Genomic DNA, 57,671 nt, shown 5'->3' with positions numbered 1-57,671 from the left:
CACGCATTTGATTCCGGTCGCGCGAACCCCCGGTTCTACTTCCGTAATGCGGTCAATCAGCAAAAACGGGTAGCGGTGCGGAATAATTTCTTGAATTTGTACGGCATCTAACAATATGGATGCTCCTTCCTTGTATGGGAGATGGAATAAAACCTATCGTTCTGACCTACACTAACACTGTCCCTTCATGATCTGCAGTAATGAAGGTTGATATAAGGGAGCTTATGTTCAAGCTTGCTGCAAACAAAGCAAGCCCGAACATTGGCTCTTTTTTATAAGAAAGCTTCTAATCGAAGCCTCTCGATGAAGATACATTCGTGTTTTAACGGAAGCTTTTCTTTAAACATCAGAATGGTTCAGCATGCTGAAAACTTATACATTCTAATATTACGAAAAAATAGCCATTTGCACTACATATGCCGGGAGCTATCCTCTTTGGCGCGTTCGGTCGTCGCGTTATCTCGATTTAGTGAGTTGAACTGTACGATATAAATAATAGAGGTGATAAAGGAAACAACGATAACGAACCATAAGTACGCACCGGCGTAAGGGAGCTGAAACACAATAAGAAGTATCGCTACATAATAGAGAACCGTAGTCAGCTTTCCTAGCACATTCGCCGGCACCGTTATTTTACCGCGAAAGTGAAAAAACGCCGATCCCGCGATCATCCCCGCATCCCGCAAAAACATAGCAGCCGCGGCTTGCCAGGAAATCATCTGGGAAAATACGAGCGAGAGGATCACCGCGATCATCATGGATTTATCTGCAAGCGGGTCCAACATGCTGCCCAGCTGCGTGATAAGCTTTCGCTTCCGCGCAATATAACCGTCCAGCACATCCGTTAATCCGGCGGCCAGTAGAACGAAAAAAGCCACTTTCGTATACCCGGCCCCAAAGATGATCAAGTACACTGGTATGAGCAAAAAGCGGCATAGGGTCAGGATATTGGGCAAATTCCACACATTCGTTCCCCCTTGTAAACGGCCAGCAGACTTCATTCGCCGCTCTCTCTGTAATCCGTTCCCATCCATACATTATACCGTTATCAGGAAAAAAATAAAACTCCCCGACGGGAGCCCCATTGTTAAGTATTGGCAAAAACAAGGTCAAATAGATGACGCCACGTTGCAAGTTCGAACACTTCATCCATGCTCTGCTTTCCGATGTAAACATATCCGACAGACAGTCCGACAAACAAGGCGGCCACGCATGTAATGGGAATCCAGGTCCATTTGACGGTCATTCGAATCGCCTTCACCCACCCTTTGCGGCCAGCCGGCGTCTTCTTTGGTTTTTTGCTCAAAGCCCCAACCTCCTGTTGCAACCGCTACTGAGTAGAGGCACAGAAGCAGCTGTCAACCTCAGCAGCCGCTTCGGCGCTTCAATGCGGCCTTGCTGTCAACACAAACACAGCCGTTATCCCCTCAAATTGTTAGCCAAATTCATCATCGTATCCGATGAACTGATCGCCCTGGAATTGAGCTGGAACGCCCGCTGCACCGTCAACAGCTCCGTCAATTCGTCGGAGAGGGTTACATTGGATTGTTCAATAAACCCTTGCCGTACGGTAATCGGATCGACATTGTTGTTGACCGGCGTAACAATCTGCAGTATGTCCTCCTGCTGCTGCATGGTTAGGTCCGAAGGCAGACCGTACAAATTATCCCCGAGCTGCTGCAGCAATTGGGGACGAACGACGCGTACGAGTTTCAGCTCGCCAACTTGTTCCGGAGGCAAAGTTTTATCCGCTTCATCATAAGACATAATGACGCCGTCCGTGCCGATTTTTACGGAATGGTTTTTCGGAATCCGGATCGGCTCGTTGTCTGTGCCCAGCACATAATGGCCGTCCTTAGTCGTCAAAAACATGCTGTCCGGGTCGGTCAGATCGGCGGAGGGCGATAATTCAAATGATCCGTCCCGCGTCCAGCGGGTTGTCCGTACAGGTTCATTGTTCGTGTCTTGCGTCGTTACGGAAATTTCAAATAAACCGTTGCCTTCCAGTGCCAGATCGAGCGGACTGTCCGTAGCCTTTAGCGATCCTTGCGCCATGTTCAGCTGCGGCTTCGCCATCTTCGCTCCCCACCCTTGATTGTAGCCAAGCGGGGTCAACCGGCCTTCCTTCTGAAATCCGCGAGGCTGGGCCTTGACGCTTGTTAATACGTCCTGAAACGAGGCCTCGCTCCGTTTATATCCGGTCGTATTTACATTAGCGATATTGTTCGCCATCAGATCGATCTTCTGCTGAAGCGCATGCATCGATACGGACGAGTTGATCATCGAATGGTTCACAGGGAAATCCTCCTGGGAAATATCAATTAGATGCGGCCGATTTCGTTGACCGCCTTTTCCATGCTTTTATCGTAATATTGAATCATCTTCTGGTTCGCTTCGTATGCGCGCAATGCCGACATCATATCGACCATCGACTGGCCCGTATCGACATTGGACCGCTCGATATACCCCTGGCGTACTTCAACCTGATCCAGATCGTCAATCGGCCGAATCGTGCCCTGGTCTTCCTCCGTCAGCCGGTACAAGCCGTTGCCTTCCCGAATCAGCAGGTTCGGATCTTCCACCCGGGTGATCAGCAAACTCACCGGTTGTCCTCCCGCTCCCAGCAGCGGCTCTCCGTCAATATTCGTAAATTGACCAGTCCGGCTAATACGGAAATTGGTAATCGGCGTATTCGTTGCCGGATCGACGAGAACGATCGGCTGCTGATTCCGGTCCATCACTTGGCGTCCATCCGAATCGATAAGCTGCCCGTTCGCGTCGACCGAAAACTTACCATTCAACGAATACCGCTGTTCCCCCGCCGCGTTCATGATCGTGAAAAAAGCTTGCGGCTGAATGACGCGGACCCCGTTCTCATCCACATATTTGCCCGAGCTGTCGAACCGGGCTCCCGGTACTTGAATGTTGGAGATGAGTGCAAAGTCGAACGGGTTGTTCGTCTCTCGAATATCCCCCTGCGCGTGCAGCGACACGTTCTCCTCCGCCATTACACCGGTATTGATCCGGCCGACCGATACAGCTCCAGGCTCGTCCTTCCCGTTCCGGACGCGTGAGATCAACACCTCGGGAAAGGAACGGTTAATCCCGGTGCCGCCCTTGAAGCCGGGCGTATTCAAATTGGCAACATTGTTCGTTACGATATCGTGTTTGCGCTGCTGGGCAATCATGCCGGAAGCGGCGGTATACAGACCTCTTAACATCGGAGCTGCGCCTCCTTAAAATTTGCGCTTCGAAACTTTGTCTAAATTGTCGAGCATGATCCCGGTGCCCTTCACGACGCAGTGCATCGGATCTTCCGCAATCAGGACAGGCACCTTCAGCTCGTCCGCCAGCAATTGGTCGATGCCATGCAGCATCGCGCCCCCACCGGTAAGGATAACGCCTCGGTCGATAATGTCCGCCGACAGCTCCGGCGGCGTCCGTTCCAGCACGCTCTTGGCTGCCGCTACGATGGAGGATACGGACTCCCACAACGCTTCCTGAATTTCTTGCGAATCGATGGTAATCGTCAGCGGCAATCCGCTCACCATATCTCTGCCGCGTATATCCATCGTTTCCCGCTTCAGCTCCGGGTGCACTGTACCGATGCGCACCTTAATATCCTCGCTTGTCCGTTCCCCGATCAGCAGCTTGTATTTACTCTTAATATATTTCATGATGGAGGCGTCGAACTTGTCCCCGGCGATTTTAATAGAAGAGGAGGTGACAATGTCGCCCATGGACAATACGGCAACATCCGTCGTCCCTCCGCCGATATCGACTACCATATTCCCGCTCGGCTGGAAAATATCCATGCCTGCGCCGATCGCAGCCGCCTTGGGCTCCTCTTCCAAAAACACCTCGCGGGCTCCGCTGCGTTCTGCAGCTTCTCGAATCGCCTTCTGCTCTACGGAAGTAATGTTCGTGGGCGCACAAATGAGGATGCGCGGATGACTATACCACTTCCGGCCTCCGACTTTATTGATGAAATATTTCAGCATCATTTCAGTAATTTCAAAATCCGCAATCACGCCGTCCTTCAGCGGGCGGGTGGCAATAATGTTACCTGGCGTCCGACCAACCATCCGGCGAGCTTCCTCGCCGACGGCGAGTACCCGCTTCGTATCGCTCTCAAGCGCAACGACAGATGGCTCATCCAGAACGACGCCTCTGCCTTTCACATGAATAAGGACGTTCGCTGTCCCCAGATCTATGCCGATATCCTTGCTTAACATCTAACGAATCCTCCCTAAACCAACCGTCCAGCCTCAAAAATGAAGCGGCATTACTATTATATACGTTATTTACATGATTTCGCCATAAAATCGGAAAATCCTCTTTTTTTGCGCTTGTATTTCGACAATTACCGCATGGTTTCGAGCCGTTCGGAAGGAATAAGGAACGTACCGTCAGCGTACGCCGCCATAGAACAGACGCGTTGCCCACGGTACGACCGGCAATCCGATGCTTATTTAATGGTGACGAGCTTCTCCTGCGTTTTCGGGCTACGGGTCTTGCGGTATTTAATCTTGGTAGCTTCGCCTCCGCGCAGGTGACGAATTGACTTATGATATTCCAGTATGTGCTTTACCTGATTCGCCAGCTCCGGATTGATTTCCGGCAGCCGTTCCGTTAGATCCTTGTGCACCGTGCTCTTCGAAACACCGAATTCTTTAGCAATGGTGCGAACCGTGTGCTTGGTTTCCACCAGGCAGCGGCCGATCTTAATGGTTCGCTCTTTGATGTAATCGTGCACTCCCCTCGCCTCCCTACTCGAGTTAGTTTGGTACATTATATGAGGGGTGTGGACTTATATTCTTTGTTTCGCCTTGCTGACAAGCCCGGAAAGCCATTTATTTTCGAGGACAAGTTGCGCTTCCTGCGTCTTTTCCCATTGGGGAAGCGGCGGACAAGCGCTTGCGACAAACAAAAAAAGCAGGGATGCCCTCCCTGCTTTCAGCTGATTTTATTCGATTATTGATCTCCGAGATATTGTTCCGGATTCACCGCTTGACCGCCTTGGCCCTGGCGAAGCTCGAAGTGCAGGTGTACGCCTTGATCTTTCTCAAGCTCGTTGCGACCCGCTTTCGCGATGACGTCGCCCTTCTTCACTTCGGCATCCTTGGTGACTTTCAGTTCGGCCAAGCTTTGGTAAACGGAGACAAGTCCGTTCGAATGTGTAATTTCCACCAAATTGCCGACGACCGGGTTTTTCTCCACGGCCGTTACTTTACCGCTCATAACGGCTTGCACGTCAAACGATTGATTGTCGGGTCTTGCAAAGTCCATCCCCATATGAGGCGTGAACGTGTCGCCGTATTCTACCATCGCGGCTTGTCTTACTTCATTGGAAGCTTTGCTGTCGAAATACGGTAAAATCACATCAAACTCGCTGTGCTCCTTGACGGGCCATTGCATGGTTTCTTGCTTTGCATTCGTTGCGACGGCATCAGGTCCGGAAACGTTGCCTGTGACCGTACCGGATTTGCTAGAATCGACGCTGACATTTGTGTCAAGCTTCGATGTACCCGCACCCTGATACACCCACATTAACGTTAGAATGATTGCCGCTGCTGCCATGTACGTTGCCGGAAAAACCCACTTTTTGGCAAGCAATCTCTTCCAGGATGACGAACTGTTTTGCGCTCCTTCGGTCGATTTAGGAGCCTCTTGATCAGGCAAATCTCTTTTTTGTTCATTCATATTATATCACCTCGCTAACCAGTGTTGCCAGGTTAACGAGATTTATACGCGGGAAAACCTACTTTTAGAAACTTTTCCCTTTCAATAGATTCGACGCTTTGTCAATTTGGATGCCGGTGTAAAAATAGGTTACGATTTGTTCCGCTGTGCGGCCTTCTTTGGCCATTCCATTTGCGCCCCACTGGCTCATGCCGACCCCGTGCCCGTACCCAAACGTAGTTATTTTCCATTCCCCGTCTTTGAATGCCCATTGGAACTGGCTCGAGTTGAGCCCCAGTTTCTCTCTCACTTCCCGGCCGGAAAACATTTTGCCGCCGACCGACAGCTTCTTGATCCGCTGTCCCTTGCTCTTCTCGATAATTTTGAATCCGTTTGCTCCTCCTGACGATACCGGAACCGCACTGGATAAACCAAGCTTACGCTGCAGCTCCTGCGGTTTGAACGAAACCGTTTCTTTGTACTTCGGCGAGATCGATGCATCCCAAGGGCTGGCTACGCTGCGCAAGTAGGGAATGGACTGACTCCAGTAGTCTTCTGAATTTTCCGTATACCCGTTGCTGGTAGAGAAGAAACTCGCTTCAATCGGCACGCCTTGATACGTTAATATGAGATCCTTCGTTTCCTCTACCGCTTGGTTCAGCTTGTCCATATTGGTCCGATACACATCGCTGCCCCAACGCGATTTCAATTCCTCATCGGAGACGAAAACCTGATGAACGATCGTATCGGTAACGAGCGCTTCCGATGACTGCGGTACGTTGGTTTTGTCCCCGTCCAGCAGGCGGCGAACGATATACGTGCGGGCGGCCATTGCTTGTGCCTTTAGCGCCTCAAGCTCAAACTCAATCGGCATTTCGGCTGCGACGACACCTCTGACATACGACTCCAAGCCGAGACGGACGGTCTTCTTCTCCTTGTCCAAATATACCGGCACCGTCGCGATGTCGCCGGTATCGCGAGCAGCCGCGGTATCCGCAGAACGGGTACGGTTCGGGGGCGACTCCTGACCGGGCGGCGTACGGACAAGCAGCCCCGGTACCACAATGACGACGGCCATAAAACTAGCGAACCAAACGGCGATCCAGCGAATCCAAGCTTTTTGCTTCGGATTCCATTTGCGAGACAAATTTATGTGCAGCCTGTGCTTCATCGCCATTTCGCTCCTCCATCTTCACCCAAGTATCATCATCATATGAAGCGGAAAGATAGAATAGAACAAAAAGAAAGAGAACCGCTCTTTTCGAATGAAAGAGTAGGTTCTCTTAGAAATGGCTGTGGTTACGCCAGGCTCGGCTGCACGGCGAACAGCGGCAGTGCGTCATCTTCTTCTTCGAGCTCGATGACCTCGAGCGGTACCCGCTGAATATCGGCCCCCAGCAGCGCCAGCTTTTCGGTAATGTTCACATATCCGCGATCGATGTGTTGGAGGCCTGTAATTTCGGTATCCCCATCGGCCGCAAGTGCAGCCAAAATCAAAGCAGCTCCTGCGCGCAAGTCGGAAGCGCACACTTTGGCGCCTTTCAGGCGATTGCCGCCGCTGACTACCGCGGTGCGGCCTTCGACCTTGATTTGCGCGTTCATGTTGGCCATCTGTTCGACATGCATGAAACGGTTCTCAAACACCGTCTCCGTGACAATACCGGTCCCTTCTGCAACAAGCAAAAGGGCCATCATCTGCGATTGCATATCAGTCGGGAAGCCGGGGTACGGCAGCGTCTTCACATCAACGGAACGTAGCGGACGGTCGGCATAGACGCGCAGTCCGTTCTCGTCTTCGTTGATTTGTACGCCCATCTCCTGCATCTTGGAAATAACGGGCCGCAGATGATCGGCAATTGCGCCTTCAATGTACAGATCGCTGCGCGTAATTGCCGCGGCAATCATATATGTACCTGCTTCGATTCGGTCGGGAATGACCGTATGTACTGCGCCTTTCAGCCGCTCTACGCCGTCGATGCGGATAAGCCCGGTGCCGGCACCGCGAATTTTGGCGCCCATGGCGTTCAAATAGTTGGCCAAATCAACGATTTCGGGCTCTTTGGCTGCGTTTTCGATCAGCGTCGTGCCTTCGGCGAGCGTGGCTGCCATCATAATATTTTCCGTCGCGCCTACGCTGGCGACGTCCAAATAAATTTTGGCACCCTTTAGTTTGCCGTTTATTCTCGCTTCAATATATCCTTGACCGAGTTCGATATTCGCTCCCATCGCCTCGAAACCTTTTAAATGCTGGTCGATCGGGCGCGTACCGATGGCACAGCCGCCTGGCAGCGATATTCGCGCATGTCCCATGCGGGTCAGCAATGGTCCCATGACAAGAAAAGAGGCCCGCATTTTCCGCACCAATTCGTATGACGCTTCACAGGTCTGGATACGTCTAGCATTGACGCGAATCGATTCGTCCTTATACTCAACTTCGATTCCCAGGCTTTCAAGCACTTTATTGATGACGTTGACATCGTCCAGTGGAGGCGCGTCGTGAATGACGCTTTCTCCTTCCGATCCTAATATAGAGGCTGCGATAATCGGCAGTACGGCGTTCTTGGCGCCGTGAATTCGTACCCTGCCGGATAACTTTTTGCCGCCGCGGACGATTATTTTGCTCATCATGATCCCCCTCCGCGTGTTTCCTTTTTTGCCTTTACCAGTGTAGCATCGAACCGGCCGGCCGACAATATGACATTGCCTGGTATGTACGATTCGCCCGGTCATGATATCATTCGTAGCGTTATCGGTTTTTACAACGGTTGTACTATCCATTGTTGACAACATTCTCCTTAGTTATTCGAAAAACGATTAAAACATTCCCTTGAGCCACGTCGACCACGATAAGTAATCAATCACGAATCGCGCCAATTGATACCCGAGCGCCACCGAAAGAAAAACTTGCAGCAGTTTCGCTTGTGCGCTCCGCGGACGTTTGAATAAGGCATCGAGTTTCAGCTCCTGCAGCACCCACCATGAAAACCCGATGAACACGAGCACTACGACAATATTCAGCAATCCGCTCATCCCCATGGAGGCGTTCACTTTATCTATGTAATCCAATTGTCTGATCCTCGCTTTCGGCTATGCCGCTGCAGCAAGGACAATCCGATTGAGCATCACGGCATGTTGGCGCGGCTCCGCGCTACTATCGCTTCTTACCCGCATCCCGCCAGTATCAATCAAGACCGCCTCACCGAACAAGCATATTTTTTTTCCAAATCATTTTAGCAAATGCGACAAAATCGTGACAAACTCTCCCCGCGTTGCCTGCTGATCCGGTCGAAACGTTCCGTCCTCATAGCCGGAGATCCAACCTTCCGCCTTCACCTGCTTCAGCAGTCCGATCCCCCAATAACTTTCGTTCACGTCCGTAAACGGAACCGCTCCTCTGTGTTTCCCCGTCATATTCATGCTGCGTGCGAGCATCGCGGTCATCTCCATCCGGCTAACCGGCTGATCCGGTGCGAACGTGCGGTCCGGGTAGCCATCGATCACCCCCGCTTGCGAAGCCCTGGCAATATGGCTGTACGCCCAATGCTCTTCATCCAAGTCGGTGTAAACGACCGACTTCTGTTTACTCCAATGGAATGCACGGTCCAGCACGGCCGTCGCTTCCGCTCGCGTGATGGGCCGGTCGGGCTGGAATGTGTAGTCTTCATAACCGTTGATGACTTGTTTCGAAGTAAGGCCCAATATCGCATCTTGCGCCCAATGCCCTCGTATATCGGTATAACCTCCGGTTAAAGGCTTGGCCATAATATTCAATTGATACATATGATGATCGAAGGTCTTGTTGGTGTCCAGCTTCAAATAATAGGTTCCCGGCTGAAAACGCCCGGATAATTGCTGTGTGTCGGAAGAAGCGTCATTCATCGAACTTGCAATCGGTTTGACCGAGCTGTCATGCAGATTCATATAGACCGTTGCCGGGGAAGGGATGTCGGATAAGCGCATCTGCACCAAACTCTCCTCTTCCAGCCGGAACTGAAACCAATCCACATCCTCCGGCTTATCCAGAAGCCCATAGTACGGCGTATCGAACGATACCGCCGTCGCCTGATACCAGCGATTGTTCGGTTCATTCGGATCGATCAACTTCGCACCGTAATCGATGGTAAGCGTGTATTCGCCGACCACCGGATTCTGGTAATCTTTCACATTGTTCACCCGAATATAATAGCTTCCGGGAAACACTTCAGGCAGGTAAACCGTTTCCGGCAAACCATCATCCGCTTTATCGACGGTGATTGACTTTTCCCCTTGCTTCTGCACGAGCAGAACCGGGTCGATTCGAGCCGTATCCGTCGCTACCGTAATCGTTAATGAGCCGGTTTGCGGTACCGGGAACTCAAACCAGTCGACGTCGTTATACTGGTGGAACGTCCCTTTCAGACTAACGCTCTGCGGAGGAAGCACGAAAGCTTTATACTGCTTGTCATTGTCCTCGTACAAGTCGCGATATATTTCAAAGGCGGTCGTCAGCTTATACCTTACTTCCTCCCGCTGGGTGCGGTCGGCCGATTGAAGCACAAGGTAGCTCCGGCCTTTGGTCACCTTGAGCGGGATCGTTTGCCCGCTATGAACCGTCTTGCTCGTCAGCACACCGGTCGCATCCGTATGCTGAACGAAAACAGAAAGATTGCGGCTCATGTCAAGTGTAACTTGAATCGTCCCGTCATACGGAGCATCGATGTAGTACCAATCCATATCCGCCCCGTCGGAGAAAGAAGCGGCAATGGATTTGCTCGGAGAAATCGCTTTGGCCTGGTTCTTGCGATTATTGGGTTCGTACATATCGGACATGTACGGCTCTTTCATGAGCCGATCAACACGAAGCATCCCGTATCCCGTTTTCGGGTTCCAGCCCGGCATTTCGGTGTTTTGAGCCGTTTGCCGAAGCCATTGGCGCATCTCATAGGCCTTGAGACTTGGGTTTCGAGTCCACGCTAATGCGGCTGCAGCCGCCACCTGGGGAGCTGCCATCGATGTACCTTCCATATATTCATACGAACCGCCGATAGCGGTCGTAAATACGTCCCATGGAGCTGCAATGTCCAGCTCCAGGCCGGTATTCGAACGCTCTTCCGGTTCATTGTTCGGCGTGACTCCGCCTACGGCCAGAACCGTCGGATACGCAGCCGGATATTTCACCCGGTTCGCCTCGTTCCCGGTTGCGGCCACAAGCAGTACGTCCCGTTCTTCCGCATACCGGACGATGTCGCTCATATATTCGGAATATTTGTTGAGACCCAGCGATAAGACGACGATTTTTGCCCCATGATCCACGGCATAACGGATGCCCTCGCCCAGACGCTGCTCTCCGCCCGAACCATCCGCCTCAAGCGCTTTGATAGGCATTATCCGCGCACGCCACATGACGCCCGTCACACCCTTGTCATTGTTGCCGACAGCCGCAATCACGCCCGCTACGTTCGTGCCGTGTCCGTTGTTGTCTTCAGGAGGCTGATCCGGGGAGATCAGGTTCACGCCGGGAACCAGGTTCGGTTGCAGGTCAGGATGAGTTAAATCAACGCCCGTATCCACGACGGCAATTGTAATATTTGTATTTCCTTGCGCCACGTCCCACGCTTCATTTACATGAATTTGCTGCAAATACGGCTGTTTGGAACCTAACGGATCATCCGCTTCGGCGCCGTACGCCGTCTGGCAGCAAATCAGGAAAAAGACGAAACAGACAGCCGCAGAAAAAACGTTATGTACCCTTCCCTTTTCACTCATGGCTTTCGTTTCCTTTATCTCTTGATCTAGTAGCCTTACCCCATTCTAAGCCTTACGAGTACTCCCTGCAACTGGAATTGAAAACCTTCTTACACTATTCACTTTTTAATGTAAAATGGCATATTTACAAACGAAAAAAGCAAAGAATCTAAGCGTTTTCAATTCAGTCGGGCTATTGGTCAATCGATTTTCTTGGTGCCGGATGCCACTGCCGACTGTATCGGTTCGCCCGAATCCAGACGTTTCCAGACGACAAAAAAGCCCATGCGCCTCGGAGAACGCTGGGCTTTTTGCATTATTGTTGAAGCCGTTCAGGGATGAAGCCTTACGGTTTCATGTCAGGAAAAAAAGAACAAATCTTGCGTTAGCGAGAAAATACGCTCGATGTAACCGAGCACCCATTGCGGAACGAGACCGAGCAGTGCACTGACGCCGGCGCATAGCCACATGGTGATTCCGAGCGGGAGCGGCACTTTCACCGCATGTCCTTCGTCTTCGCTGCGCATGAACATTTGGCGAATAAAACCAAAGTAGTAATAGAACGAAACGACGCTCGTTAAGATCATGACAGCCGCCAGCCAGTAATGCTGCGTTTGCATGGCGCCGAGCATGATATATACTTTTCCGAAAAATCCGCCTGATATCGGCAAGCCGGCGAGCGAGAGCAAGAGAAGCAGCGTGGCAATCGCCGTGCCAGGGGCCCGGTAATAGAGACCGGCCATTCCTTTGATCGCCTCATCGCCTGTCGAACGTTCGATGATCATTAGTACCGCAAACATCCCGATGTTCATAAACAAATAGGCGATCAAATAAAACGCAAATTCCGAGAAGTTGGAGTAATGCGTCATTGAAAACTGCACGGCGATCGGTACGAGCAAATATCCTGTATTCGCTATACCGGAGTATGCCAGCAAACGCTTCATATGCGTTTGGCGCAGCGCAATGAAATTACCGATGATCATCGCAGCAGCCGCTACGACCATAAGCGTCGTCAATACATCCTGATGTATCGGTAGACTCATCATATCGCCTACGGCATATATGCCATACATCAAACGGAAGAGGACGGCGAAAGCAGCCGCCTTGGACACTACGGCAAGGAACGCAGTTACCGGCGTCGGCGCACCTTGATACACATCCGGCGCCCACATATGGAACGGCGCGACAGCTACCTTAAAACCAAATCCCGCAAGCAGCAGGAAAAAGCTCAGGTAGATCATCGGCAGCAAGCTTTGTCCCGATTGACCAAGGGCCGAATTAATATCGTTAATGGCCGTGGATCCCGTCATCCCGTACAGGAAGGACATGCCGTACAATATTATTGCCGAGGAAATACCGCCTAGCACGATATATTTGAATGCCGCTTCATTCGTAAAGGCATTCTTTTTCCGCATCGCCACCAAGATGTAAGACGTTATGCTGAGCAGTTCCAAGCCCACGAACAACGTAATCAGATCGCCGGAAGACGCCATGATCATCCCGCCTAACGTAGCCGGCAGCAATAAGTAATAATATTCGCCGACGTGCGGAATGTCCTCTTCCTTCACCGATCCGATGCTCATGAACGTAATAAGTCCCGCGCCCGAAAGCAAAATCAGCTTCATGATGTTGGCAAAATCGTCAATGCGATAGCTATAGTTCAGCAGTTGCTTCGGCTCCGCCGGATCCAAATACAAAACGACGAATAATGCGGAAATGATAATGCTGACGAGCGACAACCAGCCGAGCATGGTTCGGCTTGCCTGCCGCGGCAGCAGCAAATCAAGCAAAGACAACACCACAGCAGCAGCGACTAATGTCAGCTCCGGGGCCAGCAGTCCCAGGTCGCTAAGTTGAAGACGTATCGGTTCCACCGGTCTAACCCCCCATCTTCACTACGCTATGAATAAATTGGTCGAAGCTGTTAACCGTTTGATGCAAAGGCTCGCTTAGGATGCCGGGGTAAATCCCGAGCACCACGATAAAGGCAACTAGCGCAATCATCGGGATCGCTTCTATGAGCCTGGCGTCTCGCATTTCCGGAAGGCTTGGTTTTTGCGGCCCGAATGTGATGGCGAGCACCCCGCGGAGCACGTAAACGGCGGTCAAAATAATGCCCAGCGCCCCAATCGCCGTCAAAATTTTATATGTTTCAAACAAGCCCAGGAACGATAAAAACTCACTGATAAAGCCGGACAAGCCCGGTAATCCTAGAGACGCCATACCGGACACAAGCAAAATACCGGAAATGAACGGAACCGATTTGGCAAGCCCGCCCAGTTCATCAATTTGTGTCGATTGCGTCCGCTCGTAAATGCTGCCGACCAGCAGGAACATGAGCGCCGAGATCAACCCGTGCGACACGAGTTGGAATACCGCGCCTTGGAAACCGATCGTATTAAAAGCGGCGATCCCCAGCAGCACGATTCCCATGTGGCTTATACTGGAATAAGCCAGCACTAGCTTGAACTCTTTTTGTACAAACGCCAGAACGGCACCGTACAAAATATTAATAACACCGAGAATCGCGAGCACCGAGGCCAACCCAACCGCCTGCTGCGGAAACAGCATAATCCCGAAACGAATGAAACCGTAAGCGCCCATTTTCAGCAAAACGCCGGAGTGAATCATGACGATCGAAGGCGGCGCTTCCGTATGGACTTTCAGCATCCACGTATGGAATGGGAAAATGGGAAGTTTGATTCCGAAAGCAACTAGCAGCATAATGAACAGCGTCCATTTCATTGCTTCGCTTAGGAAGAACGGGTTTCCTTCCAAGTCGCCTTGCTTCACGTAGGAATCGGCGTTCTGGAACAAATGCTCCGTGATGACATTCAAATCGCCGGAATAATGGATCGAAACGCCGTTTTCCCCCGCCGTTTGTCCGAATCCCGCCGTCGCTACAAGGATTAAAAACGCAATGAGCATGATCGCAGAACCGATCCCGTTATAAATGAGAAATTTGTTCGCCGCTTTTTCCCGGTCCATATAGCCCCAAATTCCAATGAGGAAAAACATCGGAATGAGCGTAATTTCGAAGAACACGAAGAACAGGAACAAGTCTTGCGCCATGAAAACGCCGAACATCCCCGTTTCCAACAGCAAAAACCAGATGAAATACGATTTCCATCGCTTCTTGATGTACACGGAAGCCAGTGCCGCCATCGTTGCGACAAGCGCTGTTAAAAATACAAGCGGAAGCGACAAGCCGTCCACAGCCATAACGTATTTGAACTCGAAGAAGAAAGACGTCAGTTGGCTAAGCCCCTGCACTTCTTTATTTAAAGGAACAAGGATCCACGGAACCTCTTCTTTAAACTGCATGCCTTCCAGATTGGAGTTAAACTGCGCGTACAGCCAGCCTGACAGGATCAGCGGGATCAAAGTAACGATAATCGCCGTCGTTTTGATCCATTGTCCTTGCGTCTTCGGCATAAAGAGCAGGATCAGCACACCGATGAGCGGCGTAAAGGCAATCAACGACAGTATAGGCATATTATCCTGCATTGATGAACCTCCTTCCCGCAATGGCCAGCATCAAAATAAGCAGCCCGAGCAGTGTAGCGAGGCCATACGTTTGCACTTGTCCGTTCTGAAGACGAGAGCCCAATCGACCGATGCCGATCACCGTATAGCTGGACAGGCGAACGAGTCCGTCCACGACATAAATATCAAACCATTGCAGTAAACGGCCAAGGCCTTGAAGAGAATTTACGATCACGGCCTGGTAAAGCTCGTCGATGTAATATTTACGGTTCAGCAGTTTGTATAACCACGGAGCACGTGTCGCGATCACGTCTGCAGGAATCGTACGTTTCAAGAAAACGAGGTAGCCAAGACCGATCCCGAGCAATCCCGCCAAAGTGGACATGATCATGACGAACCACTGCGCATGCTCTTCCTCCGCATGTCCGGTCAACCACGAACCGAGCCACGGGCTGAACGGCGTAAACACGAAGCCGGCTAGTACAGCGAGCACCGCCAGCACGATCAGCGGGAACGTCATGGATGCCGGTGATTCATGAACATGCGCCTGATGCCGCGGCTTGCCCATGAATACGAGGAAAAACAGGCGAGACATGTAAAACGCGGTAAAAAAGGCCGCGATCAAACCGACCCAGAATAATCCCGTATGCCCTGTGTTCCATGCTTCCGCGAGGATGGCATCCTTCGACCAGAAGCCCGACAGCGGCACAATACCGCTCAGCGCAAGCGCGCCGATCGCGAACGTCCAGGCGGTCACTTTCATTTTGCTGCCGACGCCGCCCATCTCGTGGATGTCCTGCGTATGTACCGCGTGGATGACACTGCCGGCGCCTAGAAACAGCAGAGCTTTGAAGAACGCATGGGTGAACAAGTGAAATATGCCCGCCGTATACGCAATGCTGGTCCCGATCCCGAGCGCCATCATCATATACCCGAGCTGACTTACGGTCGAATAGGCGAGAATTCGTTTGATATCGTTCTGCGCCGTGCCGATCGTTGCCGCGAATATCGCCGTGAATGCCCCGATAACCGCAACCACGGTCAATGCGACCGGTGAAGCCGTGAAAATATCGAACGTTCGCGCGACCAAGTACACGCCCGCTGCGACCATCGTCGCCGCATGGATCAGTGCACTGATCGGGGTCGGACCTTCCATAGCGTCCGGCAGCCATGTATGCAGCGGAAATTGACCAGACTTGCCCATCGCGCCGATGAAGATCAGAATCGCGATCCACGTTGCCATGTCGCCTGATACTTTACCGGTCGTAAACGCATTGTGAATTGAGCTGAAATCCATTGCGTGGTTCGGCATGACCCAGAACAATAGCAAAATGCCGATGAAAAGACCGACATCGCCGACACGCGTAACGATGAACGCTTTTTTGGCCGCCGCCCGCGCTTCGGGCTTGAAATACCAAAACCCGACGAGCAGGAACGAGCAAACGCCCACCAGCTCCCAGAAAATAAACAGCTGTACCAGGTTCTCCGAGATGACAAGCCCCAGCATGGAGAACGTAAACAGCGCTATGTATGCAAAAAATACGTTGATTCGCTCGTCGTCATGCATATACCCTCTCGAGTAAATATTGACGAGCAGGCTCACCAATGTGACGATCACGAGCATCAGCGCGTTCAAATTCGTCACTTCAAAGCCCATTGAAAGCGAGCCGTTGCCGAGCTTGATCCAATCCAGCTTGTTCCACGTGAAATCTTCAACCTGTCCGCCGATCCGCTCCCAAAAGATGAGCACGGATAAGACAAACGAAGCGAACACGGCCACAATGCTGATATACGAGCCCGCGTCCCGAAGTTGGCGCCCTACCGCCGTCAATATTAAAAACGACAGCAGAGGAAAAACCGGGATCAGCCAGGCGTATTGCGAGTAAGCCGATACCATGAGCTTAAGTCCTCCTTCTAGCTTGAATGTTGACAGTCGGAGCCGCATCCCGATATCTCCGCCGCAACGCTTGGCAAGCTAATCCGTAAGCATGTTGTTCAGCAAACGGGCCTCTTCGGCGAAATATCCACACGGAAGCAATGATTATCGCTTCATCGAGTCCATCTCGTTAACATCCGTGGTTCCTTTGTTGCGATAGAACGCGATCAATATCGCTATACCGACGGCAGCCTCGGCTGCGGCAACGGTAATATTGAACAGCGAGAAAATTTGTCCGGTCAAACCAGGGTGTACGCCCAGCTTGGAGAAAGCGACCAGATTCAGGTTGACGGCATTGAGCATCAGCTCAATCGACAGCAGCACGATGACGGCATTTTTCTTAGACAATGCGCCGTACAGTCCGATACAGAAAAGAATCGCAGCAAGCGTCAAGTAAGGCGTCGCGAGTCCGGCTGCAGCAGGTCCCATACGTCAGTCCTCCTCTCTCTTCGCAACGATGATCGCGCCTATAAAAGCGACCGTCAGCAGCACCGACATGAGCTCGAACGGAATCACGTGCGCGCTGAAGAGCAGTTTACCGATCTCGAGCGTGTTATCTTCAGCTGATGTGAACGTACCGGAAGGAAGCTCCGTCTTCTGGATCGCGTAGAAGATAATCCCGAACAGCGCTGCCGCTCCGACAAAAAGCAAGCCGCTGTGCCAAGGGCGTTTCGGCTCCTGCTCTTCCCCTTGGTGTTTCGTCATCATAATCCCGAAGATCATCAGTATCGAGATGGCGCCGGCATAGATTAATATTTGCACAACGGCAACGAACTCTGCCTCGAGCACCACATACAAGCCGGCCAGGCTGATGAATGTCAGCGCTAGGGCTGTCAGCATATGAACGACCTTCGTAAAGCTGAGCATAAAAATCGCTCCGCCGATCGCAAGCAGGGCGCAAATAAAGAAAGCTACATTTTGACCGCTTGATAGGAAGCTTGCAATATTGCCCAGCATTACTTAGCCCCACCTTTCGGAAGCGCCGAATTGTTTTCCTTACGCACATTCACATTATTTTCATTGAGCCACTGCAAATTTTTAAACAAATCGTCGCGGCTGTAAGCGCTCAGTTCAAAGTTGTTCGTCATGACGATCGCTTCCGTCGGACATACCTCGGTACACAAGTCGCAAAGAATGCAAATCTCGAAGTTGATGTCGTAGGTGTCGATGACTTTGCCCTTTTTCTCCGGATCCGGATTCGCCTTGCCGGTCAAGTTGATGCATTCTGTCGGACAAATGCGCGCGCACTGGTTGCATACAATACATTTTTCAGGGTCGAAATGCTGAATTCCGCGAAACCGATCCGGCATTTCGAGCGGTACGTCGGGATAGGCGTAAGTGATCTTTTTTTGCGTCATGCTCTTGAAGGTAACGCCTAAGCCCTTGATAATGCCCTTCATTGGTTCTCACCCTTTCTGTTGGCAACTGACAAACGGCGTGATGCGCTTGTAGCAGTTGCAACGCTGTTGACAACTGACAATCGATGGACCTGTTTTGTAACAGTTGCAACGTTGTTGACAACTGACAACTGATGGACCTGTTTGTAGCAGTTGCAACGTTGTTGACAACTGACAATCGGCTTCGATCGCTTTGACAACCGACATATCTTTTATTGCGGCAGCTTGTGCGACAAACGAACATTTACATCGCAATCGCCATATAGATTGCCGTTACAAAAATATTCACCAGCGACAGCGGCAGCAGCACTTTCCACCCCAGTCCCATCAATTGGTCGACACGCACCCGCGGTAACGTGGCACGCAGCCAGAAAAGGAAGAAGACGATGGACGAAAATTTGAGCAGGAACCAGATGATTCCCGGAATAAAATCAAGGAAAGGAAACGGTGCATGCCACCCGCCTAAAAACAACGTAGTCGTTAAGCCCGCAATGGCAAATACATACACATATTCCGCAAGCATGAAGAAGGCGAAACGAAAGCCGCTGTATTCGACGTGGTAACCGGCTACAAGTTCGGATTCCGCTTCCGGCAAATCGAACGGCGTTCGGTTCAACTCTGAAACCGCAGCGATCACGAAGACGCAAAAGCCGATAATTTGCGGCAGGAAGTTCCAATGCCAGAAGCCTCCGGCCTGAAAATCGGCAATCGTCCGCAAATTCATGCTCCCCGTCATCATAACGGTTCCTACAACGGAAATAACGAGCGGAATTTCGTAGCTGATCATTTGCGCCGCGGAACGCATGCCGCCTAGCAGCGCATACTTATTATTCGAAGCCCAGCCCCCGAGCACGATACCGATCGTCGATATGCCGGACAGCGCGACGTAGAACAGCACGCCGATGTTCAAATCGCTGCTGATCAGCCGGTCCGTAAACGGAATCGCGGCGATGACGGTGAACGCGGGAATAAACGTGATGACCGGTGCCAAAATGAACAGCTCGCGTTCCGCTTTGCGCGGGATCGTATCTTCTTTAATCAACAGCTTGAATACGTCAGCAACCGATTGCAGCAATCCTAGCGGTCCTACTCGGTTCGGACCGATCCGCATCTGCATCCATCCAATGACTTTTCGTTCAAAGTATATCGCATACGTCACGAAGCCCAGCACGACTAGCAGCAGAACGACGCCCCACGCGAAGAAAATAGCAAAGTTCACCCAAGTGAGCTGTTGCTGTAATAATTCCGGCATTAGCAGTCCACCTCCCCGACGACGATATCCACGCCTCCGAGAATTGTAATTAAATTCGTCATCGATTCGCCAACAAGCAGCTTCGGCAATATTTGCAAATTCACAAAAGACGGCCGGCGGAATTTCAGGCGATACGGCTTATCTTTGCCCTTGGACACGATATAGCAGCCGATCTCACCTCGCGGTGATTCAATTGCCGCATAAACTTCCCCTTCCGGCGGACGAATGACTCTGGGCGCTTTCCCCATAATCTCGCCCTCCGCAGGAAACTGCTCGACGGCTTGCTCCAGTATTCGCAGCGATTGCCGAATTTCCTCCAGACGAAGCAAGTAACGATCGTAACAGTCACCGCCGGTTCGCACCGGCACATCGAATTCAAACCGGTTGTACAAGCTGTAGGGCTGCGTTTTCCGCAGATCCCAGTCGACCCCGGTACATCGCAGATTGGCGCCGCTAAGTCCGTAAGCGATTGCCGTTTCCGCATCATATTTACCGATGCCCTTGATCCGCGCCAAAAATATTTCGTTGCCGCTGACAAGGTCGTTGTACTCTTCCAATTTATCGCGCATATACGGGATGAAATCGCGTACTTTTTGAATCCAGCCTTCCGGGGCATCCCATTTGACGCCGCCGACGCGCATATAATTGTACGTCAGGCGCGCACCGCACAGCTCGTTGAATAAATTAATAATAATCTCCCGATCGCGGAACGCATACAAAAAGGGGCTCATCGCTCCGATATCGAGCAAATACGTTCCCCACCATACCATATGGCTTGCTATGCGCTGCAACTCCATGACGATCAGCCGCAAAAACTCCGCTCTTTCGGGAATTTCCAACTGCATCAGCTTCTCTACAGCATGCACCAGCACATAGTTATTGGTCATCGCGGAGACGTAGTCCATCCGGTCCGTATAAGGAATAATCTGAGTATACGTCAAGTCTTCCGCCAGCTTTTCCGTTCCCCGATGCAAGTAGCCCATCACCGGATCCGCTTGCGTAATGATCTCGCCGTCCAGCTTCACGACGATGCGGAATACCCCGTGCGTACTTGGATGCTGTGGGCCTACGTTCAATAGCAGTTCTTCCGTTCTTATGGACACGCTTATTTACACCTCCGGGTCGAGCGGCTCGTAGTCTTTGCGCAGCGGGTGACCGATCCAATCGTCAGCCATCATAATGCGGCGCAGGTCGGGATGCCCCGGAAAATCGATACCGAACAAATCATAAATTTCCCTTTCGTTCCAGTTTGCCGTCGGCCATAAGCCTGTAACGGATGGAACCGAAGGTGCCTCACGGTTCGTTCTTACCTTGACGACATAATCGCGTTTCATTTCAAGGGAGATCAGATGATAGGCAACCTCCATATGCGTTTCCATGTCGATACCGGAAACGTTGCGGAGGTAATCCAGCTTGAGCTCCGAATGATGTTTCAACACTTCCGCGGCAGACAGCCAGTTGTCGCCTTTGACTACGACATACGGCACATGACCGCCTTTTTCATTAACGAACGCATCCTCGACACAGTCGGGGTTACTCTCCTTCAGAATGGCCACAAGCCGATCCAACAGCGGCTGACTGGGCGAAGGCTCCTTCGGCCCTTCCGGCTCCGCCGTCTTCGCGGCTCGAGCGCTCGCGCGCGCGGCTCTCGCTTCTGCCGCCGCCTTTGCCTTCGCCTCTTTCTCGGCGTCGGTCGGCGCGGCCGCTTCCGCTGCGGGCGCATCGCCCTGCTCGGCTCCTGCCTGCGCAGCGCGTGCTGCGGCTCGGGCCGCTCTTGCATCCGCCGCCGCCTTCAGCTTCGCCTCACGCTCCGCATCCACCGGCGCGGCCGCTTCCGCTGCAGGCGGCGCGGCTTCGCCGTCGGCCTCCGGCTTCGCCTGCGCTTCCTTGTAGCCGCCCGGCGGTTCCCCGGCGCCGCCGGCTTTCGTGATGTCTGCGCCAGGCGCAGCTGACGGCTCGCCGCTCATCGGGGCCGCTTTTGCTTCGCCCTCTACCGGCGTGGCGGTTGGCGCTTCGCTCCCTGCTTGGCCGCCTCCGCCCTCGGAAGGGGGCTCGCTTTGCGGCTTCTTCGTTACATCGTCCGATGCTCCCGCGGTTTCGGGCTTATCACGCTTTTGCTCGTCGCTCATACATTCGTCACCTGCTTACCGGTTTTCGCTTCGTAGCGGATTTTTTCCTGCAGCTTGTTAATGCCGTAGATCAGAGCGGCAGGATTGGGCGGGCAACCCGGAATATATACATCGACGGGAACGACTTGGTCCACGCCTTTTACAACAGCATATGATTTCACATAAGGACCGCCCGCCGTAGCACAGGAACCCATGGCAATGACCCATTTGGGCTCGGGCATCTGATCGTACAATCGGCGCAGCAGCGGAGCCATCTTTTTCGTTACCGTCCCAGCTACGATCATAACGTCGGACTGCCGAGGCGAAGTGCGGAAGATGACGCCGAACCGGTCCAAATCATAGTGCGATGCGCCTGTGCCCATCATTTCAATGGCACAGCAGGCAAGACCGAACGTAAGCGGCCACAGCGAATTGCTGCGCGCCCACGCTTTAATTTGTTCCAATGTTGTCATGAAAACGTTGCGTTCCAACTCTCGCCGTTCCTCCGGCGAAATCGACTCTAAATTGAAGTCCATTGCAGCACCTTCTTTTTCCAAGCATAAAGTAAGCCTATGACGAGCAAGGCCACGAATATGCACATCTCTACAAGCGCAAACAAGCCTAATTGCTTATATGCAACGGCCCAAGGATACAGAAATACGGTTTCCACATCAAAAATGACAAACATCAGCGCAAAAAGGTAATAGCGGATATTGAAACGCACTTGACCGCCGCCTACAGGCTCGTTACCGCTTTCATAAGTCGTATACTTGCTTTCCGTCGGTTTGTAAGGCCGCAGCCATCTGCCGATTGTAAGCGCTGCAATTGGAAGCAATACGGCTAAGAACAGAAATATCGTTACGACCACGTAGTTATTGCTATACATCGCGAACGAACCGCCTCCCTGTATGTTCTTTTCGGTTGTACCCGCTATAACGAATCAACGAACGGCTGCAACCTTGAACCAAGCAATAGCATAAAGAAGCCCTTTACAGCCAATCGTCCCCGAATTTGAACGCGAGCTTTTATCAGAACTTCCCATCCCTTGCACAGATTCCTTTTTAGATGCCTTACCAATTATATCAAATGACTATGGGGGTGTCTAACATTTCCTTACATATATGAAAAAGGCGAAGGAGCTCCCCCCGCCTTTTCATGCTTTATTTTTTTCCGGATACGTCAATCCGATTCATCGCTCTTTGCAATGCCAGTTCGGCGCGTTTGAAATCGATGTCGTCCTGCTTCGAAGCGGACAATCGTTTTTGAGCGCGTTCCTTGGCCGATTGAGCCCGTTCGATATCGATTTGTTCCGGCAGCTCGGCGCTTTCCGCCAGTATAACCACCTTATCCTTGCGCACTTCCATAAAACCGCCGTTCACCGCGATAAGCTCGTCTTTAGCCCCTTGCTTCTTCACGGTAATCGGAGCGATCTTCAGTGGAGTGACCAGCGGAATGTGATTTGGCAGAATTCCAAGCTCTCCGTCGACGCCCTTCGCAATAATCATGTTCACCTGCTCGGCGTACGCTTTACGCTCCGGAGTTACGACTTCCAACAGGAATGTGCTCACTTACTTCGCCTCCTAGGATACTCGATTACAGCGTCTTCGCCTTTTCAACGGCATCCTCGATTGTACCCACGTTGTGGAATGCCGGCTCCGGAAGGTTGTCGTGCTTGCCGTCCAAAATTTCTTTGAAGCTGCGTACCGTATCTTTAACCGGTACGTAGATGCCCGGAATCCCGTTGAACGCTTCCGCCACGTGAAGCGGCTGCGAAAGGAACAATTGTACGCGTCTTGCGCGGAGTACAACCAATTTGTCCTCGTCGGACAACTCATCCATACCCAAAATCGCGATAATATCGAGAAGCTCCTTGTAGCGCTGAAGAAGCTTCTTCACGCCTTGAGCTACATTGTAATGCTCTTCGCCCAATACTTCCGGCGTCAAAATCCGGGAAGAGGAAGCGAGCGGATCGACCGCAGGGAAAATACCCATCGCCGCAATGTTACGCTCCAAGTTCGTCGTTGCGTCCAAATGTGCAAACGCCGTAGCCGGAGCCGGGTCGGTATAGTCGTCCGCAGGAACGTAGATCGCCTGGATCGACGTAACGGAACCGTTCTTCGTCGATGTGATCCGCTCTTGCAGCTGACCCATCTCGGTAGCCAGCGTCGGCTGGTAACCTACCGCGGAAGGCATACGGCCGAGCAACGCGGAAACCTCGGAACCCGCTTGGGTGAAACGGAAAATGTTATCGACCAGCAGAAGCACGTCACGGCCTTCTTGATCGCGGAAATATTCAGCCATGGTCAAGCCGGTCAAAGCTACGCGAAGACGGGCACCCGGCGGCTCGTTCATTTGTCCGAAAACCATCGCGGTTTTCGAAATAACGCCGGAGTCGCTCATTTCATGGTACAAGTCATTACCTTCGCGCGTTCTTTCGCCTACGCCGGCGAATACGGAAATACCGCCCAGCTCGGAAGCGATGTTGTGGATCAATTCTTGCAGCGTTACTGTTTTACCAACGCCGGCGCCGCCGAACAGGCCGATTTTACCGCCTTTAACATAAGGCGCCATCAAATCGATAACCTTGATCCCGGTTTCCAGAATTTCGACTTGCGTCGACAAATCATCGAACGCAGGAGCCGGTTTATGAATCGGGCTCGTCAGTGTACGATCCACTTCTCCCGTACCGTCAATCGGTTCACCCAAAACGTTAAATACGCGGCCAAGCGTTGCCGCACCGACCGGTACGGAAATCGGAGCACCCGTATCGATGGCTTCCATACCGCGAACCAACCCGTCAGTAGTTGACATGGCAATACAACGAACCATGTTATCGCCCAGGTGAACCGCTGTTTCAACCGTCAGGCTAATGTCGCGTTCGCCTTCGATTTGCGCTTTTTTTTCAATTCTGATCGCATTCAAAATTTCCGGGAGGTGTCCACCCTCGAACTCGACGTCGACAACCGGCCCCGTTACGTTAATAACGCGCCCTTTGCTCACTGTTTTCCCTCCTAGTTAAGCTTTGCTCTGGCAAAACTGCTTCGAAAGCATTTGCCGGGCGGAAGCCCGGCTTTATATAATCACTGTGCGGCGTTCGCACCCGCAACGATCTCGGAAATTTCCTGCGTAATGGATGCCTGACGCGCACGGTTGTACGCAAGCGTGTACGTGCTGATCATCTTCGTCGCATTCTTCGTAGCGTTGTTCATCGCCGTCATTCTCGCGCCGAATTCACTCGCTTTTCCGTCCAATACGGCACTGTATATTAACGTTTCGGCATATTTCGGCAGCAGCACTTCCAGCACGCCTTCTGGTGAAGGCTCGTACTCATAGTTCGAACCCGCCGAACCGCTCATATCGTCAAGCGGCAACAACCGCTTAATTACAGGAATCTGGGAAATAGCGTTTTTAAATTCGTTGTACACCAGGTACAGTTCATCGTACGAACCATTCTCAAAATTCCGCACCGCCGAAGCGGCGATGCCTTTAATATCGGAAAATGCGGGTGAATCGGAAAGACCCGTCACTTCCTCCACAATCGGCATATTGCGCTTGCGGAAAAAGTCTCTGCCTTTTCGGCCGATGACAAAAATCGCATACTCACTCGGGGAGCTGTGCTTTTCTTTGATTTCCGCTGCCACTTTACGCAGCACGTTGGCATTGTACCCGCCGGCCAAACCGCGATCGGACGTAATGACGAGATATCCCGTCTTCTTGATCTCGCGGCTCTGCAACATCGGATGCTTCACACCCCGCGTCCCGGCTGCAATGCTGCCGACAACTTCCTTCAGCTTATCCGCATAGGGACGTGCCGACTCAGCCGCCTGCTGCGCTCTTCTCAGCTTCGCTGCAGCGACCATTTCCATTGCTTTGGTGATCTGCTTCGTATTTTGTGTCGACTTGATTTGGCGTTTAATCTCGCGCATACCTTTTGCCATGTCAGTGCTCACCTCTCTCTCGAAGCTTTCCGTAGCCGGAAAGCCATACTTCGAAAGCTTGTTAACTTGCTTTACATGCAGCGCCGAGCTCCCCGCCTCAGGTCGAGAAGCTCACGATGCACAGCGGCTTTACCCATCAGCCGCAATGTGAAACGTCATTTATGCCGAAGGAGCGAACCCTTTTTTGAACTGTTGGATCGCATCCACCAATGCTTTTTCATTATCCGCCGTCAAATCGTTCGTATCGCGGATGTTCGCAAGAATTTCCGGACGGTTGGAGTCGAGGAATGTCAGGAACCCGGCTTCAAAACGGCGAACGTCCTGGACCGGAAGATCGTCGATATGACCTCTAACGACTACATAGATCGCGGCAACCTGCTTCTCAACCGGCAGCGGTTGATTGATGCCCTGCTTCAAGAGCTCGAGCGTACGAATACCGCGGTTCAAACGGGTTTGCGTCGCACGGTCCAAATCGGAACCGAACGCTGCGAACGCAGCAAGCTCACGATATTGGGCAAGGTCGGTCTTGAGCGTACCGGCAACCTTCTTCATCGCTTTGATTTGTGCCGAGCTACCTACCCGGGATACGGAGATACCGACGTTAACCGCCGGACGCTGGCCGGAATAGAACAGGTCGGACTCCAGGAAGATCTGACCGTCCGTGATCGAGATCACGTTCGTCGGGATATAGGCGGATACGTCGCCGGCTTGCGTTTCGATGAACGGCAACGCCGTGAGCGATCCTGCGCCGAGCTCGTCGCTCAGCTTCGCTGCGCGCTCAAGCAGACGGGAGTGCAGATAGAATACGTCGCCCGGGTAAGCTTCCCGACCCGGAGGTCGGCGGAGCAGCAAGGAGAGCTCGCGGTAAGCGGCAGCTTGCTTGGACAAGTCGTCATAGATGATCAGCACGTGCTCGCCTTTGTACATGAAGTACTCGCCCATAGCGCAGCCTGCAAACGGAGCAAGCCACAGCATTGGCGAAGGCTCGGACGCACTCGCCGTAACGACGATGGTGTAATCCATCGCGCCCGCCCTGCGGAGCGTTTCCACCACGTTAACGACGGTGGATTGCTTTTGGCCGATCGCAACGTAAATACATTTGATTCCGTTGCCTTTTTGGTTGATGATCGTATCGATGGCGATCGCGGTTTTACCCGTTTGACGGTCGCCGATAATCAGCTCGCGCTGGCCGCGGCCGATCGGGATCATCGCGTCGATCGCTTTGATACCGGTTTGCATCGGCTCGTGAACCGATTTACGGGCCATTACGCCCGGAGCCGGAGACTCGATTGGACGGAACTGCGTCGTGTTGATGGGACCTTTGCCGTCGACCGGTTGTCCGAGCGGATTGACGACGCGGCCGATCATTTCTTCGCCGACCGGAACTTCCATAATGCGGCCGGTACGCTTCACTTGGTCGCCTTCGCGGATGTCCGTGTAAGGCCCCAAAATAACGATACCTACGTTGCTTTCCTCCAGGTTCAAAGCGTAGCCCAGAACCCCGTTCGGAAACTCGAGCAGCTCGCCCGCCATGACATTTTCCAAGCCGTGCGCACGGGCAACACCGTCACCAACATAAATGACCGTTCCCACGTCAACGACTTGAATTTCAGATTTATATTGTTCAATCTGCTGTTTAATCAGCGTGCTGATTTCTTCCGGTTTGATACTCAACTTTCCTCACCCCTATCTACAGTGCTTGAGATTGATTCAACGTTTTTTGCAAACGCTGGAGCTTGCCGGACAAGCTTCCGTCATACAGACGGTCGCCGATGCGCACTTGAATGCCGCCGATCAAGCTTTTATCGAGAACCGATTCCACTCGGATTTGTTTGCCTGTAATTTGGCTGAACGTTGCGGCGATCTGACTTAGCTCCGCATCGTTAAGAGCTATCGGCGAATACACAGTGGCATTAGCCTGACCGAGTGCTTCGCTAGCAATACCCATGTAATACGTAATCAACGCTTCCAACAATTCTTCTCTTCCCTTTTGAATGAGAAGGAGCAGGGTGTTCATCGTCGTCTCCGAAATTTGACCTTCGAACACGGATTTGATAAGCCCTGCTTTTACGGAAGCATCTAACCCCGGACTCACGATCAGCTTGCGGAAATCAACATTTTGCTTCAGCGCGGTTTCAATCCCGCGCAGCTCGGCTTCCACTTCCGCGACCCGATTTTGTTCCTTCGCCAGTTCGAATAAAGCTTTGGCATATCTCTTCGCTACGATCGTGTCCTGGCTCATTGGTTGCCTCCTACCTCTTTCAGGTAATGCTCAACCAGTTGCTCCTGGGACTTCTCGTCGATTTGCTTCTCGATAATTTTGGAAGCAATCAGAACGGACATGGCGCTGACTTGGCTTTTGAGCGAAGCCAGAGCTTTGTTCTTCTCGTTCTCGATGTCGCGAATGGCTTCCTCTTTCAGACGGCCGGCTTCCGCCTTAGCTTGCTGGATGATCTCATCCGCTTGCTTGGAGCTGGTTACCTTCGCCTGCTCAATCATATCGTACGCTTCTTTGCGGGATTCCTGGAGCACTTGCTTTTGCTCCTCTAACAGTTGTTCCGCTTGTTTGCGGTTGTTTTCCGCCGTAACGATTTGTTCCTGAACAAGTTGTCTACGCTTCTCCATAATGCCAAACAACGGACCGAAGGCATATTTTTGAAGGAGAAGATAAAGAATCAAGAAAGCTGCAATTTGTATAAAAAACGTTGACCATTGGATATGCAAGTAACGTCACTCCTTTCTGATAACGTAGGCAAAACGAAGGCGTGGAGGCTTAAGGCCGTCCGCGCCAAAAGTTTCTAGGCATTGCCCAAGAAAATGAACGCAAGAACCAGGGAAACGACCGGCAGGGCCTCAACGAAACCGATACCGAGGAACATCGTCGTTTGCAACGTACCGCGAAGCTCAGGCTGACGGGAAATCCCTTCGATTGCGCGACCTACGATCAAACCGTTACCGATACCTGCACCCAATGCTCCCAAACCAAAAACGATACCTGCTGCTACTAATGCTAAAGCTCCCATTGTGAAAATCCTCCCTTAATTTTGGAAAAGTTTTTTTGTTTTTTGCCTTGCGGCCTAGCGTTAATGGCCTTCTTCTTCGTGAACCATCGCCTGCGAAATATACACCATCGTCAACATAGTAAAGATAAACGCTTGGATCGCGCCGACAAACACACTAAAGCCTTGCCATACGAATAGCGGGATAATCCCGAAATATCCGGCGCCAATGATGACGCTGATCATAACCTCACCGGCGTAAATGTTACCGTATAGACGCAAAGCGAGCGTAAGCGGCTTCGAGACTACTTCAACGAGATGAAGCGGAAACATCAATGGATTGGGCTCAAAATAGTGCTTGAAATAATGCTTCGTGTTGCGCGTGATGCCGAGATAGTGACTTAAGAAAATAACGAGCAGCGCAAGAGCGCCGGTCACCGCCACATCAGCCGTAGGTGATTTCCACCAAGACACTCCAACCTCGTGATGCCCTTTCTTGGCAGCTTCTTCGAAAACTTCATTGCTGATGAATTGCTGCCCGGCTATGGTAGCCGAAGCTGCATCCTTGTGCTCAGTGACGAACGAGAACGGAAGTCCCAGCATGTTCCCGATAAAAATAAACATGATGAGCGTAAGGCCAAGCGTCAAAAAAGGTTTGCCATGCTTAGAACCAAAGGTGCTCCCCAATATGCCCTGCACGAATTCAATGACCCATTCCATAAAATTTTGGATTTTAGAGGGATTGTTTACAGAGGCATTTCGGGATCCCGATATCGCGAGAATCAAAACAACAACGCTCGTGACCACAATCATGATCAACGCTGCCAAATCAATTTGGAGGCCAAAAAGCTGAATAATCGGCGATACGTGTTCTGCCATTTTTCATTTTCACCCCTTTCAACAAAGAAATCCTACTATTTTTGTTTCTTGATGGAAATGAAGCCCAATACGAGTGTTGCCAATTGAATGAAAAAGTATCCCGCTATAACGGTGTGAAGCGAAAAGTGCTGCTTGTATTTCAATGCAAGGACCGCTGCCAAGGTGGCAAGCGCTGCTCTTGTCAAGAAACCCATGTTCATCTTTCGCTTACTCGTTGTTTCCGGCAGCGTATCGGTCAGTTTATGGATTTTCCATGCAAGGTACTTCGCATTGACGAGGCTAACGAAGGCCCCCAGCATCAGACCCGCAAAATAAGGTCTGTAATCCACAAGCATGGCCCAGCATACCAAACATAACGACAGGAAAAAGTAAAATACATTTTGAACCGTTTTCAGATGGGCCTTAAAATCATCCATTACAGCCCTCCGTAGTACTTAATCATGAAGTAAATGCTCCCGATGGCCGAACCAAGCCCCAGCAAAAAACCGCCGAGAATCCACATTACTCCGCCGCCCATCAGTTGACTGAAATAATCGCCAACATAATAACCGGCGCCCAAGCATACGGCCAAGTCAATGCCGATTGCGCTGGTCAAGGCAACCGCACGCCATGGATTATCACTTGAATTTGGTTTTTTCATAAGCATTCCTTATCGGTTCAGCGAGACGCAGCAACCGCAACGCCTACACAATCCTAGTTTATTTTATCGGAGTAAAGTCAAGTTTGTCAATCGCGCGACTAGGTAATTTTTCTGTAACAAAAATCACGAAACCCTTGATACATCAACATTTTTCCGATTCTTAAACCAAACAGTACAACTGTATGCTGTATCGTTTGTCATCAGATTGTCACGGTTGAAAAGGATCCGGCCTTTTATCGGCATGTCCAAAATGGTAAAGGATGGCTTGTACAATGCGTTTCGCCGCTTTTCCATCGCCATAAGGATTCGCCGATCGGCTCATTTTTTCGTACGCGGATGGATCGGTCAGCAGCAAGCTGGCCTGTTCGAATATTTCGTCCTCGTCGGTCCCGACAAGCTTCAGCGTCCCGGCGTCAATGCCTTCCGGACGTTCTGTCGTATCGCGCAGCACGAGCACCGGCACGCCGAACGTCGGCGCTTCTTCCTGCAATCCGCCCGAATCCGTCAGGATGAGGTGCGTATGCGGAAAGAAGTTGTGGAGTTCGAACACGTCCACCGGATCGATCAGTTTGATCCGGTCGTGCCCGCTCAGCATTTCGTAAGCCGGACCTTTGACGGCCGGACTCATATGCACCGGGTAGGCAATCGCGATATCGTCGAATTGATCGGCCAGGCGTCGAACGGCGCGGAATACGCGGCGATGTGGCTCGCCTTGCGACTCTCGGCGGTGCGCCGTCATCAGCACGAGACGCTTGCCCTTCGCCCAATCCAGAATCGGATGCGAGAACTCCTTCTGCACCGTATATTGGAACACGTCAATTGCCGTATTTCCCGTAATGAAAATACGATCTTCCGGTTTATTTTCCTTCCTCAAGTTATCCGCGGACAACCCGGTCGGAGCAAAATGAAGATCCGATAAAACGCCGGTCAGCTGGCGGTTCATTTCTTCCGGATACGGCGAGAGTTTGTTCCACGTCCGAAGCCCCGCTTCCACATGACCTACCTGAATTTGATTCAAAAATGCCGCATAACTGCCCAAGAACGTCGTGGAGGTATCACCATGCACCAGGATCAAATCCGGCTGCGCTTCCTTCAACACCGGATCCAATCCTTGCAGCACGCGAATCGTCAGCTCATTGATCGTCTGGCCTGCTTGCATGACGTCAAGATCGTAGTCAGGTTTAATTTTGAAAATTTCGAGCACTTGATCGAGCATCTCTCGGTGCTGCGCCGTAACGCAAACGAGCGATTCGATATGCTCCGGATGTCTTTCCAGCTCTTTCACAAGCGGAGCCATCTTGACCGCCTCCGGGCGGGTTCCGAAAATCGTAATGACTTTAATTTTTTTCATGCGACACGGTTTCCCCTTTCCGCTTTCACGCTATGTACTGCGATTACATTTTATTTCGTTCCGAACAAGCGGTCGCCCGCATCCCCGAGCCCCGGCACGATATATCCGTGATCGTTCAAATGATCGTCGATGGCCGCCACATACAAATCCACGTCCGGATGGACTTTCTGCACGGCTTGTACGCCTTCCGGCGCTGCAATCAGACACATGAGCTTGATCTGGGAGCAGCCGCGGTTTTTCAGCGCGGTAATCGCCGCATTGGCCGAGCCACCCGTCGCCAGCATAGGGTCGATCACGATCAGTTCCCGCTCCTGCACATCGGTCGGCAGCTTTGCGTAGTATTCCACCGGCTCCAGCGTATCGGGATCGCGATATAAGCCGATATGGCCAACTTTCGCCGCCGGCACCAGCTTTAGAATGCCGTCCACCATGCCGAGCCCCGCGCGGAGAATAGGGATCAGGCCAAGCATACGTCCCGAAATAACGCGGCACTCCGCCGTCGTAACGGGCGTTTTAACCTGCACCTTTTGGAGCGGAATATTTCTTGTAATTTCATAAGCCATCAATGTGGCTACTTCATCCACCAGCTCGCGAAAATCTTTGGTGGTTGTACTTTCATCCCGAATGAATGTCAGCTTGTGCTGAATCAGCGGATGGTCGCAAACAAAAACTTTTCCCATACCGTGCTCCCCCTAGTAAACGCGCGTTATGAATGGCCCAGAACGCAGCCCAAATCAGCTCCGTCAAGCACGCTTTGAACATGGAGCCCCGCATAACGCCAAATCTTGTCTATTATACCACAACTGCCTTAACTTATCCTGATTTGTTCAAAAAATATACATAATTGTGCCACGTGGAACAATTTTTCTCCTTCCCAACGTTTCACGTGCTTCGATTTACCTTTTTCGTTCCATTGTACTTCTTACAAAGGTCACTTCAAAAAAGGTAAATCTTCGCGGCATCAAGACCAACAAAACGAGCAATGGACAAAGGTAAGGACCTGCCTTTGCAAGCATCGGCAAGCCCTTCCGTCTCCTTATTCGGGGAAAACGCCTCTCCCCTTTTTATCCAAAATAATTAATTCCCATGGCCTCCCGCACCTCGGTCATTGTGTCCTTGGCCACACGGCGCGCCTTGCGGGTACCCTCGATCATCATTTCGTCGATTTCTTTCGGCCTCCCGCTGTAGGTCGAACGCTCTTCGCGGATCGGTTCAAGCAGCTCGTTCATCGCGCGGACCACCAGTCCTTTGCAATCCGAACAGCCGATCTTTCCCGCCTTGCAGTTTTGCCGAATTTCCCCGCAGCCCTCCGGACGGAACGCGCTGTGGTAATCATAAATCGGGCATATGTCCGGGTTGCCCGGATCCATTTTATGAATCCGGTTCGGATCGGTTTTGGCCCGTTTGATTTGCGCGGCGACTTCATCGCTGCTCGAATCGAGAAAAATCGCGTTGCCCATGCTCTTGCTCATTTTGCTGCTGCCGTCGAGCCCCTCCAGCCGCTCGCCTACGATCGCTTCCGGCTCCACCAGCACCGGGGCGTACAGGTCGTTGAACCGCCGTACAATTTTTCTTGTTTGTTCAATATGCGGGATCTGATCGTCCCCTACGGGAACTAACGTCGCCTTGCAGAATGTAATGTCGGCCGCCTGGCTCACGGGATACCCCAGGAAGCCGTAATACATGTCCTTGTAGCCCCGGGCTTTTGCTTCCGTCTTGATCGTCGGATTATGCCGCAGCGCGTTCACGGTGACGAACATCGAGTAATATACGGTCAATTCCGCGATTTCCGGAATCATCGATTGTACAAACATCGTCGACTTCTCCGGATGCAGCCCTACGGACAAGTAATCGAGCGCCACGTTCCGCAAGTTTTCACTTATTACTTTCGGGTTTTCAAAATGGGTCGTTAACGCCTGTACATCGGCGAGTAATATAAACGTTTCGTACTGATCCTGCAGCAGCAAGCGGTTTTTGAGGCTTCCGACGTAATGGCCCAGGTGAAGTTTCCCGGTAATCCGGTCGCCGGTGAGTACACGTTCTTGTTTGGACATAGAAAATCCCTCCGCAATATGATTGTTCAATCGCTTTACAAGCCAATAGCCGCCACCACCAGCCATCATCCATGGCCATCACCCCCTTCAAAATATAATGCTCTGCTGCCCGCCTCTTGCTGGCCGTAAGCAGCCCGTTTCCCCCACGCCCGCGAGTAGCCTGGCTGCCTTATGCACGGGCACGAGGAAGCCCGCGATTGCGCTTGGCATGAGAAATTGAGCCTATGGAGCTTGCGCGGCTTTACGGCGTCAACATGCCCCGTTGCTGAACCGCTGTCCGCGTGAACGCAAAAAAACTTCGTCCCCGGTAAAGGACGAAGTTGGATTCGCGGTGCCACCTTTGTTAGCCTGAGGTTACGGGCGGCAAAATACACCCAAAAGCAGCAGGCAACTTAAACAGGTACGGTAAGAGTCTCCCTCACGCTTGACGCTTACGATACCCTGTCTCTTGTATCGGTGAGACGTTCCGCCTTTCCTACTGAACATAAGACGAGCTCAAGCTCCTGTTCGGATCGGCACTCCGAAGCCCATTCGCACGTTGACCCGACGCTGATTCACACCATCCATCAGCTCTCTGAAGTCTTTGCAACGCCTACTCTTCTTCATCATCGTGTGCATTTGCTTTGATCCCATCATAGCACCGAAAGCCGGCCTCCGCAATAGAGACCGGCTTTCTCCAAATTAATACGACAATCCCGGATACAGTTGGAATTGACCTGTCAAATCTTTTACCATGCCGCGAACTTTCTCGTGCACCGCCGCGTCCGACGGATTTTTGAGCGTCAGCGCGATGATCTTCGCGATCGTCTTCATCGCTTCCTGATCCATGCCGCGAGAGGTTGCAGCCGGTGTGCCGATACGAACGCCGCTTGTAACGAACGGGCTGGTCGGATCGAACGGAATCGCGTTCTTGTTCACGGTTACGCCGATTTCGTCAAGCAAATGCTCGGCGTCTTTCCCTGTAATATTCAGGCTGCGAAGGTCGATAAGGATCAAATGGTTATCCGTACCGCCGGATACAAGATCAATGCCTTCGGCTTTCAGTCCTTCTTCGAGCGCCTTCGCGTTGTTCACTACGTTCTGGGCGTACGTCTTGAATTCCGGCTGTAGCGCTTCGCCGAACGATACGGCTTTGGCCGCGATGATATGCATCAACGGACCGCCTTGGGAACCCGGGAATACCGCTTTGTCGATCGCGGCAGCCCACGGCTTGCGGCACAAAATCATCCCGCCGCGCGGACCGCGAAGCGTCTTGTGCGTCGTCGTCGTTACGAAGTGCGCGTGCGGCACCGGATTCGGGTGCAGACCGGCAGCAACAAGGCCCGCGATATGCGCCATATCCACCATGAACAGCGCGCCTACGTCGCTTGCGATTTGGCCGAGTGCTTCGAAGTCGATGATCCGCGGATAGGCGCTGGCGCCGGCTACGATCAAACGAGGCTTATGCTTGAACGCCGCTTTGCGAACGTCCTCGTAATCGATGCGGGAATCTTTCTCGCTAACGCCGTATGCTACGAAGTTGTACAAAATACCGGATGCATTGACCGGACTGCCGTGCGTCAAATGACCGCCGTGCGCCAGGTTCATGCCAAGCACCGTATCTCCCGGCTGCAGCGCCGCAAGGTAGACGGCCATGTTCGCTTGCGCACCGGAATGCGGCTGCACGTTGGCATGGTCGGCGCCGAACAATTGCTTCGCGCGGTCGCGGGCGATGTCTTCCACGATGTCCACATACTCACAGCCGCCGTAATAACGCTTATTCGGGTAGCCTTCCGCATATTTGTTCGTCAGTACCGTCCCCATCGCCTGGAGCACCGCTTGGCTGACGAAGTTTTCAGATGCGATCAACTCGATTTTGTCGCGTTGACGGCCGAGCTCGAGGTTCATCGCCTCGACGATTTTCGGATCTTGGTTACGCAAATGTTCCATGATGTTTCAATTTCCTCCCCATAATGAATGATCTATGTGTTATTCGCAAGCACCGCTGGATTCCGGAGCCTGCTGCTCATACACTGCTCTTGCGCCGCCGATCAGCTTCGGCCGGGTGAAGGCTGCGGCGACGGCCGCTTGTCCAATGGTTCGAACCCGAGGTCGGAACGGAACCGCCACCCGTTTCAAATGCATGCCGATCAGCGTGCCGCCAATGTCGATGCCGGCGTGCGCCTGCACCGTCTCTACGACGACCGCATGGCTCAAATGCTTATATGCGTAAGCGGCCATGGAACCTCCGGCTTTCGGCACCGGAATGACGCTGACTTGCTCCAATCCGTACCGCTGCATCGCTTCCCGCTCCATGACGAGCGCCCGGTTCAAATGCTCGCAGCATTGATATACCGGATAAAACCCGCATTCCGCTCGAACGGCTTCCACCGCGTCATAAATATGCTGTGCAACCGTCTCGCTTCCGGACGTGCCGATATGCTGCCCGAGCACCTCGCTGGTGCTTGTCCCGATGACCACCAGTTGGCCCCGCTCCAAGCGTCCTGCCTGCACAAGCTCGCGAACGATCTGCTCCACTTGCGTGCGAATGTCCGTCATCGCGTTCTGCTCCCTGTACAAGTAACGTTACGATTGGACTGCATATTTGTCTTCCAGCGCCTTCACTTTCCCTACGCGGTTTTTGTGGCGTTCGCCACCTGAAAAACCGGTCTCCAGCCAAATTTTGACGATCTCCTCCGCTACGCCGGGGCCGATGACGCGCTCGCCAAGCGATAGCACGTTGGAGTCGTTATGTTCGCGGGTCGCTTTCGCCGAAAACAAATCGTGAACCAAAGCGCAGCGAATGCCCGGCACTTTGTTGGCGGCAATCGTCATGCCGATGCCCGTTCCGCAAATCAAAATCCCTTTGTCCGCCTCGCCGGATGTGACCTTCTCGCATACGATCGCCGCATAGTCGGGATAGTCGACCGACTCGCTGCCCATCGCTCCGTAATCCTGCACTTCATGTCCGAGCGATTCGATGAACGGCTTGAGCACATCCTTTAAGCGGTAACCCGCATGATCCGCACCCATTGCAATTTTCATATTGTTTTCGCCTCCCAGCTATATGCAACTGCACACCGACGCTGCGGCGGTTGCAATTGTCCAATCATTTGCAACTGCGGCTCCGTGACAATGGCAGTTGACGATCCATACCACTCTCATTATAACCGAAACCGGGCATTTTAGGGCAATAACGCAAAAAGAGCATGACACATGCGGAGATCCGCATTGCGATGCTCTTTGCCCAGGCGACCGGCCGTATGTTCCGATGCTCCACTGTGGTTGCTTCCACTCGTCGCCAGTTACATCGGACCCTGAATTGTTATACGCTTATCATAGCCGATTCGGCGTTCGCTGTAAAGCCTATCTTCCCGTAGCGAACGAGGAGCGGCGAATGTCAGTCCAATGCTTTGAGCTTTGCCGTCAGCTTGATAAGGCAAGCCTCGATTTCTTCCGCACACTTGCGGTAGGCGTGCAGCGGCCCCCCGAACGGATCGGCAATATCCGGCGACGGAAGCTCTCCCCCTAAAGTTCGCAGCTTCGCCTGCTCCGCTTCCGAGATCGGTTGCGCCAACGCTTGTTTCAGCTGCAGCTCGGTCACGAAGCTTTCCAGCTCCGCCAGTTTGGCCGTTTCTGCCGGATCGTCGTGCACATATTCTTTCAGCGTGAAGATTTTGTCTACCGCCGCCGGGTACAGCTGAATCGTGTGCCTTTTATGCGAAGAAGTCATGGTCAAGACGAGATCCGCCCATTCGATCAACGGCTGAGACAAAAAAGTCGAATGCCTGGGCCCCTCGGCTCCACGCTCCTTCAGTACGGAAGCCGCATGATCGGACGTCGGCGTTCCGTCGTAAGCCGCCACTCCCGCAGAACGCACCTCGTATCCGGTTAAATTTCCTTCCGCCAGCAGCTTTCGCAAAATGCCTTCCGCCATCGGGCTTCGGCAAGTATTCCCGGTACATACGAACAAGATCCGGTTCATCGGTTTCTCCCACCTTTCTTACGGATTGCATCTTGCTTTCCCTGTATAACAATCCTGTAGCCCTCCTCGTGATCCGAGAAGCTTTGTGTCCATGGCAAGAAGCTGCCGCGCACCGAAACGTTATTTTCGAAGAGCCCCGAATTCGGGCGCTCTTCTTATTTTACCCTAAAATGGCCCATTTATGGGCCAGTCTTTCGCGGGGTTACAATAAAAATTTAATGCCGAAGGCGAGCAAAATAACGCCGCCCAGCGCCTCGCCATATTCTCCGATCCATTGCCCTACGCGCCGCCCGAGCATCAGTCCGATCACGGACATGAGGCCGCCCATCGCTCCGAACATCAGCACAGTCAGCACGGTATCTCCCGCGAACATGCCGAGGGAAAGGCCGACGGAGAAGGAGTCGATGCTGACGCTAAGCGAAAACAAAATGAGTCCCCAAAAGCTGCGGTGATCCACGGAACGAAACTCATCCGAGCGGAGCGAGCTGTACAACATATGGGCACCGAGCAGGACGAGCAGGATGCCGCCGCAAAGCGTCGCAACTTGTCCAAGCAGCGCGCTGATATAGCCGCCCATCAGGATGCCGCCGAGCGGCAGGATCATATGAAAAAGAGCGATCACTGCGCTAATTTTCAATACATCGAGCTTGCGTACCCCTCTCATGCCGATGCCGAGTCCCAGTGACAGCGCATCCAGACCAAGGGCCGCGGCCATGAGCCAAATGGTCACGAATTGCCCCCATACCAGCGGCGATGTCCAATCCATGCTTCCCCTACCCCCTGTCCTGTTCCTAACCAACATATGCGGACAAGGGGCAAAACATGCTTGCATCGCGGAGCGCCTAAGGGCCTATATGCGAACGATCCGGCCGCCGGCCGCTTTGCGCAGCCGGTTCATGACGGCGGCGCCGATGCCCTGCTCGGGGCACGCCTCCGCGGCGATGAAGCTGACGCCGGCTTCATCGAATTCGCGCAGCGCGGCGTAGAGCCCGCGCGCGACGGTGTCCAGGTCGCCGAGCGTGCCGCAGGCGACTTCATGATCCGCGCGGAGACGGCCGGCGTGTTCACGGTACGTGAAGACGCCGGTGCGCTCGCCGCGCGAGCGCGCTTCATCGAGCTCGCGCTGCATGCGAGCGAGCACCGGTTCAGCGGCGCCGCCCTGAACGAGCACCATCGCGCCGCGCGGAGCGTAGTGCGCGTATTTCATCCCGGGCGCGCGCGGCGCCTCGGGCTCCTGCTTGTGTTCGTCTGCCGAAGGCTCGAGCACGGTGACGTCCGGCAGCGCGGCGCGAAGCTGCGCTGCGATGATCCCGCCGGGCCGCAGGATGTGGAGGGCGCCGTCCGCGCCGAATTCGACGACGGTCGATTCGAGCCCGACGCCCGTCGGCCCGCCATCCACGACGCCGGCGATGCGGCCGTCGAGATCCTCCAGCACGTGTGCCGCATGCGTCGGGCTGGGCCGTCCCGAACGGTTCGCGCTAGGGGCGGCGACGGGACATCCGCTAGCTGCGATCAGCTGCAGCGCGACCGGATGGTCGGGCATGCGAAGCCCGACCGTCGGCAGCCCCGCGGTGACCAGCGGGGACAGCACGCCGGGAAGCACCGGCAGCACCACGGTGAGTGGGCCCGGCCAGAAGACGTCGAGCAAACGCGAAACGGCCTCATCCGGCGGGGCGGTGAGCTCCGCAAGCTGAGACCTTTCGGCGATGTGAACGATTAGCGGGTTGTCGGACGGTCTGCCTTTCGCCGCGAAGATCGCCGAAACCGCCTCCGTATTGGCGGCGTCGGCCCCAAGGCCGTATACCGTTTCCGTAGGAAAAGCGACGAGCTTCCCTTCTCGGAGACTTTCCGCCGCTTCCCTCAGTCCATCGGCGTTGCCGCCGCTTGCCGACAAATCAATCTTCCAAACCTTTGTCATACCTATCCACCCTTTTCTTTCGTCACGCAAACAGGGAGCCGACCTTCTTCAGCAAATCCCACAGGAAGAAGCGGATTTCCGGCTTCGGCGCCGATGCGGATGCCAGTTGTTCCTCAGCCTGTCCCGCAGCATCAAGCGCCTTGCCTGCACCTTTGGAAGCGCCCGCTTCCTGAACCGTTTTCCCGTTAGTCGCCGATTTTCCCGCATCCGCCGTTTTGCCTGCGGCGGTTTTTGCGTCTTTTGCAGGCTTGCCTGCTTTCGTATCTTGACTTGCTTTATTGTCATCGGCCTCATCCGCGGCTGCGGCATGCGCCGTATTTTTCTTTACCATCATCTCCGAGTCGACGAAGCAGAGCGGAGGAAACAGCACGCACCACCAGTTCTGTCCTTCCGCAGCACCGATCGAGACGCGCAGCGCCTCGTAATCGCCGGCCGGATATACTTGGTTGCCGTACATTTTCGTCGGGAACGGCACGACGCCAAGCTCCACTTTATAGTCGTAGTCAAATCCGTTGCTGCGCAGCGTCTTGCCGACAAGCTCATGCAGCTCCGGCAAATGCTCACGCACCACGGCGCGCGCCGCTTCGATGCCTTGCGGCTCCGTCACCCAGCCGTTCATCTGCTCGATAATCGCATCCCGCACTTCCCGCTTTACCCACTGGTCGGCAGGTGCATCGGAATTAGCCAAAATACGCAAACGGATCGACTCCTGCGGGATGATATCGCTTGCCGTCTCCGCTTGTTCAGCCGATGCATACAGCATGGCGTTTGAGCGATTGGATTCCCAGCAAGTCATCATCACCATCAGAGCAAAAGCGATATAAGCATATCGTTTCCAACCGAACCGTTTGACCATCATCAGCAGCCCCTCTCGAACTCTTGCAACTCTAGTTGTCAGTATGTCCGAATTGAGAGAGTTTATACGTATGAGCCTAGTAATCTATTAAAATATTATGCTAGTGACGGCTTCCGGTAGGCGATCACATGCCGCTCGATGCCCGCCAAATCGGGGATAACCCGGACTTCGTCCCAGTCCGCCGCCTGCTCCAGCAGACGTCTTACCTCGCCGGCTTGCCCCTGCCCGACCTCGAAGCCCACGAGCGACGGTAGCGCGGGCAGCTCCGCCAGCTGCGATGTCAGCCTGCGGTACAGCACGAGGCCGTCGACGCCGCCGTACAGCGCCGTTCGCGGCTCGTACAGCCGCACCTCCGGCTGCAGTCCCGCTTCATCCTCCTCCGGGATGTACGGCGGATTCGACACCACGGCATCGAGTTTTATGCCGCGTTCAATGTACGGGACGAGCAAGTCGCCTTCCATGAAGGCGATTCGCTCCTGCATCCCGTTTCGCGCTGCATTGGCCTCAGCCACTTTCAACGCGTCGGGCGAGATGTCGGAAGCCAGTACGCGCCATTCAGGGCGCTGCACGGCGAGGCTCACAGCGATCGCACCGCTGCCGGTGCCGACGTCGCACACGACGGGACTCTCGCTCTTCCGTGCCCCGGTTTCCCACAGCCGCCGTCCTAGCGTTACGACCGCTTCGACGAGCAGCTCCGTCTCCGGCCGCGGTATGAGCACCGCCGGCGTAACGGCAAAGGGGAGCCCGTAAAACTCCTGCTCCCCGATCATATATTGCACCGGCTCGCCGCTCGCCTTGCGCTCCAGCAGCCGCTGCCAATCGGCTTCCCGCTCCTGCGGGAACGGCTCCGGCCAGCGGAGCAGCAGACCGCTGCGGTCTTCGCCAAGCAGGTGCTCCAGGAGCCGCTGCGCGTTTGCTTCCGGTTCCCGCACCCCGCGCTGCCGCAAAAAAGAAGAAGCCTCCGCATAGGCTTCACGTATCGTTAACCGCCGCGTATCAGACACCGGCGTATTCTCCTTTATCCATCAGCTCGGTTTGCGAAGCGATCGTCAGCGCCGATATGATCTCGTCCATATCGCCGTTCAGCACCGAATCAAGCCGATGCAGCGTTAAACCGATCCGATGATCCGTCACGCGGCTTTGCGGGAAGTTGTAGGTCCGGATGCGCTCCGAACGGTCGCCCGTCCCGACTTTGCTTTTCCGCTCCGCCCCGTACTTCTCCATCTCTTCCTGCTGCATCTTGTCAAAAATCCGGGCGCGCAGCACTTGCAGCGCCTTCTCTTTGTTGGAGTTTTGCGATTTGCCGTCCTGGCACGTCGCCACGATGCCCGTCGGAATGTGCGTCACGCGCACCGCCGATTTCGTCGTGTTGACGGACTGGCCGCCCGCACCGCTCGAACAAAACGTATCGACGCGAATATCCGCGTCGTGAATTTCAATATCGAAATCTTCCATCTCTGGCATGACGCCGACGGTCGATGTTGACGTATGAATCCGCCCGCCCGATTCGGTCGTCGGAATGCGCTGTACCCGGTGCGCCCCGCTCTCGAATTTCAGCTTGCTGTACGCCCCTTTGCCGTTCACCATGAAGATGATTTCCTTGAAGCCGCCAAGATCGTTCATGTTCGCATCGAGCACCTCGGTGCGCCAGCCTTGAGAATCGGCAAACTTCGTGTACATCCGGTACAAATCGGCCGCGAACAGCGCCGCCTCATCCCCTCCGGCCGCGCCGCGGATTTCCACGATCACGTTCTTGTCGTCGTTTGGATCTTTCGGCATCATCAGCACTTTGATGCGTTCCTCGAGCTGCGCTTTCCGTTCCGTCAGCTCGTCGAGCTCCATTTTGACGAGTTCCTTCATTTCGTCGTCGAGCTTTTCGTTTTGCATTGCCCGCGCCGCTTCATACTGTTCCACTACGCTTTTATATTCCGTGTAAGCTTCGTACGTTTCCTGCAGATCGGATTGCTCCTTGGAATACTCCCGCAGTTTTTTCGCATCGCCAGCCACATCAGGGTCGCACAGCAGCTCGCTCAATTTCTCATAGCGGTCCGCCAGCGCTTGAAGTCGATCCAACATCGTCATACACCTCTTCTTTCTTCCATTTTCGTCGTTTTTCCTGCTGCTTATTCCTCATCGTCGTCCGGGTGGCGGTCCGTTTCAACCGGGTCCACATTTCCCAAAGCCGCCGCCGACCGTAACAACTTTCTTCGGATCGTAAGCTTCGTGGCTAAACGTTGAAACGGAAATGCATGACGTCGCCGTCCTGAACGACATATTCCTTACCTTCCAGACGAAGCAGCCCTTTCTCTTTGGCCGCGTTCATCGATCCCGTATTAGACAAATCTTCATAACCGACCACTTCCGCACGAATGAATCCGCGCTCAAAGTCTGTATGGATGACGCCGGCTGCTTGAGGGGCTTTCATCCCTTTGCGGATGGTCCACGCGCGAACCTCCTGCACGCCCGCCGTGAAGTACGTATACAATCCTAGCAGCTTATACGCAGCCTTGATCAAGCGGTTCAAGCCGGATTCCTGCAGCCCGAGCTCTTCCAGGAACATTTGCTTGTCCTCGCCCTCCAGCTCCGCGATCTCCGATTCGACTTTCGCACTGATCGGCACCACTTCCGCACCTTCCTGCGCAGCGTATTCGCGTACGCGCAGTACGAACGGGTTGTCTTCGGCATCCGCCACTTCCGCCTCGCTCACGTTGGCTGCGTACAGCACCGGCTTCATCGTCAGCAGATGCAGGTCGCGAATCAGCAGCTTTTCCTCGTCGCTAAGATCAACGCTGCGCGCCGGTTTGTCATTATAAAGCGCCTCTTTTACCCGTTCGAGGCATTCCACTTCTTGAGCGTACTTTTTATCGCCGCTCTTCATATTTTTGCGGGAACGGTCAATTCGCTTATCTACCGAATCCACATCGGCCAAAATCAGCTCGAGGTTGATCGTCTCGATATCGCTGATCGGATCGACCGTACCCGAGACGTGCGTAATGTTCTCATCCTGGAAGCAGCGTACGACATGCACGATCGCATCCACTTCGCGGATGTGGGCCAAAAATTTGTTGCCGAGGCCCTCTCCTTTGCTTGCGCCTTTCACGAGCCCGGCAATATCGACAAATTCAAATGCCGTCGGCACAATGCGGTTCGGCGTCACAATCTCGGCTAAGCGATCCAGGCGCTCATCCGGCACCTCCACCACACCGACGTTTGGATCTATAGTACAGAATGGATAGTTCGCCGATTCCGCTCCCGCCTGCGTAATAGCGTTAAATAACGTAGACTTGCCGACGTTCGGCAGCCCGACGATCCCAGCTTTCAATGCCATTCCAAGGACAACTCCTTAATGTTATGTCTAGGGAAATTCCTAACTTAAGATTATACTACAAAAAGAAGCGTCATGTCACCTTACGCCCCTATGCAAAAAATACCGTCTGCTTCCCAGTCGTCAAAAACGGTATGTTCGGTCGGCTCTCTCGGATCGGTTGCAGTACTCTAGGCAAATCAAAGAAGTCCACTTTTCGCGTGGTATGGATAGTACGAATTGGCATATCGATCCATCCCATAATATGTTAGTTCATCCATTTTCGTTTGTGGCGAGAGCTGCCATATCGGCCGAAAAAGGCGTATTCACACTTTCAACAACGCTGTGGACAATCCGTTGTGCATAACGCGAAATTGCGCTTCATCCCCATTTTTTCTACAATGATATGTGAATATCGATAACTTATCCACAATTTTATCCACAGCATGTTAACAACGAATATTTGTTCGTTTGCTTTATACACAAGTTTGAATGAGGTGCGGCGATTGTCTTCTCTTGAATATTCTCATGAATTTTTTATGCGGGCAGCTATTGAAGAAGCCGGTAAAGCCGAGTCGATCCGGGAAGTTCCGATCGGCGCTGTCATTGTCCGCGGTAACGAAATCATCGGCCGCGGCCATAACGTGCGGGAAACCACCCGCGACCCGCTCGCTCACGCGGAGCTCATTGCCATTAAACAAGCCAGCGAGTATCTGGACGCCTGGCGGCTGCTGGACTGCCGGCTTTACGTCACGCTGGAACCCTGCCCGATGTGTGCCGGGGCTATTGTCCAAGCCCGCGTTCCTACCGTAATCTTTGGTACGCCTGATCCGAAGGCGGGCTGCGCGGGAACGCTGATGAATCTGCTGCAGGAGGAACGGTTTAATCATCGGGTGGAAGTCATCAGCGGCGTGCTGCAGGAGGAATGCAGTGCGATGTTGACGTTATTTTTCCGAAAACTTCGAGGGAAAATATGACGCAGCCCGCTTGATCGTAATGCGAAAAATTCCGTTTACCGACACGGTTCACAGGTTCTTTACATCTATTTTTTCCTATGATATTATATAAAGACTTCGTCCTTAAACGAAGATCGAGACGTGGCTCAGCTTGGTAGAGCGCTTGGTTCGGGACCAAGAGGTCGCAGGTTCAAATCCTGTCGTCTCGACCACCATACATATAAGATTGCGGCGATCGGGCCGCAATTTTTTTTTTGCCCAAAACGAAAATGCACCAATGGGCACTAGCACTGATCCCAATAGTAGCTCGAATTACGTTCCGATGCTCCTTTTGTGAGTCAACCTCCATCGAACTTCCTTATAACCACTTCTTTTTCGCGCACCTTCAAATTTGAATTTTCTTACATATATTCCCTTTCAATTCCTTGAGAGATCAAGGTTTTTTGTTTTTTAGGAACCGATGTCCCCGCATTTTGCTGTGCACCCTTTAGAGTCAGCTCTTTCGTCGATTCTGTAATAAGAACTCTCCCGCTTTCGGAAGATTTACCCTCTTGAAATGCGAATGTTCGTTCGCTATTCTTCGTATACTAATGTCAAGAACAAATGTTCTTTTCTTTAGGAGGCGGTATCCAATCTGCTCCGTTTCAACTATCCTGAAGCGCCGTTAGGATACGATTGGCATTTGGTCCGCTCCCCGTACCTCCACCTGCAATTCTTGCGGAAGCACAACCGTCACCCTCATATACGGGTAGTAGGAACGAAGGCCCCGATGCGCCGGCTGCTGCTTAATTTGCACATACATCGTATCGCCTACCGTCTTGAACGCGTATGGATTCGGCTTGTCTGCTTCGGTCCCCGCTTCTTTCAGCACCCGCTCGCGGTAGCTTCCGAATACATGAACCGTGCGTTCGGTCGACTGATCCACCTTCACCTGGGAACCGGACGTTTGTACGATAATCCGCTTAATGTTTGCGCCTACCGGCTCCTGTGCATCGGGAAGCTCCACCGTTCGCTCCACCTCGGATACGGCCTGCCGGATTTCCCCGATGACCCCGATGCTTGTCAGCATGGCAAAACCAAGACAGCAGGCGTAAAGCACTGAGACAAAAAATACGCTTATAAAATCATAATGAATTACGCTGTTTTCTTTTCGCGAAAACCATATGTACAGTATAATTTCAAGGCCAAGCAGCACGAACAAGATCGGCCACCAGGCGATGAAGGCGTCAAACGCCTTCATCCCGTTCATTTGCGATACAAAAAGGATGCTGCCCAGGAAAACAAGGGTTAACCCCATCGACAACGTGCCTACGCGCCATCGCGTCATAACGGCCTCCCTCCCTTCGTTTTTTTGCTGCCGAGCAGGAGACGAATCCCCCCGCCGATCAGCAGCACGCAGACGATCGTCGTTTGAAAGTACCGGTCAAACCAGTAGGTGAACCTTTGCATCTCTTCCGCGGTTAACCACAGATCCAGGGCGTTAATTAGTACCTGGTCGAACAAGTAATATACACCCAGTGCGAGAATGGCAATACCGATCCAGCGCTGATGGTGCATCAGCCAATCCACGATCGGCACATCGCGCAGCTCCTCGCGACCGACTTTCGATATATGCTGAAGCGCATCGAAAAAGCTGTAAAACCAAAGGATCGGGATCAGGAACAAAAACAGCGATAGACGCAGCGTATCCATAATGTAAATGCTGAATAAAAAGGCAGCCATGAACTGCAGTCCCCGCTTTTGCAGGCCCAAGTACATGTGCCCCGCGCCTGGGAACATAGCGAGCAGTGTCGCCATCGTTTTATTTTTTTTGCCGGAGTCTCGGCCCTCCTGAAAATCCTCGAATATGGTCCGATCCAGCAGCGGCTCGCCGCGCTCTTTGCGATTGAGCTGCTGTACGATGTCGAACAAGCCATACAGCCAAATGATCGGCAAAATGCCGAGGAAAACGAAAAATCCATCTCTGTGCGTCAGCGCAGCAACAAAAAGGATCATGACCGTTAAGCCGAAGAAAGTGACCAGAAAAGCAAGCCCTCGCTGCATAAGCCCCAGTTGAAAGTGGCCGAGCCCCGGAATAAACGACAATAGAATCGTGTGGAAGCGCTCGTTGTTTTGCGACAGCGGCGGCAGCGACGTCCTGCCGTCGACCGATTCGTAGCCTCCTGCGCGCGCAGTGACGTTCCACGCAGATTCCGGTTGTTTGATCAGCAGTGTCCGAAGCATATCGATCATATTGATGCCCCAAAAAAGCACCGCCACAAACAGCATGAAAAAATACGGAAATTCGTTTCCACCGATCACTCGATGAAACCGGGTCGCCACCATAAAGGCAAGCAGTAGCAGCGAACCGAAACATCCGGCGCCGTATAACATTCCTTTTAACGTTCGGCCTAAGTAAAGATGACCGAGTCCGGGGATAAACGACAGCAAAAATGCGGTCATTGGACTTTTATTTGAATTCATGGCGTACTCCCTCTTTCACGTTTCGGTTGAATGGAATCCAGCATGCCAAGCGTATGATTCATTATGATTTTGGAGAATGGTTCATCTGCCGGTTCTGCTGCATTCGCCGAATCCGGTTCGATGTGGGCGATCTGCTGGGTGATCGTCTGGAACACGCCGGATCCCATCAAAATCAACGTGATGACCGCAGCTACGGCATAATGAAAGAACGGATGATGGAGCAGCGGGAGACGAGCGTCGCGCCTTGCAGCCGGAAGCACCGTGAGGGCGGCATTCCGCTCCTGCGATGTACACAGCTCATCGAACCTGTTCATGGCGGCAGCCGCAAAGGCGGCTTCATCGTCGGGCAGCGGCAATCCTTCCGACTGCTCCAGACACTGCATGTACTGCTCCAAACAAAGGTCGCACACGATTAAATGCGCTTCGCATCGTTCCCGCTCCACTGGCTCCAGCTCATCTTCTACATACTTTTTCCACTGCTCTACCGGAATATGGTTCACTTCCACTCCTCCTCCTTCCAATGCTTGCGCATATACTGCTTGGCCCGATATAACTTCGATTCTACCGTTTTTAAAGCCATCTTCTGTTCATCGGCAATTTGTTGGTAGCTTTTCTCTTCAAAGTAAAAGGCAATAACGACATCGCGATAGTTCTCCGGCAGCCGTTCCAACTGATCGCGGACTTGTTCTCTTCGTTCACGGCTAATGACGTTTGCTTCCAACGAATTGTCCTGCACGTTGTCTTGATGCTGGAGCGACTCCCATTGATCGGTAAGCTGCTCCTTTTTGCGATCTCTCGCCCGTCTGAAATCAATCGCCTTGTTCACGGCGATACGGGTAATCCACGTCTTAAATCCTTGATATTGATACTGAGGGAGAGACGAGCATATCTTCAGCAGCACTTCTTGCGTGACGTCTTCGGCATCCTTCGTTGAACGAAGCACCGCAAAGACCGATTGGAACAAATACCGACCGTACTTGTCCACAAGCTCGCGGAATGCATCCCGGTCCCCGGCAGCCATTCGCGCAATCCAAGCTTCTTCCGTAATCGTCTCCCCCTCCTCTCTGCTGTAATAGACGATCCTTATAGGGAAACTACTGCACCTTGCACAAAAATTATACGCCCATTTATTCCCGCTTTGCCCTTTATTCCTTACGGTCCATATGATATAATAATGAATGGTTTTATGTCCCCGTAGCTCAACAGGATAGAGCAGTCCTCTCCTAAAGGACAGATAGTGGTTCGAGTCCTCTCGGGGACGCTCTTTTACCGAAACGATAACGAGCCTGATCACGCAAATCGACGTGGTCAGGCTCTTTTTCATCGTTAACCTCAATCCCTACGAAAGAGGTTATTCAGCTATGCTCCGCTAAAGTACCCCTTGTTAACGAGTCAATACGAGCGGTCCGCTTTTCGTAATGGCAACGGTGTGTTCGAACTGCGCCGACAAACTTCCATCCATCGTGCGGGCCGTCCAGCCGTCAAAATCGATAAACATTTCAAATTTTCCCGCGTTAATCATCGGTTCAATCGTAATCACCATGCCTTCCTTCAAAAGAAACCCTTTGCCCGGTTTGCCGACATGTGCAAAGGACGGTTCTTCATGCATCGATCTTCCAATGCCGTGCCCTTCCAAATCTCGGACGACGGAAAACCCGGCCTTTTCCGCATGCTTTTGCACGACGTGCATTACGTCGCCGATCCGGCTGCCCACGATCGCTTTGGAGATGCCGAGATCAAGACATTCCTGGGCTACGCGGATTAAACGCTGCGCCTCCTCCGATATTAACCCTACCGCATACGTGCGGCACGAATCGGCCACCCAACCATCGTATTTGCATACGATATCCATCTTTACAATATCGCCATTCATCAGCGGCTCTTGATTCGGAAAGCCGTGGGCGATGACGTCGTTCACCGAAGCGCAGGTGGCAAACGGAAAGCCGCGATACCCTTTGGTCACGGTTTCCGCTCCGTGTTCCTTCAAGAATCGTTCGGCAAAATCGTTAATCTCAAGCGTCGTAACTCCCGGACGTATCCTCCTTTCAATTTCTTCATGGCATCTGGCCAATATATACCCTGCTTTGCGTATTTGCTCGATTTGATCAGGAGTTTTCAAAATAACCATCGGACTTCCTCCCCAAGCTCTCAGACCTGTTCATTATACATATAGTACGCATTTGCATCAAAATGTTCCCCCTCATGCCTGAGCCGCACAAATCTTTAAACTTCGACAATTTATCACGGTTCGGCAAACCGTTCATCAACATTTGAAAACTGATTCGTAACACACAAATCATTCCTTACAGGGCTGCTTTTGAGGTCGCGGCGACAACGGAATCATAGGAAGCAGACCGCTTAAAAACGATTCTCTTTTCTCCCACTTCATGGTAGAATTAGGGGGAATCTATGAAGGGGTGTAGACGCAATGCCGCCAACCAATCGATATTACATCATTTACGACGAATATTCGATTTCCATTTGTACTATGTTCGACGACATATGCGATGCTTTGGCAAACGGATCGGTGTTATTCGGCTATACGGATAACGAAGATATGGCTCATTCGATGATGGGCGAATGTTTTCTTGCATTAGAAAAAAGGAATTCATAGCGATATGTAATATAAAACCAACAGCCCCTTACTTATTGTAAGAGGCTGTTGGTTTTATATTATAAGGTCGGAACACTTTTATCCTTCGCCGTTGTTATGACGGCTATGATTTTGATTTTTTACCTTTTTCGAACCGGATAAAGGTTCATTGGGCTGACGGCGTTCCGTTTGATTTTGTCGTCCGCTTGGCGGGTTTACCGGCTCCGGAATGTCTTTTGGCATTGAATATCCCCCTTTGCTGCAATTTAATTTTCTTTATCCGTAAGCATCGAAATCCCTGATTCATCCTGATGATTTAATGCGTCCTGGTGCCTGCGGTCGTTGGTTTGCTGCTGCAACTGCTGTGCTTGGTGGCTATTTACGATATTTTTATCCAAGTCTTTTACGACATTTTGCAGGTTTTTGTCTGCGCCGCTTTTATTTTTGGTCATGCGGATTCGGGCCCCTTCCTATGTGCTGGTCGTCAGCGAATGCAGCTGCTGCGCGCATTCATGAATATGTCTTACATAGTCGTCCACCATCGTCTGGATGATATCCGTCCGTTCGTCTACGCTGACGCCATCGCGCTCCACATCAACCAGTTCTACCTTGACTTCCCTTGCATCCATGTAGGTGCATTTATAGTCAAAGCTGTAATTGCTGTGTCCTGCGGTAGCAATATGAACCCGCAATACGTTCGGCTCTGCTTCGTCTTTTTTCACTTCGGCGCGGTCCGATTCACTCAGAACGGTCGGCAGCGTATTTGCCCAAGCATCCGCCAGCCGCTGTGCGTCAACTTGCAGAGTATCGTGTTTGCTCATGATTTAACACCTCCACATCCTTAAAATGCGAATCTCGCGACCGCTTTATACCAAGGCTTGGGAAGCAAAAAAAACCATGCGGTTCGCCAAATGATCGCGGCCCATACAAAAAAAAGTTCTGCGAGCCCAATGTCTCGCAGAACTTTCATTGCGAATCCTTTTACCTGTTACACATGTGCTGGAGTAGGCGTTGTGCCGGTACCTGTTGTATGGCCGGCGTCTTTGTTGTGGTTAAACCATTTGCGCAAGTAAGGCATCAAGTAAAAGTCGACGCCGAATCTGCCTGCGTTAACCCCGGCCATAAATACGATGACTCCGATCAGCGCCATCCACGGGTTCGTGCTTACCGTGCCGGCGAACATAAACATAAAGTTCATGAGGAGTGCGAAGAACGCCGCCGCGGTAGTTAAACATCCCAGTATTAAACCGAGACCTACCAAAAACTCGCCCAACGGAATCATAATGTTGATCAGCTCCGCGTTCGGTAAAGCAAAGTTGTTAATGAATGCAGTGAATGTCGGATACACAAGCTCATTGGTTGCTTTGTCTACAATCGGCTTGGTTGCTGCATTTTTCAGGAAGCCAGTTGCGTCAAACCCGCCTGTTAGCTTATGCCAGCCTGCTGTAATCCACTCGTAACCAAGGTACAGGCGAACAAACAACAGAATCATTGCAGCGTATTTATTTTCTCTAAGCCATTTTACCATCATGATAATCAGCTCCCATATTTTTATAGGTGACTTTTTTCACATACATTATTAAAAATAAAATCCGTCTATTGTAGCCGAGATCGTCTAGTAGTTTGTTGTAAAAGTTTCATGGTCCGTCTTCCTTTCCGATTGCTTTATTGTTTCTTCCTTGCTACACCTTTAATTTACTACGAATACTAAGTATTGTATGTGATTTTAATCACAATCAGAAATTTTATTCTCCTGTTCACATCCCACCTGCTTGCTCCTCATACAAAAAAACGACCCTCGCGGGTCGCTGCTTTTATGTATGGCGGAGAGGGTGGGATGCGGCCCCTGCGGGCCGACTGCGATGCTTATGCTTCCGACGTCTATGCTCCGACGAACCTCCGGTTCTCCTCCCACCTGCTTGCTCCTCATACAAAAAAACGACCCTCGCGGGTCGCTGCTTTTATGTATGGCGGAGAGGGTGGGATTCGAACCCACGGTAGCCTCACGACTACGGCGGTTTTCAAGACCGCTGCCTTAAACCACTCGACCACCTCTCCGGGTGACAAGAAGCATTGTATCACAAAACAAAAATTAAATTCAAGCGTTAATTTTTACTGATCCTGCTGACCCCGCCCATATAAGGCTGCAGCACTTCCGGCACCAGGACGCTTCCGTCCTCTTGCTGGTAATTCTCCAAGATCGCCGCGACGGTACGACCAAGCGCCAAGCCCGATCCATTAAGCGTATGCACGAATTCCGGCTTTGCCTTGCTGTCTCTTCGAAATCGAATATTCGCCCGACGTGCCTGGAAGTCCTCGAAATTACTGCAGGACGAAATCTCGCGGTACATGTTGCTGTTTGGCAACCATACCTCAATATCGTACGTCTTGGCCGACGAGAAGCCCATATCGCCCGTACAAAGCGCCATCACGCGGTAGGGAAGCTTCAGCAACTGCAGCACCTTCTCGGCGTTGCTCGTGAGCTTCTCCAGCTCTTCGTTCGAGCTCTCCGGCGCCGTCAGCTTCACCAGCTCAATTTTGTTGAATTGATGCTGGCGAATGAGTCCACGGGTATCGCGACCCGCCGACCCGGCTTCCGAACGGAAACACGCGCTGAATGCGACGAAATATTTGGGCAAATCCTCGATCGTCAATATATCGTCACGGTGATAGTTCGTTACCGGCACTTCCGCGGTAGGAATGAGAAAATATTCTGTACCTTCCACCTTAAATACATCTTCCTCGAATTTCGGCAGCTGTCCCGTTCCGGTTAAACTGTCCCGATTCACGATATACGGCGGCAGCATTTCCTCATACCCGTGCTGATCCGAATGAAGATCCATCATAAAGTTAATGAGAGCCCGTTCAAGACGAGCGCCCAAACCTTTATAAAATACAAAACGGGATCCCGTCACCTTCGCCGCGGCTTCAAAGTCAAGAATACCGAGCTGCTGGGCGATTTCCCAGTGCGGCCTCACTTCGAAAGCGAAGGATGGAATCTCACCTTCACGGCGAATTTCGATATTGTCTTCCTCGGAAGCACCTACAGGAACTTGCTCCTGCGGTAAGTTAGGAATAGCGAGGAGAATCGTATCGAGTTCCGTCTCCAGCCCGCGGATTTCTTCATCCAGCGTTTTGATGCGGTCGCCGACGACCTTCATTTCCTCGATCAAATGGTCTGCGTTTTCCTTCGCTTTTTTCAGCTGCGCGACTTCTTGTGAAACGACATTGCGGCGGTTTTTCAACTGCTCTACTTCTTGCAGAAGCTCCCTGCGTTTCGTATCCAACTCGGTAAAACGGTCCAATTCCGCGATATTTTTACCGCCCCGGTTTGTCATCGCCTGCTTGACTTTATTCATATCACTGCGGAGCAGTTTTACATCCAACAAGGAGATCCCTCCTACCTCGATTCACGTACCATGTCCAGAAAATAGGCATGCAGCCGCTCATCATCGGTCAATTCCGGATGAAACGAGGCAGCCAATAAGTGCCCTTGGCGGGCGGCAACGATCTGATCGCGATAAGTCGCCAAAACGTCTACGCCGCTGCCCACCTGCTCGATCAGAGGCGCTCGAATAAATACGGCGCGAACGTCCTTGTCGACGCCTTTAATGTCCAAATCGGCTTCGAAGCTCTCCCTTTGCCGTCCGAAAGCATTTCTGGCGACGCGAATATCCATCAAACCGAGATGCGCCTCTTCTTGTCCGGATATTTCCTTGGCCAGTACAATCAAACCTGCACAAGTGCCGAAAAGCGGCTTGCCCTGCAGCGAAAACTCGCGCAAGGCATCGATAAAGCCGTACGTACGCATCAGCTTCCCGATGGTCGTGCTTTCTCCACCGGGAATAATGATTCCGTCAATGCCCGGCAGCTGATCCGTTCTTTTCACAACTATGCCATCGCCGCCGGCCTTCTCTATCATATGGATATGCTCCGCAACCGCCCCCTGCAGGGAAAGCACTCCAATTTTCATGCCGTTCTACCTTCTTCCTGAATTACCAGCCGCGATCCTGCATCCGCTCGGATACGTTCAGCTTGGAAATTTCTATCCCTTTCATCGGTGTGCCAAGGTTTTTCGAAACTTTGGCGATCAGCTCATAATCCGTGTAATGCGTAGTCGCTTCGACAATCGCTTTGGCGAACTTTTCAGGGTTGTCCGATTTGAAAATACCGGAGCCGACGAATACGCCGTCCGATCCCAAATGCATCATCAGTGCAGCATCCGAAGGCGTCGCTACGCCGCCGGCAGCAAAGTTAACAACCGGCAACCGGCCTGTTTCATGCACTTGCAGAAGCAGCTCGTACGGAGCGCCTAAATTTTTTGCTTCCGCCATCAGTTCGTCCTTCGACAAACTTTGGATTTTGCGGATTTGGCCGGTAATCATACGCATATGACGAACCGCTTCGACGATATTGCCCGTTCCCGGCTCGCCTTTCGTACGGATCATCGACGCGCCTTCCCCGATCCGGCGCAGTGCTTCCCCAAGGTCTCTGGCACCGCAAACGAATGGAACCGTAAACTCTTTCTTGTTAATGTGGAACACTTCATCCGCCGGCGTCAATACTTCGCTCTCATCAATGTAGTCTACGCCCATCGACTCAAGTACTTTGGCCTCTACAAAATGGCCGATACGCGCCTTAGCCATGACCGGGATGGAAACCACCTTCATGACCTCTTCCATGATGGTAGGATCAGCCATACGGGCTACGCCACCTGCTGCTCGAATATCTGAAGGCACTCTTTCCAAAGCCATAACAGCCGATGCCCCTGCCGCTTCAGCAATACGGGCTTGTTCGGCATTCATAACGTCCATAATGACGCCACCTTTTTGCATTTCGGCCATACCTTTTTTCACTCGGGATGTTCCAGTTTCCATATCCGACTCCTCCTAAACGACGCTCCGTTATATTCACGATACGCAAAATGCGACAAACTAACTAAGCAATTATTTTACATGAACCATTCTAAATATACAACCCGTAGGACCGGGAATTTACGCCTACTTCGATCCGCTGATCATATCGACAAAAAAGTTTTTGATCGCCCGGAAAAACAACCGGAACCAGCTGCCTTTTTCTTCGTCGTTCGCCGCTACCATCTTGACCGTATACGGTTTATTTTCATACGTGACCGTCAGCGTGCCGACTTCGTCGCCTTTTTTGATCGGTGCTACCAAATCCGGCTTCCCTTGCGCCGTTTTCACAAATGCGCTATCTGACGTTCCTTTTTTGACAAGCAGCGAAAGTCCTTCGCCTGTAACAGCTGCCGCTTGCGTATTCACGCCTTTTTTCATCGGTACGGCCGGAAGCGCGTCGACTGTGGCTCCGGCTTGTACAATTTCTTTCTTTTCAAAATTCGTAAAACCGTAGTCGAGTATTTTTTTCGTGTCAAAGAAACTGTTATCTCTCGTACTGGAGTTCATCACAACGGAAATGAGCCTTGTATCGTTCCGGACCGCCGTCCCCGTAAAGCAATAGCCGGCCTTATCCGTATGTCCGGTTTTAAGCCCGTCCAATCCTTGATACACATATTTCTTAAAATTAATATTGTCTTTATTGCCCTCGAGCATCCAGTCATAATTAATCATCGGATTGGCATCCGTCGGCCTGAACTTTTTCGAAGGGATGCTAGAATACTTCACGATGTCGGGATGATCCTTCAGGAGGTGGTATGCGATCAAGGCTGCATCGCGTGCGGTGAAGATCGTCTCCCCGGGCAGCGAGCTTGGCGCATACTTTCCCAGGTCGACCCGATCCAAACCGGATGTGCCAATGAAATACGCATCCTTCGATAGCCCCAGCTTGGCCGCCGTTTCATTCATGAGCTGTACAAATTTTTCTTCCGTTCCGGAAATTTTCTCCGCCAAAGCCACAGCGGCTCCGTTATCCGAATAAATCGTTACCGCATAAAACAAATCTTCTACTGAGTACGTGTCTCCCATCGCTTTAGGAATGCCGGATAACGCTTTATTATTCGATAAAAATGCGGAGTATTCGCTAATTTGAACCGTATCGGTCCAGCTGATCTTCTTGTTGGCAATGCTTTCGAATATCAAGTATTCCGTCATCATCTTGGCCATACTGGCCGGGGGCATAGGCACATCTTCGTTTTGCGCAAACAAGACTTGTCCCGTGGCCGCCTCCATCAATATCGCCGATTTGGCTGTTATTCCTAAGTTCGGTGCTTCCGTTTCTGCCGCCCGCGCTGTACCCGTATATATGGAGGAAACCGCAATTTGTGCCAATAATGTAATCCCTAACGCTAGCTTTCCCCATTTCCAAAACCGTTTCACTTCTTCACTCTCCCATTATTTATTGTTCTTTTATTGTAGCATACCGGCCCGTCCAAAAAAAAGGAGACAAAGGACTGGGCCTTTGCCTCCAGTATATATAGATTCGTTACAGTTACATCGAATAGTTCGGTGCTTCTTTGGTAATTTGTACATCATGTGGATGGCTTTCCCGCAAGCCGGCACCCGTAATGCGAATAAAGCTTGTTTCATTGATCAATGCCTGAATGTTCTTCGCACCGCAATACCCCATGCCAGAGCGCAGTCCGCCGATCAATTGGTACAACGTGTCGGCCAGTGGCCCTTTATAAGGAACGCGTCCCTCAATGCCTTCCGGAACCAGTTTGCTTTCGTTTTCCTGGAAGTAACGGTCCTTGCTGCCTTCCTTCATCGCGCCCAGCGAACCCATGCCGCGGTACACTTTAAAACGGCGCCCTTGGAAAATTTCCGATTCTCCCGGACTTTCTTCCGTTCCTGCAAACAGGCTCCCGATCATAACCCCGCTAGCGCCCGCCGCAATTGCTTTGGTCACATCGCCCGAGTACTTGATGCCCCCGTCAGCAATAATCGGTACATTATACTTTCTTGCTACAGAGGCGCAGTCGTAAATCGCTGTAATTTGCGGAACTCCGATACCGGCGATTACGCGCGTCGTACAGATCGATCCAGGCCCGATTCCCACTTTCACGATGCTTGCTCCGGCTTCGATCAAGTCTCTTGTTCCGTCACCTGTAGCAACGTTACCGGCGCATATCGGTAAATCCGGATATTGCTGACGAATGCTTCTCACCGTATTCAGGATATTGATGTGATGGCCGTGCGCCGAGTCCACGACGATCAGATCGACGCCTGCTTCTACGAGCGCGGCAGTCCGTTCCATGACGTCCTTCGAAACGCCAACAGCGGCACCCGCCAACAAACGCCCATGCTTGTCTTTAGCCGAGTTCGGGAATTGGATGGCCTTCTCGATATCTTTGATCGTGATAAGTCCCTTCAGCACATTCTGCTCGTCAACGAGCGGCAGCTTCTCGATCTTGTGCTTCTGGAGGATTCCTTCCGCTTGCTGCAGCGTCGTACCTACCGGCGCTGTCACGAGCTGCTCCCGAGTCATAACCTCTTTAATTTTGATCGAATAATCATGTACGAAGCGCAAATCACGATTTGTCAAAATCCCTACCAATTTTTTGTTCTCGTCGCAAATCGGTACACCCGAAATCCGATACTTCGCCATTAATTCTTCAGCATCGTACACATGATGTTCGGGGGTCAAATAAAACGGGTTCGTAATCACGCCGCTTTCGGAACGTTTTACGCGGTCTACTTCCTCTGCCTGCTGTGCAATCGACATGTTTTTATGGATGATGCCGATGCCGCCTTCTCTGGCCATCGCGATCGCCAATGCCGACTCCGTTACCGTGTCCATCGCTGAACTGAGGAAAGGTACGTTTAGTTTGATCTGATTCGTCAGCTCCGTCGAAATATCAATTTCTTTCCCAAACACTTCCGATTTTCGCGGAACGAGCAATACATCGTCAAACGTCAGCCCTTCTTTTTCAAACTTAGATTCCCACACGTAAATGTTGCCCCCTTTAATTTTGTCCTTGCCGAAAATATATTAATTGCAATCTTATCAAAAGCCCTTTTTGAGTGTCAAGCATAAAGTCATGAAGATTTGACCGGGCTTCCATAGTATTCCAATCCCGCAAAATCTAAAAAGAGCCTCTTTGGATTATGTCCAAAGAGGCTCTTTTTATCTGCTTGGCGACGTTCTACTCTCCCAGGACCCTGCGGTCCAAGTACCATCGACGCTGGAAGGCTTAACGTTCGTGTTCGGGATGGGTACGCGTGGTTCCCTTCCGCCATCATCACCAAACGGTTGAT

The 57,671-nt window shown here is 52.3% G+C and carries 61 protein-coding genes, 3 tRNA genes, 1 rRNA gene, 1 riboswitch and 1 other annotated feature (1 of these 67 running past the window's edge); of the genes, 3 read left to right on the top strand and 62 right to left on the bottom strand.

Translation table 11 applies throughout. The annotated features are described in order from the left end of the window. From fabZ to ychF, 46 genes are all read right to left on the bottom strand, one after another. On the bottom strand, positions 1-114 hold the 5' portion of the coding sequence (fabZ, locus tag ACFQI7_RS29520; RefSeq protein ID WP_218102326.1) for a 3-hydroxyacyl-ACP dehydratase FabZ. Its footprint begins 330 nt before the window's first position; only the first 114 of its 444 coding nucleotides appear in the window; it begins with the start codon at positions 112-114; its stop codon lies beyond the left edge, outside the window. 296 nt (positions 115-410) lie between these two features. Further along, entirely contained in the window at positions 411-965 is a 555-nt protein-coding gene (locus ACFQI7_RS29515) for a CDP-alcohol phosphatidyltransferase family protein (protein WP_218102327.1), read from the bottom strand. A gap of 122 nt (positions 966-1,087) precedes the next feature. Further along, positions 1,088-1,306 carry a DNA-directed RNA polymerase subunit beta gene (locus tag ACFQI7_RS29510; RefSeq protein WP_230415574.1) on the bottom strand — a complete coding sequence of 73 codons (219 nt, stop codon included), beginning with the start codon at positions 1,304-1,306 and terminating at the stop codon, positions 1,088-1,090. A 113-nt stretch (positions 1,307-1,419) separates the two neighbouring features. After that, a complete protein-coding gene (locus ACFQI7_RS29505; protein ID WP_218102329.1) occupies positions 1,420-2,295 on the bottom strand; it encodes a flagellar hook-basal body protein in 876 nt (291 codons plus the stop codon). Positions 2,296-2,321: 26 nt separating this feature from the next. After that, positions 2,322-3,221 (bottom strand): flagellar hook-basal body protein, encoded by a 900-nt coding sequence (locus ACFQI7_RS29500; protein WP_218102330.1) that lies wholly within the window; start codon positions 3,219-3,221, stop codon positions 2,322-2,324. 15 nt (positions 3,222-3,236) lie between these two features. Continuing rightward, positions 3,237-4,235: a rod shape-determining protein gene (mreB, locus tag ACFQI7_RS29495; protein ID WP_218102331.1), complete on the bottom strand. Its 999-nt coding sequence runs from the start codon at positions 4,233-4,235 to the stop codon at positions 3,237-3,239. Between the two features lie 233 nt (positions 4,236-4,468). Next, positions 4,469-4,756: a sporulation transcriptional regulator SpoIIID gene (gene spoIIID, locus ACFQI7_RS29490; RefSeq protein ID WP_218102332.1), complete on the bottom strand. Its 288-nt coding sequence runs from the start codon at positions 4,754-4,756 to the stop codon at positions 4,469-4,471. Positions 4,757-4,974: 218 nt separating this feature from the next. Beyond that, positions 4,975-5,703, bottom strand: a complete 729-nt coding sequence (locus tag ACFQI7_RS29485) for a M23 family metallopeptidase (protein ID WP_218102333.1) — start codon at positions 5,701-5,703, stop codon at positions 4,975-4,977. 64 nt (positions 5,704-5,767) lie between these two features. Beyond that, on the bottom strand, positions 5,768-6,859 hold the full coding sequence (spoIID, locus tag ACFQI7_RS29480; protein WP_377518053.1) for a stage II sporulation protein D: 1,092 nt from the start codon (positions 6,857-6,859) through the stop codon (positions 5,768-5,770). A 122-nt stretch (positions 6,860-6,981) separates the two neighbouring features. After that, positions 6,982-8,307 carry a UDP-N-acetylglucosamine 1-carboxyvinyltransferase gene (gene murA / locus ACFQI7_RS29475; RefSeq protein WP_218102389.1) on the bottom strand — a complete coding sequence of 442 codons (1,326 nt, stop codon included), beginning with the start codon at positions 8,305-8,307 and terminating at the stop codon, positions 6,982-6,984. 189 nt (positions 8,308-8,496) lie between these two features. Continuing rightward, on the bottom strand, positions 8,497-8,748 hold the full coding sequence (locus ACFQI7_RS29470; protein ID WP_218102335.1) for a DUF1146 family protein: 252 nt from the start codon (positions 8,746-8,748) through the stop codon (positions 8,497-8,499). 159 nt (positions 8,749-8,907) lie between these two features. Beyond that, positions 8,908-11,427, bottom strand: coding sequence for a S8 family serine peptidase (locus tag ACFQI7_RS29465; RefSeq protein WP_218102336.1), 2,520 nt, complete (start codon positions 11,425-11,427; stop codon positions 8,908-8,910). Between the two features lie 338 nt (positions 11,428-11,765). Beyond that, positions 11,766-13,280 carry an NADH-quinone oxidoreductase subunit N gene (locus ACFQI7_RS29460; protein WP_218102337.1) on the bottom strand — a complete coding sequence of 505 codons (1,515 nt, stop codon included), beginning with the start codon at positions 13,278-13,280 and terminating at the stop codon, positions 11,766-11,768. Between the two features lie 4 nt (positions 13,281-13,284). Beyond that, a complete protein-coding gene (locus ACFQI7_RS29455; protein ID WP_218102338.1) occupies positions 13,285-14,913 on the bottom strand; it encodes a complex I subunit 4 family protein in 1,629 nt (542 codons plus the stop codon). After that, complete coding sequence (gene nuoL / locus ACFQI7_RS29450; RefSeq protein ID WP_218102339.1) at positions 14,903-16,789, bottom strand: NADH-quinone oxidoreductase subunit L; 1,887 nt, start codon at positions 16,787-16,789, stop codon at positions 14,903-14,905. Before nuoL ends, ACFQI7_RS29455 begins: the two co-directional genes overlap by 11 nt. 144 nt (positions 16,790-16,933) lie before the next feature. After that, positions 16,934-17,257 carry an NADH-quinone oxidoreductase subunit NuoK gene (gene nuoK, locus ACFQI7_RS29445; RefSeq protein ID WP_218102340.1) on the bottom strand — a complete coding sequence of 108 codons (324 nt, stop codon included), beginning with the start codon at positions 17,255-17,257 and terminating at the stop codon, positions 16,934-16,936. 3 nt (positions 17,258-17,260) lie between these two features. Next, on the bottom strand, positions 17,261-17,785 hold the full coding sequence (locus ACFQI7_RS29440) for an NADH-quinone oxidoreductase subunit J (RefSeq protein ID WP_218102341.1): 525 nt from the start codon (positions 17,783-17,785) through the stop codon (positions 17,261-17,263). After that, entirely contained in the window at positions 17,785-18,228 is a 444-nt protein-coding gene (nuoI, locus tag ACFQI7_RS29435) for an NADH-quinone oxidoreductase subunit NuoI (RefSeq protein ID WP_218102342.1), read from the bottom strand. The genes ACFQI7_RS29440 and nuoI overlap by 1 nt, the downstream gene beginning before the upstream one ends. 241 nt (positions 18,229-18,469) lie before the next feature. Beyond that, the gene (nuoH, locus tag ACFQI7_RS29430; RefSeq protein WP_218102343.1) at positions 18,470-19,477 is read right to left on the bottom strand and encodes an NADH-quinone oxidoreductase subunit NuoH; all 1,008 of its coding nucleotides are present in this window, start codon (positions 19,475-19,477) and stop codon (positions 18,470-18,472) included. Further along, positions 19,477-20,580: an NADH-quinone oxidoreductase subunit D gene (locus ACFQI7_RS29425; RefSeq protein ID WP_218102344.1), complete on the bottom strand. Its 1,104-nt coding sequence runs from the start codon at positions 20,578-20,580 to the stop codon at positions 19,477-19,479. Before ACFQI7_RS29425 ends, nuoH begins: the two co-directional genes overlap by 1 nt. Positions 20,581-20,586: 6 nt before the next feature. Beyond that, positions 20,587-21,606, bottom strand: coding sequence for an NADH-quinone oxidoreductase subunit C (locus ACFQI7_RS29420; protein ID WP_218102345.1), 1,020 nt, complete (start codon positions 21,604-21,606; stop codon positions 20,587-20,589). Beyond that, a complete protein-coding gene (locus ACFQI7_RS29415; protein WP_218102346.1) occupies positions 21,603-22,121 on the bottom strand; it encodes a NuoB/complex I 20 kDa subunit family protein in 519 nt (172 codons plus the stop codon). The genes ACFQI7_RS29420 and ACFQI7_RS29415 overlap by 4 nt, the downstream gene beginning before the upstream one ends. Further along, positions 22,106-22,471, bottom strand: a complete 366-nt coding sequence (locus tag ACFQI7_RS29410; RefSeq protein WP_218102347.1) for an NADH-quinone oxidoreductase subunit A — start codon at positions 22,469-22,471, stop codon at positions 22,106-22,108. Before ACFQI7_RS29410 ends, ACFQI7_RS29415 begins: the two co-directional genes overlap by 16 nt. Positions 22,472-22,745: 274 nt before the next feature. Further along, on the bottom strand, positions 22,746-23,153 hold the full coding sequence (locus tag ACFQI7_RS29405) for a F0F1 ATP synthase subunit epsilon (protein ID WP_218102348.1): 408 nt from the start codon (positions 23,151-23,153) through the stop codon (positions 22,746-22,748). A 25-nt stretch (positions 23,154-23,178) separates the two neighbouring features. After that, a complete protein-coding gene (atpD, locus tag ACFQI7_RS29400) occupies positions 23,179-24,585 on the bottom strand; it encodes a F0F1 ATP synthase subunit beta (RefSeq protein ID WP_218102349.1) in 1,407 nt (468 codons plus the stop codon). Positions 24,586-24,665: 80 nt separating this feature from the next. Beyond that, positions 24,666-25,523, bottom strand: a complete 858-nt coding sequence (gene atpG, locus ACFQI7_RS29395; protein WP_218102350.1) for an ATP synthase F1 subunit gamma — start codon at positions 25,521-25,523, stop codon at positions 24,666-24,668. A gap of 159 nt (positions 25,524-25,682) precedes the next feature. Continuing rightward, a complete protein-coding gene (gene atpA / locus ACFQI7_RS29390; RefSeq protein WP_218102351.1) occupies positions 25,683-27,197 on the bottom strand; it encodes a F0F1 ATP synthase subunit alpha in 1,515 nt (504 codons plus the stop codon). A gap of 16 nt (positions 27,198-27,213) precedes the next feature. Continuing rightward, a complete protein-coding gene (locus ACFQI7_RS29385; protein WP_218102352.1) occupies positions 27,214-27,765 on the bottom strand; it encodes a F0F1 ATP synthase subunit delta in 552 nt (183 codons plus the stop codon). Beyond that, positions 27,762-28,247, bottom strand: a complete 486-nt coding sequence (atpF, locus tag ACFQI7_RS29380; protein ID WP_218102353.1) for a F0F1 ATP synthase subunit B — start codon at positions 28,245-28,247, stop codon at positions 27,762-27,764. Before atpF ends, ACFQI7_RS29385 begins: the two co-directional genes overlap by 4 nt. A 74-nt stretch (positions 28,248-28,321) precedes the next feature. Next, a complete protein-coding gene (gene atpE, locus ACFQI7_RS29375; RefSeq protein WP_218102354.1) occupies positions 28,322-28,546 on the bottom strand; it encodes a F0F1 ATP synthase subunit C in 225 nt (74 codons plus the stop codon). A gap of 60 nt (positions 28,547-28,606) precedes the next feature. Beyond that, positions 28,607-29,401: a F0F1 ATP synthase subunit A gene (atpB, locus tag ACFQI7_RS29370; protein ID WP_218102355.1), complete on the bottom strand. Its 795-nt coding sequence runs from the start codon at positions 29,399-29,401 to the stop codon at positions 28,607-28,609. A 35-nt stretch (positions 29,402-29,436) separates the two neighbouring features. Next, positions 29,437-29,817, bottom strand: a complete 381-nt coding sequence (locus ACFQI7_RS29365) for an ATP synthase subunit I (RefSeq protein ID WP_218102356.1) — start codon at positions 29,815-29,817, stop codon at positions 29,437-29,439. Continuing rightward, positions 29,817-30,041: a hypothetical protein gene (locus ACFQI7_RS29360; RefSeq protein WP_218102357.1), complete on the bottom strand. Its 225-nt coding sequence runs from the start codon at positions 30,039-30,041 to the stop codon at positions 29,817-29,819. Before ACFQI7_RS29360 ends, ACFQI7_RS29365 begins: the two co-directional genes overlap by 1 nt. Positions 30,042-30,249: 208 nt before the next feature. Then, the gene (gene wecB / locus ACFQI7_RS29355; protein ID WP_218102358.1) at positions 30,250-31,392 is read right to left on the bottom strand and encodes a non-hydrolyzing UDP-N-acetylglucosamine 2-epimerase; all 1,143 of its coding nucleotides are present in this window, start codon (positions 31,390-31,392) and stop codon (positions 30,250-30,252) included. A gap of 50 nt (positions 31,393-31,442) precedes the next feature. Further along, positions 31,443-32,072, bottom strand: coding sequence for a uracil phosphoribosyltransferase (upp, locus tag ACFQI7_RS29350; protein WP_218102359.1), 630 nt, complete (start codon positions 32,070-32,072; stop codon positions 31,443-31,445). A 384-nt stretch (positions 32,073-32,456) separates the two neighbouring features. Further along, positions 32,457-33,446 carry a tryptophan--tRNA ligase gene (trpS, locus tag ACFQI7_RS29345; RefSeq protein ID WP_218102360.1) on the bottom strand — a complete coding sequence of 330 codons (990 nt, stop codon included), beginning with the start codon at positions 33,444-33,446 and terminating at the stop codon, positions 32,457-32,459. A gap of 307 nt (positions 33,447-33,753) precedes the next feature. Then, positions 33,754-34,064: a binding site (T-box leader), on the bottom strand. Positions 34,065-34,127: 63 nt separating this feature from the next. Further along, complete coding sequence (locus ACFQI7_RS29340) at positions 34,128-35,375, bottom strand: serine hydroxymethyltransferase (RefSeq protein ID WP_218102361.1); 1,248 nt, start codon at positions 35,373-35,375, stop codon at positions 34,128-34,130. 39 nt (positions 35,376-35,414) lie between these two features. Next, a complete protein-coding gene (locus tag ACFQI7_RS29335) occupies positions 35,415-35,984 on the bottom strand; it encodes a TIGR01440 family protein (protein ID WP_218102362.1) in 570 nt (189 codons plus the stop codon). A 27-nt stretch (positions 35,985-36,011) separates the two neighbouring features. Continuing rightward, positions 36,012-36,470: a ribose 5-phosphate isomerase B gene (gene rpiB / locus ACFQI7_RS29330; protein ID WP_218102363.1), complete on the bottom strand. Its 459-nt coding sequence runs from the start codon at positions 36,468-36,470 to the stop codon at positions 36,012-36,014. Positions 36,471-36,663: 193 nt separating this feature from the next. After that, positions 36,664-36,744, bottom strand: a riboswitch (ZMP/ZTP riboswitch). Positions 36,745-36,825: 81 nt separating this feature from the next. Then, on the bottom strand, positions 36,826-37,410 hold the full coding sequence (locus ACFQI7_RS29325) for a low molecular weight protein arginine phosphatase (protein WP_218102364.1): 585 nt from the start codon (positions 37,408-37,410) through the stop codon (positions 36,826-36,828). 202 nt (positions 37,411-37,612) lie between these two features. Next, a complete protein-coding gene (locus ACFQI7_RS29320; protein ID WP_218102365.1) occupies positions 37,613-38,176 on the bottom strand; it encodes a manganese efflux pump MntP in 564 nt (187 codons plus the stop codon). A gap of 84 nt (positions 38,177-38,260) precedes the next feature. After that, positions 38,261-39,328, bottom strand: coding sequence for an L-threonylcarbamoyladenylate synthase (locus ACFQI7_RS29315; RefSeq protein WP_218102366.1), 1,068 nt, complete (start codon positions 39,326-39,328; stop codon positions 38,261-38,263). Positions 39,329-39,350: 22 nt separating this feature from the next. Then, complete coding sequence (gene spoIIR / locus ACFQI7_RS29310; RefSeq protein ID WP_218102390.1) at positions 39,351-40,184, bottom strand: stage II sporulation protein R; 834 nt, start codon at positions 40,182-40,184, stop codon at positions 39,351-39,353. A 95-nt stretch (positions 40,185-40,279) separates the two neighbouring features. Further along, on the bottom strand, positions 40,280-41,188 hold the full coding sequence (gene prmC, locus ACFQI7_RS29305) for a peptide chain release factor N(5)-glutamine methyltransferase (protein ID WP_218102367.1): 909 nt from the start codon (positions 41,186-41,188) through the stop codon (positions 40,280-40,282). Beyond that, a complete protein-coding gene (gene prfA, locus ACFQI7_RS29300) occupies positions 41,181-42,260 on the bottom strand; it encodes a peptide chain release factor 1 (RefSeq protein ID WP_218102368.1) in 1,080 nt (359 codons plus the stop codon). The genes prmC and prfA overlap by 8 nt, the downstream gene beginning before the upstream one ends. Before the next feature lie 151 nt (positions 42,261-42,411). Further along, positions 42,412-43,512: a redox-regulated ATPase YchF gene (gene ychF, locus ACFQI7_RS29295; protein ID WP_218102369.1), complete on the bottom strand. Its 1,101-nt coding sequence runs from the start codon at positions 43,510-43,512 to the stop codon at positions 42,412-42,414. A 482-nt stretch (positions 43,513-43,994) separates the two neighbouring features. Here ychF and tadA point away from each other — a divergent pair, with 482 nt between their 5' ends. Both tadA and ACFQI7_RS29285 read left to right on the top strand, forming a co-directional pair. Then, positions 43,995-44,465 (top strand): tRNA adenosine(34) deaminase TadA, encoded by a 471-nt coding sequence (gene tadA / locus ACFQI7_RS29290; protein WP_268966860.1) that lies wholly within the window; start codon positions 43,995-43,997, stop codon positions 44,463-44,465. Positions 44,466-44,579: 114 nt separating this feature from the next. Beyond that, a tRNA-Pro gene (locus tag ACFQI7_RS29285) sits at positions 44,580-44,656 on the top strand. Positions 44,657-45,108: 452 nt separating this feature from the next. Here ACFQI7_RS29285 and ACFQI7_RS29280 read toward each other — a convergent pair. Genes ACFQI7_RS29280 through ACFQI7_RS29265 form a run of 4 tightly spaced genes read right to left on the bottom strand, consistent with a single transcriptional unit; the run spans position 45,109 to position 47,928 of the window. Next, the gene (locus ACFQI7_RS29280; protein WP_218102371.1) at positions 45,109-45,771 is read right to left on the bottom strand and encodes a LiaF transmembrane domain-containing protein; all 663 of its coding nucleotides are present in this window, start codon (positions 45,769-45,771) and stop codon (positions 45,109-45,111) included. Then, positions 45,768-46,907 carry a hypothetical protein gene (locus ACFQI7_RS29275; RefSeq protein ID WP_218102372.1) on the bottom strand — a complete coding sequence of 380 codons (1,140 nt, stop codon included), beginning with the start codon at positions 46,905-46,907 and terminating at the stop codon, positions 45,768-45,770. The genes ACFQI7_RS29280 and ACFQI7_RS29275 overlap by 4 nt, the downstream gene beginning before the upstream one ends. Continuing rightward, positions 46,904-47,407, bottom strand: a complete 504-nt coding sequence (locus ACFQI7_RS29270) for an anti-sigma factor (protein WP_218102373.1) — start codon at positions 47,405-47,407, stop codon at positions 46,904-46,906. Before ACFQI7_RS29270 ends, ACFQI7_RS29275 begins: the two co-directional genes overlap by 4 nt. After that, positions 47,404-47,928 (bottom strand): RNA polymerase sigma factor, encoded by a 525-nt coding sequence (locus ACFQI7_RS29265; RefSeq protein WP_218102374.1) that lies wholly within the window; start codon positions 47,926-47,928, stop codon positions 47,404-47,406. Before ACFQI7_RS29265 ends, ACFQI7_RS29270 begins: the two co-directional genes overlap by 4 nt. Positions 47,929-48,095: 167 nt before the next feature. Here ACFQI7_RS29265 and ACFQI7_RS29260 point away from each other — a divergent pair. Then, positions 48,096-48,168: transfer RNA gene (locus ACFQI7_RS29260), tRNA-Arg, on the top strand. A 123-nt stretch (positions 48,169-48,291) separates the two neighbouring features. On the opposite strand, the gene map is transcribed toward ACFQI7_RS29260, so the two are convergent. From map to rrf, 12 genes are all read right to left on the bottom strand, one after another. Further along, positions 48,292-49,035: a type I methionyl aminopeptidase gene (map, locus tag ACFQI7_RS29255; RefSeq protein ID WP_218102375.1), complete on the bottom strand. Its 744-nt coding sequence runs from the start codon at positions 49,033-49,035 to the stop codon at positions 48,292-48,294. A gap of 564 nt (positions 49,036-49,599) precedes the next feature. Then, entirely contained in the window at positions 49,600-49,743 is a 144-nt protein-coding gene (locus ACFQI7_RS29250) for a small acid-soluble spore protein P (RefSeq protein WP_218102376.1), read from the bottom strand. 23 nt (positions 49,744-49,766) lie between these two features. Further along, positions 49,767-49,952, bottom strand: a complete 186-nt coding sequence (locus tag ACFQI7_RS29245) for a hypothetical protein (RefSeq protein ID WP_218102377.1) — start codon at positions 49,950-49,952, stop codon at positions 49,767-49,769. A gap of 18 nt (positions 49,953-49,970) precedes the next feature. Next, on the bottom strand, positions 49,971-50,321 hold the full coding sequence (locus tag ACFQI7_RS29240) for a hypothetical protein (RefSeq protein WP_218102378.1): 351 nt from the start codon (positions 50,319-50,321) through the stop codon (positions 49,971-49,973). A 167-nt stretch (positions 50,322-50,488) separates the two neighbouring features. Beyond that, the gene (locus ACFQI7_RS29235; protein WP_218102379.1) at positions 50,489-51,031 is read right to left on the bottom strand and encodes a DoxX family protein; all 543 of its coding nucleotides are present in this window, start codon (positions 51,029-51,031) and stop codon (positions 50,489-50,491) included. A 437-nt stretch (positions 51,032-51,468) separates the two neighbouring features. Beyond that, positions 51,469-51,558 (bottom strand) — tRNA-Ser (locus ACFQI7_RS29230). A 47-nt stretch (positions 51,559-51,605) separates the two neighbouring features. Then, positions 51,606-52,889, bottom strand: a complete 1,284-nt coding sequence (gene serS, locus ACFQI7_RS29225; RefSeq protein WP_218102380.1) for a serine--tRNA ligase — start codon at positions 52,887-52,889, stop codon at positions 51,606-51,608. A gap of 11 nt (positions 52,890-52,900) precedes the next feature. Continuing rightward, positions 52,901-53,473, bottom strand: coding sequence for a pyridoxal 5'-phosphate synthase glutaminase subunit PdxT (pdxT, locus tag ACFQI7_RS29220; RefSeq protein ID WP_218102381.1), 573 nt, complete (start codon positions 53,471-53,473; stop codon positions 52,901-52,903). Between the two features lie 22 nt (positions 53,474-53,495). After that, positions 53,496-54,377, bottom strand: coding sequence for a pyridoxal 5'-phosphate synthase lyase subunit PdxS (gene pdxS, locus ACFQI7_RS29215; protein WP_218102382.1), 882 nt, complete (start codon positions 54,375-54,377; stop codon positions 53,496-53,498). Positions 54,378-54,500: 123 nt separating this feature from the next. Beyond that, positions 54,501-55,793, bottom strand: a complete 1,293-nt coding sequence (locus ACFQI7_RS29210; RefSeq protein WP_218102383.1) for a D-alanyl-D-alanine carboxypeptidase family protein — start codon at positions 55,791-55,793, stop codon at positions 54,501-54,503. Between the two features lie 112 nt (positions 55,794-55,905). Continuing rightward, on the bottom strand, positions 55,906-57,363 hold the full coding sequence (gene guaB / locus ACFQI7_RS29205; RefSeq protein WP_218102384.1) for an IMP dehydrogenase: 1,458 nt from the start codon (positions 57,361-57,363) through the stop codon (positions 55,906-55,908). A 183-nt stretch (positions 57,364-57,546) separates the two neighbouring features. Continuing rightward, positions 57,547-57,663: ribosomal RNA gene (rrf, locus tag ACFQI7_RS29200) — 5S ribosomal RNA — on the bottom strand. Positions 57,664-57,671 lie beyond the last annotated feature (8 nt).

This window comes from Paenibacillus allorhizosphaerae, assembly GCF_042659105.1.
GTDB lineage: Bacteria > Bacillota > Bacilli > Paenibacillales > NBRC-103111 > Paenibacillus_G > Paenibacillus_G allorhizosphaerae.
The sequence above is the reverse complement of the archived record's forward strand: the minus strand, read 5'-3'. Positions and strand labels throughout refer to the sequence as shown.

Coding starts and splice junctions, on each gene's coding strand:
- ACFQI7_RS29500 (WP_218102330.1), bottom strand. CDS start 3,221: ATGTTAAGAGGTCTGTATACCGCCGCTTCCGGCATGATTGCCCAGCAG.
- mreB (WP_218102331.1), bottom strand. CDS start 4,235: ATGTTAAGCAAGGATATCGGCATAGATCTGGGGACAGCGAACGTCCTT.
- ACFQI7_RS29485 (WP_218102333.1), bottom strand. CDS start 5,703: ATGAATGAACAAAAAAGAGATTTGCCTGATCAAGAGGCTCCTAAATCG.
- spoIID (WP_377518053.1), bottom strand. CDS start 6,859: ATGGCGATGAAGCACAGGCTGCACATAAATTTGTCTCGCAAATGGAAT.
- murA (WP_218102389.1), bottom strand. CDS start 8,307: ATGAGCAAAATAATCGTCCGCGGCGGCAAAAAGTTATCCGGCAGGGTA.
- ACFQI7_RS29465 (WP_218102336.1), bottom strand. CDS start 11,427: ATGAGTGAAAAGGGAAGGGTACATAACGTTTTTTCTGCGGCTGTCTGT.
- ACFQI7_RS29455 (WP_218102338.1), bottom strand. CDS start 14,913: ATGCAGGATAATATGCCTATACTGTCGTTGATTGCCTTTACGCCGCTC.
- nuoL (WP_218102339.1), bottom strand. CDS start 16,789: ATGGTATCGGCTTACTCGCAATACGCCTGGCTGATCCCGGTTTTTCCT.
- nuoK (WP_218102340.1), bottom strand. CDS start 17,257: ATGGGACCTGCTGCAGCCGGACTCGCGACGCCTTACTTGACGCTTGCT.
- ACFQI7_RS29440 (WP_218102341.1), bottom strand. CDS start 17,785: ATGCTGGGCAATATTGCAAGCTTCCTATCAAGCGGTCAAAATGTAGCT.
- nuoI (WP_218102342.1), bottom strand. CDS start 18,228: ATGAAGGGCATTATCAAGGGCTTAGGCGTTACCTTCAAGAGCATGACG.
- nuoH (WP_218102343.1), bottom strand. CDS start 19,477: ATGCCGGAATTATTACAGCAACAGCTCACTTGGGTGAACTTTGCTATT.
- ACFQI7_RS29420 (WP_218102345.1), bottom strand. CDS start 21,606: ATGAGCGACGAGCAAAAGCGTGATAAGCCCGAAACCGCGGGAGCATCG.
- ACFQI7_RS29415 (WP_218102346.1), bottom strand. CDS start 22,121: ATGGACTTCAATTTAGAGTCGATTTCGCCGGAGGAACGGCGAGAGTTG.
- ACFQI7_RS29410 (WP_218102347.1), bottom strand. CDS start 22,471: ATGTATAGCAATAACTACGTGGTCGTAACGATATTTCTGTTCTTAGCC.
- atpG (WP_218102350.1), bottom strand. CDS start 25,523: ATGGCAAAAGGTATGCGCGAGATTAAACGCCAAATCAAGTCGACACAA.
- ACFQI7_RS29385 (WP_218102352.1), bottom strand. CDS start 27,765: ATGAGCCAGGACACGATCGTAGCGAAGAGATATGCCAAAGCTTTATTC.
- atpE (WP_218102354.1), bottom strand. CDS start 28,546: ATGGGAGCTTTAGCATTAGTAGCAGCAGGTATCGTTTTTGGTTTGGGA.
- atpB (WP_218102355.1), bottom strand. CDS start 29,401: ATGGCAGAACACGTATCGCCGATTATTCAGCTTTTTGGCCTCCAAATT.
- ACFQI7_RS29365 (WP_218102356.1), bottom strand. CDS start 29,817: ATGGATGATTTTAAGGCCCATCTGAAAACGGTTCAAAATGTATTTTAC.
- ACFQI7_RS29360 (WP_218102357.1), bottom strand. CDS start 30,041: ATGAAAAAACCAAATTCAAGTGATAATCCATGGCGTGCGGTTGCCTTG.
- wecB (WP_218102358.1), bottom strand. CDS start 31,392: ATGAAAAAAATTAAAGTCATTACGATTTTCGGAACCCGCCCGGAGGCG.
- upp (WP_218102359.1), bottom strand. CDS start 32,072: ATGGGAAAAGTTTTTGTTTGCGACCATCCGCTGATTCAGCACAAGCTG.
- trpS (WP_218102360.1), bottom strand. CDS start 33,446: ATGTCCAAACAAGAACGTGTACTCACCGGCGACCGGATTACCGGGAAA.
- ACFQI7_RS29340 (WP_218102361.1), bottom strand. CDS start 35,375: ATGGAACATTTGCGTAACCAAGATCCGAAAATCGTCGAGGCGATGAAC.
- ACFQI7_RS29335 (WP_218102362.1), bottom strand. CDS start 35,984: ATGACGGACATTCGCACGCAAGTGGAGCAGATCGTTCGCGAGCTTGTG.
- rpiB (WP_218102363.1), bottom strand. CDS start 36,470: ATGAAAATTGCAATGGGTGCGGATCATGCGGGTTACCGCTTAAAGGAT.
- ACFQI7_RS29325 (WP_218102364.1), bottom strand. CDS start 37,410: ATGAACCGGATCTTGTTCGTATGTACCGGGAATACTTGCCGAAGCCCG.
- ACFQI7_RS29320 (WP_218102365.1), bottom strand. CDS start 38,176: ATGGATTGGACATCGCCGCTGGTATGGGGGCAATTCGTGACCATTTGG.
- ACFQI7_RS29315 (WP_218102366.1), bottom strand. CDS start 39,328: ATGACAAAGGTTTGGAAGATTGATTTGTCGGCAAGCGGCGGCAACGCC.
- spoIIR (WP_218102390.1), bottom strand. CDS start 40,184: ATGGTCAAACGGTTCGGTTGGAAACGATATGCTTATATCGCTTTTGCT.
- prfA (WP_218102368.1), bottom strand. CDS start 42,260: ATGTTGGATCGACTTCAAGCGCTGGCGGACCGCTATGAGAAATTGAGC.
- ychF (WP_218102369.1), bottom strand. CDS start 43,512: ATGGCATTGAAAGCTGGGATCGTCGGGCTGCCGAACGTCGGCAAGTCT.
- ACFQI7_RS29280 (WP_218102371.1), bottom strand. CDS start 45,771: ATGACGCGATGGCGCGTAGGCACGTTGTCGATGGGGTTAACCCTTGTT.
- ACFQI7_RS29275 (WP_218102372.1), bottom strand. CDS start 46,907: ATGAATTCAAATAAAAGTCCAATGACCGCATTTTTGCTGTCGTTTATC.
- ACFQI7_RS29265 (WP_218102374.1), bottom strand. CDS start 47,928: ATGGCTGCCGGGGACCGGGATGCATTCCGCGAGCTTGTGGACAAGTAC.
- map (WP_218102375.1), bottom strand. CDS start 49,035: ATGGTTATTTTGAAAACTCCTGATCAAATCGAGCAAATACGCAAAGCA.
- ACFQI7_RS29250 (WP_218102376.1), bottom strand. CDS start 49,743: ATGCCAAAAGACATTCCGGAGCCGGTAAACCCGCCAAGCGGACGACAA.
- ACFQI7_RS29245 (WP_218102377.1), bottom strand. CDS start 49,952: ATGACCAAAAATAAAAGCGGCGCAGACAAAAACCTGCAAAATGTCGTA.
- ACFQI7_RS29240 (WP_218102378.1), bottom strand. CDS start 50,321: ATGAGCAAACACGATACTCTGCAAGTTGACGCACAGCGGCTGGCGGAT.
- ACFQI7_RS29235 (WP_218102379.1), bottom strand. CDS start 51,031: ATGATGGTAAAATGGCTTAGAGAAAATAAATACGCTGCAATGATTCTG.
- pdxT (WP_218102381.1), bottom strand. CDS start 53,473: ATGAAAATTGGAGTGCTTTCCCTGCAGGGGGCGGTTGCGGAGCATATC.
- pdxS (WP_218102382.1), bottom strand. CDS start 54,377: ATGGAAACTGGAACATCCCGAGTGAAAAAAGGTATGGCCGAAATGCAA.